This window comes from Rhizobium sp. CG5, assembly GCF_023701945.1.
GTDB lineage: Bacteria > Pseudomonadota > Alphaproteobacteria > Rhizobiales > Rhizobiaceae > Allorhizobium.
Genome location: NZ_JABAEF010000012.1, coordinates 132,792 through 188,362, shown reverse-complemented (window position 1 = coordinate 188,362; position 55,571 = coordinate 132,792). Strand labels below are relative to the sequence as shown.

The 55,571-nt window shown below is 62.2% G+C and carries 54 protein-coding genes and 1 tRNA gene (2 of these 55 cut by a window edge); 31 read left to right on the top strand and 24 right to left on the bottom strand.

From position 1 onward, the window contains the following. The 3 genes from gor to rpiA all read right to left on the bottom strand — a co-directional run. Positions 1-385 carry the beginning of a glutathione-disulfide reductase gene (gene gor, locus HGO38_RS19895; protein ID WP_250957639.1) on the bottom strand. 1,004 nt of this gene lie to the left of the window's left edge, so the window shows 385 of its 1,389 coding nt (coding positions 1-385); its start codon is at positions 383-385; its stop codon lies off the left edge, out of view. Between the two features lie 146 nt (positions 386-531). After that, positions 532-1,080, bottom strand: a complete 549-nt coding sequence (locus HGO38_RS19890) for a DUF2059 domain-containing protein (RefSeq protein ID WP_250957638.1) — start codon at positions 1,078-1,080, stop codon at positions 532-534. 19 nt (positions 1,081-1,099) lie between these two features. After that, positions 1,100-1,798, bottom strand: coding sequence for a ribose-5-phosphate isomerase RpiA (gene rpiA / locus HGO38_RS19885; RefSeq protein ID WP_250957637.1), 699 nt, complete (start codon positions 1,796-1,798; stop codon positions 1,100-1,102). Between the two features lie 149 nt (positions 1,799-1,947). Here rpiA and gph point away from each other — a divergent pair, with 149 nt between their 5' ends. Continuing rightward, positions 1,948-2,625 (top strand): phosphoglycolate phosphatase, encoded by a 678-nt coding sequence (gene gph / locus HGO38_RS19880; protein WP_250957636.1) that lies wholly within the window; start codon positions 1,948-1,950, stop codon positions 2,623-2,625. A 42-nt stretch (positions 2,626-2,667) separates the two neighbouring features. On the opposite strand, the gene HGO38_RS19875 is transcribed toward gph, so the two are convergent. From HGO38_RS19875 to HGO38_RS19860, 4 genes are all read right to left on the bottom strand, one after another. Beyond that, the gene (locus tag HGO38_RS19875) at positions 2,668-4,572 is read right to left on the bottom strand and encodes a L,D-transpeptidase family protein (protein WP_250957635.1); all 1,905 of its coding nucleotides are present in this window, start codon (positions 4,570-4,572) and stop codon (positions 2,668-2,670) included. A gap of 304 nt (positions 4,573-4,876) precedes the next feature. Beyond that, entirely contained in the window at positions 4,877-5,566 is a 690-nt protein-coding gene (locus HGO38_RS19870) for an aquaporin (RefSeq protein WP_250957634.1), read from the bottom strand. A 39-nt stretch (positions 5,567-5,605) separates the two neighbouring features. After that, complete coding sequence (locus HGO38_RS19865) at positions 5,606-6,103, bottom strand: arsenate reductase ArsC (RefSeq protein WP_250957633.1); 498 nt, start codon at positions 6,101-6,103, stop codon at positions 5,606-5,608. A 10-nt stretch (positions 6,104-6,113) separates the two neighbouring features. Next, the gene (locus HGO38_RS19860; RefSeq protein ID WP_250957657.1) at positions 6,114-6,446 is read right to left on the bottom strand and encodes an ArsR/SmtB family transcription factor; all 333 of its coding nucleotides are present in this window, start codon (positions 6,444-6,446) and stop codon (positions 6,114-6,116) included. Positions 6,447-6,603: 157 nt separating this feature from the next. On the opposite strand from HGO38_RS19860, the gene fumC reads away from it, so the two are divergent. The 5 genes from fumC (at position 6,604) to HGO38_RS19835 (ending at position 13,061) form a co-directional block, all read left to right on the top strand. Continuing rightward, entirely contained in the window at positions 6,604-7,995 is a 1,392-nt protein-coding gene (gene fumC / locus HGO38_RS19855; RefSeq protein ID WP_250957632.1) for a class II fumarate hydratase, read from the top strand. Positions 7,996-8,079: 84 nt separating this feature from the next. After that, complete coding sequence (locus tag HGO38_RS19850; RefSeq protein ID WP_250957631.1) at positions 8,080-8,340, top strand: ribbon-helix-helix domain-containing protein; 261 nt, start codon at positions 8,080-8,082, stop codon at positions 8,338-8,340. 104 nt (positions 8,341-8,444) lie between these two features. Then, positions 8,445-10,052, top strand: a complete 1,608-nt coding sequence (locus tag HGO38_RS19845) for a fumarate hydratase (RefSeq protein WP_250957630.1) — start codon at positions 8,445-8,447, stop codon at positions 10,050-10,052. A gap of 225 nt (positions 10,053-10,277) precedes the next feature. Beyond that, positions 10,278-11,342 (top strand): GGDEF domain-containing protein, encoded by a 1,065-nt coding sequence (locus HGO38_RS19840; protein ID WP_250957629.1) that lies wholly within the window; start codon positions 10,278-10,280, stop codon positions 11,340-11,342. 30 nt (positions 11,343-11,372) lie between these two features. After that, entirely contained in the window at positions 11,373-13,061 is a 1,689-nt protein-coding gene (locus HGO38_RS19835) for a hypothetical protein (protein WP_250957628.1), read from the top strand. 12 nt (positions 13,062-13,073) lie between these two features. Here HGO38_RS19835 and HGO38_RS19830 read toward each other — a convergent pair whose 3' ends face one another. Further along, entirely contained in the window at positions 13,074-13,682 is a 609-nt protein-coding gene (locus HGO38_RS19830) for a pyridoxamine 5'-phosphate oxidase family protein (RefSeq protein ID WP_250957627.1), read from the bottom strand. A gap of 81 nt (positions 13,683-13,763) precedes the next feature. Further along, on the bottom strand, positions 13,764-14,666 hold the full coding sequence (locus HGO38_RS19825; RefSeq protein WP_250957626.1) for an alpha/beta hydrolase: 903 nt from the start codon (positions 14,664-14,666) through the stop codon (positions 13,764-13,766). 47 nt (positions 14,667-14,713) lie between these two features. Between HGO38_RS19825 and HGO38_RS19820 the strand changes: the two genes are divergently transcribed. Next, positions 14,714-15,181, top strand: a complete 468-nt coding sequence (locus HGO38_RS19820; RefSeq protein ID WP_250957625.1) for a MarR family winged helix-turn-helix transcriptional regulator — start codon at positions 14,714-14,716, stop codon at positions 15,179-15,181. Positions 15,182-15,199: 18 nt separating this feature from the next. On the opposite strand, the gene HGO38_RS19815 is transcribed toward HGO38_RS19820, so the two are convergent. Beyond that, positions 15,200-15,559, bottom strand: coding sequence for a gamma-butyrobetaine hydroxylase family protein (locus HGO38_RS19815; RefSeq protein ID WP_250957624.1), 360 nt, complete (start codon positions 15,557-15,559; stop codon positions 15,200-15,202). A 208-nt stretch (positions 15,560-15,767) separates the two neighbouring features. On the opposite strand from HGO38_RS19815, the gene moaA reads away from it, so the two are divergent. Then, the gene (moaA, locus tag HGO38_RS19810; protein ID WP_250957656.1) at positions 15,768-16,757 is read left to right on the top strand and encodes a GTP 3',8-cyclase MoaA; all 990 of its coding nucleotides are present in this window, start codon (positions 15,768-15,770) and stop codon (positions 16,755-16,757) included. A gap of 12 nt (positions 16,758-16,769) precedes the next feature. Here the strand turns inward: moaA and HGO38_RS19805 are convergent, their stop codons facing one another. Continuing rightward, a complete protein-coding gene (locus HGO38_RS19805; RefSeq protein ID WP_250957623.1) occupies positions 16,770-19,322 on the bottom strand; it encodes a methyl-accepting chemotaxis protein in 2,553 nt (850 codons plus the stop codon). Between the two features lie 249 nt (positions 19,323-19,571). On the opposite strand from HGO38_RS19805, the gene HGO38_RS19800 reads away from it, so the two are divergent. The 4 genes from HGO38_RS19800 to mobB are packed head-to-tail and all read left to right on the top strand — an operon-like array spanning position 19,572 to position 22,888. Then, positions 19,572-20,483, top strand: a complete 912-nt coding sequence (locus HGO38_RS19800) for a DMT family transporter (RefSeq protein WP_250957622.1) — start codon at positions 19,572-19,574, stop codon at positions 20,481-20,483. A 37-nt stretch (positions 20,484-20,520) separates the two neighbouring features. Further along, positions 20,521-21,744 carry a multidrug effflux MFS transporter gene (locus tag HGO38_RS19795; protein WP_250957621.1) on the top strand — a complete coding sequence of 408 codons (1,224 nt, stop codon included), beginning with the start codon at positions 20,521-20,523 and terminating at the stop codon, positions 21,742-21,744. Continuing rightward, positions 21,744-22,370: a molybdenum cofactor guanylyltransferase MobA gene (gene mobA, locus HGO38_RS19790; protein WP_250957620.1), complete on the top strand. Its 627-nt coding sequence runs from the start codon at positions 21,744-21,746 to the stop codon at positions 22,368-22,370. Before HGO38_RS19795 ends, mobA begins: the two co-directional genes overlap by 1 nt. Further along, positions 22,367-22,888 (top strand): molybdopterin-guanine dinucleotide biosynthesis protein B, encoded by a 522-nt coding sequence (gene mobB / locus HGO38_RS19785; RefSeq protein ID WP_250957619.1) that lies wholly within the window; start codon positions 22,367-22,369, stop codon positions 22,886-22,888. Before mobA ends, mobB begins: the two co-directional genes overlap by 4 nt. 81 nt (positions 22,889-22,969) lie before the next feature. On the opposite strand, the gene HGO38_RS19780 is transcribed toward mobB, so the two are convergent. Continuing rightward, positions 22,970-24,997: an OmpA family protein gene (locus tag HGO38_RS19780; protein WP_250957618.1), complete on the bottom strand. Its 2,028-nt coding sequence runs from the start codon at positions 24,995-24,997 to the stop codon at positions 22,970-22,972. 299 nt (positions 24,998-25,296) lie between these two features. On the opposite strand from HGO38_RS19780, the gene HGO38_RS19775 reads away from it, so the two are divergent. From HGO38_RS19775 to HGO38_RS19760, 4 genes are all read left to right on the top strand, one after another. Then, positions 25,297-26,079: an ABC transporter substrate-binding protein gene (locus HGO38_RS19775; RefSeq protein ID WP_250957617.1), complete on the top strand. Its 783-nt coding sequence runs from the start codon at positions 25,297-25,299 to the stop codon at positions 26,077-26,079. 112 nt (positions 26,080-26,191) lie between these two features. After that, on the top strand, positions 26,192-26,995 hold the full coding sequence (locus tag HGO38_RS19770) for an ABC transporter permease (RefSeq protein ID WP_250957616.1): 804 nt from the start codon (positions 26,192-26,194) through the stop codon (positions 26,993-26,995). Next, positions 26,992-27,822, top strand: a complete 831-nt coding sequence (locus HGO38_RS19765; protein WP_250957615.1) for an ABC transporter permease — start codon at positions 26,992-26,994, stop codon at positions 27,820-27,822. The genes HGO38_RS19770 and HGO38_RS19765 overlap by 4 nt, the downstream gene beginning before the upstream one ends. Before the next feature lie 221 nt (positions 27,823-28,043). Then, a complete protein-coding gene (locus HGO38_RS19760; protein WP_168473028.1) occupies positions 28,044-28,310 on the top strand; it encodes an usg protein in 267 nt (88 codons plus the stop codon). 29 nt (positions 28,311-28,339) lie between these two features. On the opposite strand, the gene HGO38_RS19755 is transcribed toward HGO38_RS19760, so the two are convergent. Continuing rightward, positions 28,340-29,062: a DUF2270 domain-containing protein gene (locus HGO38_RS19755; protein ID WP_502941600.1), complete on the bottom strand. Its 723-nt coding sequence runs from the start codon at positions 29,060-29,062 to the stop codon at positions 28,340-28,342. A gap of 159 nt (positions 29,063-29,221) precedes the next feature. On the opposite strand from HGO38_RS19755, the gene HGO38_RS19750 reads away from it, so the two are divergent. After that, positions 29,222-30,052, top strand: coding sequence for a class I SAM-dependent methyltransferase (locus tag HGO38_RS19750; protein WP_250957614.1), 831 nt, complete (start codon positions 29,222-29,224; stop codon positions 30,050-30,052). Between the two features lie 59 nt (positions 30,053-30,111). On the opposite strand, the gene HGO38_RS19745 is transcribed toward HGO38_RS19750, so the two are convergent. Beyond that, complete coding sequence (locus HGO38_RS19745) at positions 30,112-32,007, bottom strand: cation:proton antiporter domain-containing protein (protein WP_250957613.1); 1,896 nt, start codon at positions 32,005-32,007, stop codon at positions 30,112-30,114. Between the two features lie 38 nt (positions 32,008-32,045). On the opposite strand from HGO38_RS19745, the gene HGO38_RS19740 reads away from it, so the two are divergent. The 3 genes from HGO38_RS19740 (at position 32,046) to HGO38_RS19730 (ending at position 34,040) form a co-directional block, all read left to right on the top strand. Beyond that, entirely contained in the window at positions 32,046-32,363 is a 318-nt protein-coding gene (locus tag HGO38_RS19740; RefSeq protein ID WP_250957612.1) for a helix-turn-helix transcriptional regulator, read from the top strand. A gap of 118 nt (positions 32,364-32,481) precedes the next feature. Next, complete coding sequence (locus HGO38_RS19735; protein WP_250957611.1) at positions 32,482-33,354, top strand: NAD(P)-dependent oxidoreductase; 873 nt, start codon at positions 32,482-32,484, stop codon at positions 33,352-33,354. Continuing rightward, positions 33,351-34,040: a DNA alkylation repair protein gene (locus HGO38_RS19730; RefSeq protein WP_250957610.1), complete on the top strand. Its 690-nt coding sequence runs from the start codon at positions 33,351-33,353 to the stop codon at positions 34,038-34,040. Before HGO38_RS19735 ends, HGO38_RS19730 begins: the two co-directional genes overlap by 4 nt. Before the next feature lie 3 nt (positions 34,041-34,043). Here HGO38_RS19730 and HGO38_RS19725 read toward each other — a convergent pair whose 3' ends face one another. From HGO38_RS19725 to HGO38_RS19715, 3 genes are all read right to left on the bottom strand, one after another. Beyond that, positions 34,044-34,532 (bottom strand): Lrp/AsnC family transcriptional regulator, encoded by a 489-nt coding sequence (locus HGO38_RS19725; RefSeq protein WP_250957609.1) that lies wholly within the window; start codon positions 34,530-34,532, stop codon positions 34,044-34,046. Between the two features lie 63 nt (positions 34,533-34,595). Continuing rightward, positions 34,596-35,237 (bottom strand): uracil-DNA glycosylase family protein, encoded by a 642-nt coding sequence (locus HGO38_RS19720; RefSeq protein ID WP_250957608.1) that lies wholly within the window; start codon positions 35,235-35,237, stop codon positions 34,596-34,598. Positions 35,238-35,285: 48 nt separating this feature from the next. Beyond that, positions 35,286-35,861 (bottom strand): thermonuclease family protein, encoded by a 576-nt coding sequence (locus HGO38_RS19715; RefSeq protein WP_250957607.1) that lies wholly within the window; start codon positions 35,859-35,861, stop codon positions 35,286-35,288. 123 nt (positions 35,862-35,984) lie between these two features. Here HGO38_RS19715 and HGO38_RS19710 point away from each other — a divergent pair, with 123 nt between their 5' ends. Then, positions 35,985-37,520: a sensor histidine kinase gene (locus HGO38_RS19710; protein ID WP_250957606.1), complete on the top strand. Its 1,536-nt coding sequence runs from the start codon at positions 35,985-35,987 to the stop codon at positions 37,518-37,520. A 48-nt stretch (positions 37,521-37,568) separates the two neighbouring features. On the opposite strand, the gene HGO38_RS19705 is transcribed toward HGO38_RS19710, so the two are convergent. Then, a complete protein-coding gene (locus tag HGO38_RS19705) occupies positions 37,569-37,850 on the bottom strand; it encodes a hypothetical protein (RefSeq protein ID WP_250957605.1) in 282 nt (93 codons plus the stop codon). 160 nt (positions 37,851-38,010) lie between these two features. On the opposite strand from HGO38_RS19705, the gene HGO38_RS19700 reads away from it, so the two are divergent. Next, a tRNA-Asn gene (locus HGO38_RS19700) sits at positions 38,011-38,085 on the top strand. 374 nt (positions 38,086-38,459) lie between these two features. Here the strand turns inward: HGO38_RS19700 and HGO38_RS19695 are convergent. Both HGO38_RS19695 and HGO38_RS19690 read right to left on the bottom strand, forming a co-directional pair. Continuing rightward, positions 38,460-39,170 (bottom strand): hypothetical protein, encoded by a 711-nt coding sequence (locus tag HGO38_RS19695; RefSeq protein ID WP_250957604.1) that lies wholly within the window; start codon positions 39,168-39,170, stop codon positions 38,460-38,462. Between the two features lie 276 nt (positions 39,171-39,446). Further along, complete coding sequence (locus HGO38_RS19690) at positions 39,447-39,782, bottom strand: DUF3108 domain-containing protein (protein ID WP_250957603.1); 336 nt, start codon at positions 39,780-39,782, stop codon at positions 39,447-39,449. 224 nt (positions 39,783-40,006) lie between these two features. On the opposite strand from HGO38_RS19690, the gene HGO38_RS19685 reads away from it, so the two are divergent. From HGO38_RS19685 to sseA, 4 genes are all read left to right on the top strand, one after another. Beyond that, positions 40,007-41,458 (top strand): cryptochrome/photolyase family protein, encoded by a 1,452-nt coding sequence (locus tag HGO38_RS19685; protein WP_250957602.1) that lies wholly within the window; start codon positions 40,007-40,009, stop codon positions 41,456-41,458. Positions 41,459-41,600: 142 nt separating this feature from the next. After that, positions 41,601-42,638 carry a cysteine synthase A gene (locus HGO38_RS19680; RefSeq protein WP_250957601.1) on the top strand — a complete coding sequence of 346 codons (1,038 nt, stop codon included), beginning with the start codon at positions 41,601-41,603 and terminating at the stop codon, positions 42,636-42,638. Between the two features lie 10 nt (positions 42,639-42,648). Continuing rightward, positions 42,649-43,386 carry an alanyl-tRNA editing protein gene (locus HGO38_RS19675; RefSeq protein WP_250957600.1) on the top strand — a complete coding sequence of 246 codons (738 nt, stop codon included), beginning with the start codon at positions 42,649-42,651 and terminating at the stop codon, positions 43,384-43,386. Between the two features lie 23 nt (positions 43,387-43,409). Beyond that, positions 43,410-44,843 (top strand): 3-mercaptopyruvate sulfurtransferase, encoded by a 1,434-nt coding sequence (gene sseA, locus HGO38_RS19670; RefSeq protein ID WP_250957599.1) that lies wholly within the window; start codon positions 43,410-43,412, stop codon positions 44,841-44,843. Between the two features lie 30 nt (positions 44,844-44,873). On the opposite strand, the gene HGO38_RS19665 is transcribed toward sseA, so the two are convergent. Next, a complete protein-coding gene (locus HGO38_RS19665; protein ID WP_250957598.1) occupies positions 44,874-45,701 on the bottom strand; it encodes a DUF4344 domain-containing metallopeptidase in 828 nt (275 codons plus the stop codon). Between the two features lie 166 nt (positions 45,702-45,867). On the opposite strand from HGO38_RS19665, the gene HGO38_RS19660 reads away from it, so the two are divergent. Beyond that, complete coding sequence (locus HGO38_RS19660) at positions 45,868-46,341, top strand: DUF1203 domain-containing protein (RefSeq protein ID WP_250957597.1); 474 nt, start codon at positions 45,868-45,870, stop codon at positions 46,339-46,341. Between the two features lie 114 nt (positions 46,342-46,455). Here HGO38_RS19660 and ald read toward each other — a convergent pair whose 3' ends face one another. Beyond that, entirely contained in the window at positions 46,456-47,574 is a 1,119-nt protein-coding gene (ald, locus tag HGO38_RS19655) for an alanine dehydrogenase (RefSeq protein WP_250957596.1), read from the bottom strand. A 157-nt stretch (positions 47,575-47,731) separates the two neighbouring features. On the opposite strand from ald, the gene HGO38_RS19650 reads away from it, so the two are divergent. The 3 genes from HGO38_RS19650 to HGO38_RS19640 all read left to right on the top strand — a co-directional run bounded on the left by HGO38_RS19650 (position 47,732) and on the right by HGO38_RS19640 (position 50,761). Beyond that, positions 47,732-48,193: an Lrp/AsnC family transcriptional regulator gene (locus HGO38_RS19650; protein ID WP_250957595.1), complete on the top strand. Its 462-nt coding sequence runs from the start codon at positions 47,732-47,734 to the stop codon at positions 48,191-48,193. Positions 48,194-48,296: 103 nt separating this feature from the next. Next, the gene (locus HGO38_RS19645) at positions 48,297-48,632 is read left to right on the top strand and encodes a PilZ domain-containing protein (protein ID WP_250957594.1); all 336 of its coding nucleotides are present in this window, start codon (positions 48,297-48,299) and stop codon (positions 48,630-48,632) included. Positions 48,633-48,775: 143 nt separating this feature from the next. Further along, positions 48,776-50,761 carry a bifunctional 2',3'-cyclic-nucleotide 2'-phosphodiesterase/3'-nucleotidase gene (locus tag HGO38_RS19640; RefSeq protein ID WP_250957593.1) on the top strand — a complete coding sequence of 662 codons (1,986 nt, stop codon included), beginning with the start codon at positions 48,776-48,778 and terminating at the stop codon, positions 50,759-50,761. Between the two features lie 84 nt (positions 50,762-50,845). On the opposite strand, the gene HGO38_RS19635 is transcribed toward HGO38_RS19640, so the two are convergent. Further along, a complete protein-coding gene (locus tag HGO38_RS19635; RefSeq protein WP_250957592.1) occupies positions 50,846-51,805 on the bottom strand; it encodes a LysR family transcriptional regulator in 960 nt (319 codons plus the stop codon). A gap of 134 nt (positions 51,806-51,939) precedes the next feature. On the opposite strand from HGO38_RS19635, the gene HGO38_RS19630 reads away from it, so the two are divergent. Then, positions 51,940-52,554 (top strand): FMN-dependent NADH-azoreductase, encoded by a 615-nt coding sequence (locus tag HGO38_RS19630; protein WP_250957591.1) that lies wholly within the window; start codon positions 51,940-51,942, stop codon positions 52,552-52,554. Between the two features lie 149 nt (positions 52,555-52,703). On the opposite strand, the gene amt is transcribed toward HGO38_RS19630, so the two are convergent. Beyond that, positions 52,704-55,571 carry the 3' portion of an ammonium transporter gene (amt, locus tag HGO38_RS19625; RefSeq protein ID WP_250957590.1) on the bottom strand. The gene runs 258 nt beyond the window's last position, so the window shows 2,868 of its 3,126 coding nt (coding positions 259-3,126); the start codon falls outside the window, past its right edge; it ends in the stop codon at positions 52,704-52,706.

Below are 55,571 nucleotides of genomic sequence, written 5' to 3'. Positions count from 1 at the left end.
CGGTCTTGACCAGCCGGATGCTGTGCGGCCCGGTCAGTTCGGCGCGCGACTCGATGATCTCGGCGCCGGCATTTTCCAGACCCTTGCGGTAAAGCCCTTCCAGCCGGGTGATTTCCAGATCCTTGGCCGCGATCAGCTTCTTCCAGTCGAAGCTGCTTTCGCCAACCGTCCAGCCGAATCCTGCGGCATCCTCGAAATGTTCGTGGAACTGCGAGGCATAGACGAACAGCTTCTTCGGCACGCAGCCGCGGATGACGCATGTTCCGCCGAACCGGTATTCCTCGGCAATGGCGACCCGTTTGCCAAGGCCGGCGGCGAGCCGCGCGCTGCGCACGCCGCCGGAGCCGCCGCCGATCACGAAAAGATCATAGTCGAAAGAGGACATCGGCGGCTCCTGTGGAATATTCCAGAATGGGTTTGGCGGGGCGTATTGCAGGCCCTGATATAGGGTGCCGCAGTGCGAAATGAAAAGCCCGGAATTGCTTCCGGGCTTCAAAAATCAGCGGCTTGCGCCAGGGATGGGGTCCCGGATCAGGGCTTGGGCGCTTCAGTTGCTGCGGCCGGGGTCTGCATCTCGGTGCCGACGACCTTCAGCAGGGCTTCGTTGGCGTTCTTTTCCAGATCGCGTCCAACGCCGGCCGCCCAGATTTCGGCAGCCTTGCCCAGTTCGCGGTTGGCGATCGGCTGGTCCTTCAGGAGCTTCTTGCCGGTCTCGCTGGTGAAAAACTCGGCCATCCGGGTCAGGTCTTCCTGCGTGAAAGCCTTGGCGTAGACGAGCGCTGCTTCCTTTTCGAGGTCACCACGGCGCGGCGCCAAAGCCAGCGTCTGCTCATCGACTGTCTTGGTGATGGCATCCTCAAGATTGGGATAGGCCTGGATGAGCTGCGTCTTCAGGCGGCCGGACAGGCCGGGCAGAATATTGTCGAAACCATTGGTCACGCCGAGTGCTGCGATGGCGCTGCGGGCCGCCTGGACATGGGCTTCGGGAACGTCCTGCGCCTTGGCAGGAGCACCCAGCATGACGCATCCAACGACGAGGGCGGCAGCAGCGACGCGGCCGAAACCTTGATATCTGATCATGAAATTCAACGCTCCTGTTTTAAGTCTTTGCCTCAAGCACACGCGCACCGGCCGGACCGGCAATGATGGCAAGCGTGGCCAGGTTGATGAAAAGCCCGTGCTCGACGACGCCGGGTATGGAGTTCAGTGCTTCGGCCAAGGCCTCTGCATCAGGAATGCGGCCAAAAGATGCGTCCAGAATGTGATGGCCGCCATCCGTGGTGAAGACGCCGTCGCCAGAACTGCGCAGACGCAATTCCCCAGACAAACCAAGGGTTGCGGCCACTTTTTCGACGGCCAGCCGCGTCGAAACCTGACCATAGGGATTGATCTCGATGGGCAGGGGAAAGGATCCCAGCATGTCGACGACCTTGCTTTCATCGGCAATGACGATCATCCGCTGCGATGCCGCAGCGACGATCTTTTCGCGCAGCAGCGCGCCGCCGCCGCCCTTGATCAGCCGCAGACGCCCGTCGACCTCATCGGCGCCATCGATCGTCAGGTCCAGTTCCGGCAATTCGTCCAGCGACTTCAGCGGCACGCCAAGCTCGACGCACAGACGCGCCGTGCGCTCCGATGTCGGCACGCCTTCGACCTTCAGGCCGCCGGCAACCCGCTCGGCGAGCAGACGCACAAACTCCTCGGCGGTCGATCCCGTGCCGATGCCGAGCCGCATGCCATCCTCGACATGAGACAGTGCAGCCTCTGCCGCCTTTATCTTCATTTGGCGGATATCCATGCGCCAAAAGCTCCCGTCAGTTTCGTTGAAAGCTGTTTACACGGCTCTTCTGCCAAACGAAAGCCCTTTCACCGGGCCGAAACCGTTGCTTTTTTGGGTCTCTTACCCTAACCGCTTTGGGCAGGTTAATCCTGATCCGGAGCGCTGCCGTGACGACACCGACAATCGTATTCGACCTCGACGGAACATTGGTGGACACGGCACCAGACCTGGTCAGCAGTCTCAACCATACGATCGCCATCGCCGATCTGGCGCCGGTCGGCTTCGACGACCTGACGCACCTGGTCGGCCAGGGCGCCAAAGTGATGATCGAGCGGGCCTTTGCGCTGCGGGGATCGCCGCTCAACAGCGAAATGGTTCCGGCCCTGCTTGAGCGTTTCGTCGATCACTACAGCGCCACGATGCCAGGCTCCAGCCTGCCCTATCCGGGGCTGACGGCAGCGCTCGATCGGCTCGGGGCTGCCGGGTTCCGGCTGGCGGTGTGTACCAACAAGATGGAAAAGCTGGCGGTGCCGCTGATCGAGAGCCTCGGCCTTGCCCATTATTTCGCGGCGGTGACGGGCGGAGATACATTTGCCATGCGCAAGCCGGATGCCGGCCATCTGCTCGGTACGATCGAGCGGGCCGGCGGCGATGCGCGGTTCGCCGTGATGATCGGCGACAGCATCAACGATATCCTGGCGGCCAAGAATGCCAAGATTCCGTCTGTTGCCGTGCCGTTCGGCTATTCCGACGAACCGGTCGAGACGCTGGGTGCCGACGTGATCATCCGGCATTTCGATGAACTGACTCCAGCGCTTTTGACGGGCCTGCTGCAGAGGGCCTGACGGCCCCCTGCGATCGATCGAAGCCAGACGGACGACAGGCGATCAGCTGCGGGCTTCGCGTGCCGCCGTCGTCGCGGCAAAGGCCTTGCGGGTATAGTCGTCGCGACCATAGACGTCGTCGAAGAACTGCACCTGTCCGGCATCATTCGGCCAGGCCGTGAAATAGGACACATAGACCGGGATCTTCTGCGGCACCTGCACGGCGCGGTTCTGGCCGGAGGCGATCTGTTTGGCGATATCGGCGACATTGGTGCCCATCACCGCCGCCGCCATGACGCGCGGCTCGGCCAGACGCACGCAGCCATGGCTCAGGGCCCGCATGTCGCGCTGGAAGAAGCTCTTCGACGGCGTGTCGTGCATGTAGATCGCGTGGGTATTGGGGAACAGGATCTTCAATTCGCCCAGCGCATTGTCGCCGCCCGGCGGCTGGCGCACATCGACGCTGTGGGTCGTGTTCCAGTCGACATCCGTCGAGGAGACCTTGCGACCGCCATAGCTGACCTCATAGCCCAACCGGTCGAGGTAGCTCGGATCCGAGCGCAGTTTCGGCAGCATCTCGTTGACGATGATCGACTGCGGCACGCCCCAATAGGGGTTGAACTCGACCGTCTCGATCTGGTCGTTGAAGAAATAGGTCTGGTTCGAGCGGGAACCGACCACGACGCGCATAGCGACTTCCTGCTTGCCGCCGTTGAAGTAATAGGCCTGGAAGGCCGGCTGGTTGATGAACACGTAGCGCCCACCAAGATCGTTCGGCATCCAGCGCAACTGCTCCATGGCGACGATCAGCTTGTCGATCTTCTCGGCATTGCTGTGACCGGTGATGGCGCGGATCGTCGCCTGACCGACGACGCCGTCGGCCTTCAGGCCGCGCTCCTGCTGGAAGCCTTCGACCAGAGCGACCAGTTCCGGCGTATATTCCAGCGTACCCGTGTAATTGGCAAGCGTCAGGGCATGCTCGACCTTCAGCGCATCGCTGGCATTCTCGCGAATGGCGGCAATGATATTGGCCGTTTCGGGACTGCTGTTGCCCGGCTTCAAAAGCGTGCCAGCGGCGATGGTAATGCCGGGGCCGGCAGTTTTGTCCTCGATGCGCAACCGATCGAGTTCCGATTTCAACGCGACAAACTGCGTCGTCGACGGATCGCGGCTCTTGAGATAGGCGGCGACATCGGGGCTGAGGCGCATCATGTTGAGCACCGGCGCCAGATTGACGGTCTTGCGCTTCAGATCGTGATACCCCGACAGCTTGTTGGGATCGATGCGGCCGCGCACCGTATCCTGCACATAGGTCAGGGTCTTGGCCGACAGCGCCAGTTCAAAGCGCATGAGGTCGGCCATGTGGGCCGCCGGATCGGCGGCATCGGCCGGCTCGGTCGGCAGAGCGACGGCATAGTCCTGCGGATCAAGGCCAACCTCGGCGGCGCGGCTCATCGCCTCAAGCGCCTTGCGGGCCTTGTCCGTCACCGCGCCGTCCTGCATCCAGAGCAGCGGACGATTGTTGTCGTTGTAATAGGCCTCGACCGCATCGGCGACATCGTCGGTGGCCTGGACCCGGACGGATGCCATCGCGGCACGCGGATCAACAGCCTGTCCGGCATCTGTGATCGACCCCGTGGCGACGTCTTCGTTGACAGCGACCGACGCGGTCTGGCGGATCACCATGGCGCGCAGCGGCTCAGGCTTGTAGGTATAGTAGCGCGGACCGCTGATCTTCGGCAGGGGCTCCGGATCGCTCATGTCAGCCAGGCCTGCGTCGCTGCTGCGCCGGTCGGAACCGAACATCGTGCGCTCACCGGCGCCTGACATCGTCTGGTTCTGGCTACGACCTGGCCCGCCCCGCAGCAGGTCCATCAGGGTTGCGGCGTCAGCCGTTGCCGGAACGCCGCTCAGGGCCGTCATCGCAGCCAGCATTGCCGTTCCTGCGATTCGTCTATGTCTGGTCATTCGCAATTTCATTCCCAATCTATCTCGCAGCCAGCCGGATTTGCGCCGGATTGACGTTTGACGGATGACTAGCCCATAGCTTCGCCATTGAAAAGATTCTGTACATCAACCGTCAATGAATGCGGCTGTCAATTTTGTGTGAGAACCGCGCCACCAAGGTGACCGGCAATCGGTAAATCTAATGTAAATATTCGTGAATTTTTTATTTACGCAAGCAGATGTGATTTCGGATCGCTCGTGTCCGCGCCGGACCATGGGTCAAGATTGCCACTCTCCGTGCCAAAAATGACACGGAAGCAACACCCTACGACTCAGTCTGCCCTGATCTGACCGGCCGGGTGGCAAGCAGCCAGTCGGCGAAGAAGAGGGCCAGCCCGGCGCCGATGACCTGTACCAGCACGAAACCCGGTACATCTGCTGGACGAATGCCGGCGAAACTGTCTGAAAAGGCGCGCGCCACCGTCACGGCAGGATTGGCGAAAGAGGTCGATGCGGTGAACCAGTAAGCGGCGGTGATGTAAAGCCCCACCGCCATCGGGATTGTCTCCGGCTTGAAGCGACGGGTTGCCAGAATGGTGAACACGAGGCCAAATGTGGCGACCGCTTCGGAGACCCATTGCCCGTAGCCCGTCCTGACCTTGGCCGAGGCCTGCCATATCGGCAGATCGAACATCAGATGCGCCAGCAGCACGCCGCAGAGCGCCCCGCCAAGCTGAACCGCGATATAGGCCAGCGCGTCCTGATTGCTGATTTCGCCCTTCATCCGAAAGACCAATGTCACTGCCGGATTGAAATGGGCACCTGAGATCGGCCCGAGCATGGCGATCAGCACGACGAGCATGGCGCCGGTCGGGATGGTGTTGCCGAGCAGGGCGACCGCAATATTGCCGCCGGCCAGCGCCTCGGCCATGATGCCGGAGCCGACCACCGTTGCCAGAAGCAAAACCGACCCCAAGAATTCGGCCGCCAGCCGTTGTGCCAATGTCACAGGCATTGCCCCCCTTGATCAAACCCGACGCCATTGGCCACGATGTCAGCCCTGCGTGCCGATATCGGTCAGCCGCTTCTGCAATGCCAGCCTGTCGAGGCTTGCCATCGGCAGGTTGACGAAGATCGAGATGCGGTGGCTCAGCATGCGATAGGTGTCGGCGAAGGCCAGCGCCTTTTCCGGCTCGGTGCCTTCGACGGCGGCGGGATCGGGAACACCCCAATGGGCCGTCATCGGCTGGCCGGGCCAGACCGGACAGGCTTCGGCAGCCGCCTGATCGCAGACCGTGAAGACGAAATCCATTTTTGGCGCGCCGGGAACGGCGAACTCTTCCCAACTCTTGGAACGAAAACCCGACGTCTCGTGGTTCAAGCGCTTCAGAAGCTCGATAGCGTGGGGATTGACCGTGCCCTTGGGGTGTGAGCCGGCGGAAAAGGCGGTGAAGCGGCCCTGCCCTTCCCGGTTGAGGCATGCTTCCGCAATGATAGAGCGTGCGGTATTGCCCGTGCACAGGAAGAGCACGTTGAAATGCTTGTTATCCATGGTCAGTCCCTCAACAGCGACAGGCTATTTCATCCAGCACGGGCTGGCACAGCTCTGGCGATCCCCCACAACAATCCTCCAGCAGAAAGGCCAGCATGCCGCGCATCGCGTCCATATCGGCACGATAGCGGATATTGCGCCCTTCCCGCTCCCCCTCAACCAGTCCGGCATTGGACAGAATGGTCAGGTTGGCCGACAACGTATTGGCGCGCACATCAAGAGCTGCGGCGATATCGCCGGCATACATGCCCTGCGGTGCGGCGCGCACCAGCAAGCGGAAAACATCGAGCCGCCCCTCGTGGGCCAGCGCCGACATGGCGTCCAAAGTGTGTTTCTTATCCATATTTCCATAAATCATGAATTATAGAACATTGCAAGCGACAAATGCGCGCAATAAGTTGAATTTGCTATTCATGATATGGATTGGCGTTGGCGGCATGGGGTCAAGACGCTACATAGGGTTCGACACGTTTTGCCCCTTGCAGTCCCGGAGACCTCCTATGACACAGACCCGCATCGAAACCGACACGTTTGGCCCTATCGAGGTTGCCGGCGACCGCTATTGGGGCGCGCAGGCGCAACGCTCGCTCGGCAATTTCAAGATCGGCTGGGAAAAGCAGCCAGCCGCCGTCGTGCGGGCGCTGGGCATCGTCAAGCAGGCGGCGGCCCGCGCCAATATCGCGCTCGGCCAGCTCGACCAGGGCCTTGGCGACATGATCATCGTGGCGGCCCAGGAGGTGATCGACGGCAAGCTGAACGATCATTTCCCGCTCGTCGTCTGGCAGACCGGTTCCGGCACGCAGTCGAACATGAACGCCAATGAGGTGATCTCCAACCGGGCGATCGAAATGCTCGGCGGCGTGATGGGCTCGAAAAAGCCGGTGCATCCCAACGACCATGTCAACATGAGCCAGTCGTCGAACGATACCTATCCGACGGCCATGCACATTGCCTGCGCTGAGCAGATCGTCCACCATCTTCTGCCGGGGCTGAAGCACCTGCATGCAGCCCTCGACGCCAAGGCCAATGCCTTTGCCTCGATCATCAAGATCGGCCGCACCCATACCCAGGATGCCACGCCGCTGACGCTCGGCCAGGAATTTTCCGGCTATGCCGCGCAGGTCGCCTCGGCCATCAAGCGGATCGAACTGACGCTGCCGGGCCTTTACGAGCTGGCCCAGGGCGGCACCGCGGTCGGCACCGGCCTGAACGCGCCGATCGGCTTTGCCGAAAAGGTAGCGGCCGAGATTGCCACGATTACCGGCCTGCCCTTCGTGACGGCGCCGAACAAGTTCGAGGCGCTGGCCGCCCACGACGCCATGGTGTTTTCGCACGGCGCGATCAATGCCGCTGCCGCTGCGCTGTTCAAGATCGCCAACGATATCCGCTTTCTGGGCTCCGGCCCGCGCGCTGGCCTGGGCGAACTGTCGCTGCCGGAAAACGAACCGGGCTCGTCGATCATGCCGGGCAAGGTCAATCCGACCCAGTCGGAAGCGCTGACCCAGGTTTGCGCCCACATTTTCGGCAACAACGCCGCCATCACGTTTGCCGGCAGCCAGGGGCATTTCGAGCTCAACGTCTACAATCCGATGATGGCCTATAATTTCCTGCAGTCGGTGCAGCTGCTCGGCGATGCGAGCGTCTCGTTCACCGACAATTGCGTGGTCGGCATCGAGGCGCGCGAGGACAATATTCGGAAGGGCGTCGAAAACTCGCTGATGCTGGTGACGGCGCTGAACGGCAAGCTCGGCTACGACGCCTGCGCCAAGATTGCCAAGACCGCCCACAAGAACGGCACGACGCTGCGCGAAGAAGCCGTCGGTGGAGGATATCTCACCAACGAAGAGTTCGACACGTATGTGCGGCCGGAGCTGATGATCGGACCGAAATAATCCACGGCCCGCCCCCTTCGCAGTCCACAGAAGTCTGCACAAGGGGGATACCGCTTTGATTGCGAATCCGCTAATGTTCCATTCATGCTGCACCTCGCCAAACAACAACTGACGGTTTATCTCGATCCGGACCTCGCGGCCCGGATCGAGGCGCTGGTCGCGGCGGGCGTCTATGCCAATGCCAGCCAGGTGGTGCAGGAGGCGCTGACCGCGTGGCAGTCGGGCTTGGATCAGCGGGAGTTCGAGCTGGAGTTGAAGAAAGTCTATGAGCGGGGCCTGGCGATGAACGGTCGGGATAACGCCAACGCCGCCAATTTCCTTCGCGCCATGGGCGACCTTGCCTGAGCGCCATCGCCCATCCCGCCGGCCTCTTTAGAATCATTGAAATTTAACCAGCGCCGCCGTACACCACACCATCCGACAACCTGCCTCCGAAAGGCTTTTGACTGATGGCTGACGACCTCTTTCCCCTCGGCGAAGACACCACTGACTATCGCAAGATTACCTCCGACCATGTCTCGGTCGAGACGTTCAAGGGCCAGGACATCCTGAGCGTCGCGCCGGAGGGTCTGCGCCTGCTGGCCGAAACGGCCCTTGCCGACATCAACCATCTGCTGCGTCCGGGCCATCTGAAACAGCTTGCCTCGATCCTCGACGATCCCGAAGCCACCGACAACGACCGCTTCGTCGCCTATGACCTCCTGAAGAACGCCAATATCGCCGCCGGCGGTATCCTGCCGATGTGCCAGGATACCGGCACGGCGATCGTCATGGCCAAGAAGGGCCGGCGTGTCTGGACCGATGGCGGCGATTACGAGGCACTGGCGGCCGGCGTTCGCGACGCCTATGAGCGCCGCAACCTGCGCTACTCGCAGCTGGCGCCTTTGAAGATGTTCGAGGAAAAGAACACCAAGACCAATCTGCCGGCCCAGATCGACATCTACGAGGAAGGCGACGACGCCTACAAGTTCCTGTTCATGGCCAAGGGCGGCGGCTCGGCCAACAAGACCTATCTCTACCAGGGCACGCCGTCGCTCCTGACCCATGACCGGATGATCGAATTTTTGAAGGACAAGATCCTGTCGCTCGGCACGGCGGCCTGTCCGCCCTACCATCTGGCCATCGTCATCGGCGGCCTGTCGGCGGAAATGACGCTGAAGACGGTCAAGCTGGCCTCGGCACGCTATCTCGACGGTCTTCCCACGCAAGGCTCGGACACCGGCCATGCCTTCCGGGATATCGAAATGGAAGCGGAAATCCACAAGCTGACCCAGCAGATGGGCGTCGGCGCGCAGTTCGGCGGCAAGTATTTCTGCCATGACGTGCGCGTCATCCGCCTGCCGCGGCACGGCGCATCGCTGCCGATCGGCCTTGGCGTCTCCTGTTCCGCCGACCGCCAGGCGCTCGGCAAGATCACCCGCGACGGCATCTATATCGAGCAGCTCGAAGCCGATCCGTCGAAATACCTGCCAGATATCGACGAGGCCGCCTTGTCGGCCTCGGTGGTCAAGATCGATCTCAACCAGCCGATGAGCGCCATCCTTGCCGAACTGACCAAGCATCCGGTCAAGACCCGCCTGTCGCTGACCGGCACGATCATCGTTGCCCGCGACCTGGCCCATTCGAAGATCCGCGAACGGCTGGAAAAGGGCGACGGCATGCCCGACTATCTGAAGAACCACCCGGTCTACTATGCCGGCCCGGCCAAGACGCCGACCGGCTATGCCTCCGGCTCGTTCGGCCCGACGACCGCTGGTCGCATGGACAGTTACGTCGACCAGTTCCAGTCGTTCGGCGGCTCGATGGTGATGCTGGCCAAGGGCAACCGCTCGCGCGCCGTGCGGGAGGCCTGCAAGGCCCATGGTGGCTTCTATCTCGGCTCGATCGGCGGCCCGGCCGCCCGGCTCGCCCAGGACTGTATCCGCAAGGTCGAGGTGCTGGAATATCCGGAACTCGGCATGGAAGCGGTGTGGCGTATCGAAGTGGAGGACTTCCCGGCCTTCATCGTCACCGACGACAAGGGCAATGATTTTTTCCAAGAATTTAAGCTTGAATAGAGTCGAAAGCGGTCTTTCCATTGCATCCACAAGGGGAGCTACGGCTCCCCGTTCGCCATTTATGGGTTTTTTCGCCTTTCAGTTTCAACGGTTTAACCCAGTATTACCCGCCACGCCGCAAAGAATTACCACCCACAATTGAGGCGTTTGACATTAAAACTTTCCAAACAAATTCGGAGTAACCATCTGAATGGATGTTATTACGAAAAAATTGGGGGTTGGCCGATGAACACGGCAGCGACGCCGAAGGCGCAAGTTCCTGACATTGCGGCGCAGATTACCTTTGCGATGCGCACGATGGGAATACCGCCGATTCCGCGCAATTACGAGCTGTTCTACGAGGCCTATATTGGTGCCAATCCGGCCCTGACCCGCGACCTTGCCGCCCTGGGCAACCGCGCCACCCAGGACGACCTCGACGCGATCGGCGAGCAGTATTTCCGCAATCCGACGCGGGTCTTCGAGACCGCCCATTCCAAGATCGTTGCCGAACTCGACGGATTGTTGCGCCTGCTGAAGCAGGAACAGAATTCGCTTGAAAGCTACAACAAATTGCTGGGCGAAACCTATACCCGGATCAATACCAAGAGCACTGCCAGCGCTGACATCCTGCGCAGCGCCATCGGCATCCTGACCGAGGCGACCGGCGACACCATGGCGCATGGCGAAAAGACCGTCGAAAGCGTCAGCCAGAAATCCCAGGAAATGGACGAGGTCCGCAAGGAACTTGACGAGTACAAGCGGATCGCCAATACCGATTCGCTGACGCGGCTTGCCAATCGCCGTGCCTTCGACGACCGTCTGGCAAGCCTTTATACCCAGTCTGCCAACCCGGCCCTGACGGCGCTGGTGCTGATCGATATCGATCATTTCAAGAAGATCAACGATACCTATGGCCACCCGGTCGGCGACAAGATCCTTGCCACCGTGGCGACAGTCATCCGCGCCAATGTGCGCAAGGATACGTTCGTGGCGCGCACCGGCGGCGAGGAATTCGCTCTGATCGTCAACGGCAATACGCCCGACGAAGTGAACATGATCTGCGAGCGCATCCGCATCGCACTCGAGACGACGCCATTCAAGAACTCCAAGAGCGGCGTCAACTACGGTCCCGTGACGATTTCGCTCGGCTACAGCATGGCCGGCGATTGCGAGGACCCCGGCGAACTCTACAGCAAATCGGACATCGCCCTTTACTGTGCAAAAAACACCGGGCGAAACCGCACCCGGTTCTTCGAAGAAGGTATGAAGAAGGACTTTTCCAAGAGCTGGCTGATCTACAAGCGTTGAGCCTGCCGAAGCCTATCAGAGCGAGACGATATGGATTCAGGCGATCCCAAATCGACGCAATGGCCAACGGACGTGGTTGGACACGGGGCTTGTGGCGAAAGGGCCGCCAATGCCGTGATCAGCCTCTACGTGCTGGCCATCGCGGCCCTTGTGACAGCCTTCCGCTTTCCGCCGATCCTCGATTTTCCCAACCATTATGCCCGCCTGTGGCTGATTGCCGGCGGCATCGAGACCGAGCCCTTTCCCGGCGTCTATGCGCTCGAATGGGACCGGACGGCGACCAATGTCGGCATCGACCTCTTGACGCGGCTGATTGGTCCGACGATCGGGGTCGATCTTCTGGCCCATGTCTTCCTGTTTCTGGCCATTGTCCTGCCGCCGCTCGGCGCCATAGTGCTGCACCGGCGGCTGTTCGGCGGCAGCCATGTCTGGCAGATCGCCCTGCTGTTTACATCGTGGTGTGCCACCATGATCGGCGGCTTTATCAATTTCCAGATCGGGCTCGGGCTGGCTTTGTTGTTTGCCGCCGCCGACCTGTCGCTGAAGCGGCATCATCCGGCGATCACCTTTGTCTGGCGGATGGCTGTCGGCCTGATCCTGACGCTGAACCATGTCTTCTCGGTCGGCTTTTTCATTGTCCTGATCTGTGCGCTGGAAATACCGGCCGATCTGCGCGAACTTCTCAAACCCGGCAGGCTTGCCGGCGTGGTCCGCCGAGTGCTGCTGGCGGCCACCGCCGCAGCGCTTGCTCCACTCTCCATCTTTCTCTCCACCGACAACCTGCCGGCCGACTATCAGGGACGGGTGCCGACCGTGTGGACCGACAATCTTGGTCTGCTAATCTCCAACCTTCTGTCCGGCATCTCGACCTACCTGCCGGTCGTCGATCTTCTGTTCCTGCTGCCGATTGCCGCCGTCCTGGTGTTTGCGCTGGTCACGGGCCGGTTCCGGCTGCATGGCGGGCTGTGTCTCGGCGCTTGCGGACTGGTGCTGATCTCGATCATCTCGCCCACCCATTTCATGGGCACCGGCTGGATCAGCTGGCGCTTTCCGATCATGGCCGGGCTGACTCTGTTGGCGATGATCTGTCCTTTTCCGCAGGCCTCGCGCCGTCAGCTCATCATCCTGGTGACCGCTCTTTGCCTGGCCGTGTTCGGCAGGACCGGCTGGATCGGCTACAACTGGTGGCAGGGCCAGCGCGACGTCGATGACGTTCTGCAGGCGATCGAGCTGATTCCCCCCGGCTCAGCGGTACTGCCTCTGCTGCACGAGGTCGACCCCAGCGCCCGCTATGCCGCGCCGCAGCGGTTCTACGGACCGGAAAACCCGATCATCTGGCATTTGCCGACGCTGGCCGTGCCGATGGCCCATTCCTTCGTGCCGACCGTGTTTGCGGCGCGCGGCAAGCAGCCGCTGATGGTTCTGCCGCCCTGGACCGAAATCGCCGTGCAGGACGGTGCCGTCGCCTCGATCGCCACGCTGATATGTCCTGCGATGCGCCGAGAGGCCCAGTCCTTCGCGCCCTATCTTGCCCATTGGCACGAGCGGTTCGACTATGTGCTGGTGGTCAATGCCGACATGCCGGATCGGACCACCGGCGAGGAACAGCCCCAGGGGCTGCAGCTGATCCGCGACGGCGGCTTTGCCGATCTCTACAAGGTCGATCGTTCGGTGCCGCTGGATATCGACACGGTCTCGTCGCCCTCCTGCCCAAAGTAAAGTGACCTGTTGCTACCACATGGTCTTGGCGGCGCGGCCGGCCCATTCGCGGTCGTAGGTGTCCTTGTCGAAATCGGCTTTCGCGGCTTTCAGCAAAGTGCCGGGGGTCGGCAGATCGGCCGGAACGACGAAACGCTCGGGGTTCCACAGTTCGGCCCGCATGACGGCGCGGGCGCACTGGAAATAGACCTCGTCGATGGTGACCACCGCAACGCTGCGCGGATGTTTGCCATCCATGTCGAAGCTCTCCAGCAAGGCGGGATCGACCGAAATCTCGGCCCGCCCGTTGATGCGCATGGTGGTATTCGACCCCGGCACGAGAAACATCAGCGCCACCCTGGGATCGCGGACGATATTCAGAAGCGAATCGATCCGGTTGTTGCCGCGCCAGTCCGGCAAGAGCAGCGTGGCGTCGTCGCGGATGCGGACCACCCCGCCGAGATCGCCGCGCGGCGAGCAGTCCAGCCCCTCGGGGCCAACGGTCCCCAGGGCAACGAAAGGAGACGCTTCGATCATCTGGCGGTATTCAGCCGTCAAGGTCCTCGTCACCTTGACGAGCGAGGCGTCGCTCACGCCGTCATAGATCGCCTTCAGTTCCTCCACCGTCCTGATGATCGTCATCGCCCTGCCCTGTCCTTGAAATGCTGCCCCGCCTAAAGGGCCAGCATGACGATAGGATGACAAAATGCAACGTTACTCTGATCAGGCGGCAGCGCTGCCGGCATCGTCTTTCAGGAAGGCGACAATGCCGTCCATGACCTCAGGCGCGCTGACGATCCGGCGATGGCCATAACCATTGGCCCAGTGGAACCGGACATGCGGCCCCGCCGAGGCATAGCGGCGGGCATGGTCGACCGCCACTTCCTTGTCGTCCTCGGCATGCACGACCAGCAGCGGCGCCCGCAGCCTTTGCGAGATCGCCACCGTATCGAAGGCATCGAGGCTACAGCCGGCCACGGTTTCGGCATGCTGCACCAGTTCGCGACGGACGGCGGGCAACAGGCGCAGGGCGTTGGAGAAATCGCGAAACAGCCAGTGCATCTCGCTCGGCGAGCCGATGACAGCGAGTTTTTGCACATTGAGTTGCCCGGCCCCGCGCATAACGCCGCCATGGGCGATCAGCAGGCTGGCGCCGCCGAAGGAGTGGCCGACCGCTCCATCGAACGGCCCGAATCGCGCCTGCGCCTCGATGACGGCATCGACCGCCATGCGCATGTTGAGCCGCCGACCGGCGGATTTTCCATGTCCCGGCAGGTCGAGCACCACCACTTCGGCACCGGTCGAGGCCAGGTTTTCCGCCAGTTCCGAGACATAGAGCGCGCCGGCGCCCCAGCCATGCACGACCAGGAAGCGTTTGGCGCGCGGCTCAGCGCCGGGGAAGCGATAGGCCATGACCTGCCCATGGGCCATGTCGAACGGCAGCTCCTTAGCGCGCGACAGCCGCTTTTGGCCAGCCTCGACTGCAAGCCGCGCCTTCTCGCCCTTCGGGCGGCGCGATGGCGTGCGGCAGAACAGCTCAAAGGCCAGCCTGCCGGTCGCCTTCGGGACGGCGCGGCCGGCCGCTGTCAAGCCAAGACGGATGACCTTGAGCGCGAAGGATGCCATAGTGGGATTCCCGATTAATGTTCAATGATGAACAATAAAGTACAGACATGAACAAAAAGCAAGCCCTGCCGTGGGATCATCCGCGGTTTCGAAGCTGGATTGCGGTTGGCCGCAGCTGCCAGATGATGCAGACCGCGCTGACACGAGCGCTTGCCGATCTCAACATCAAGCCGCCGCATCTCGATATCCTGATCAATCTCTATCGATTCGACGGCATTTCGCAGCAGGAACTGGCCCGCAAGCTCCTGGTCGGCCGCTCCAACATGAGCATGCTGCTGCCGCAGATGGAAAAGCGCGGGCTGATCGAGCGGCGCGGCGATGCCAGCGACAAGCGGGTGCTGCGGCTCCACCTGACTGAAGCCGGTCGCGACACGACAGAACAGGCCATGGCGATCCAGACCGGCCTGATCGAACGCACCCTGGCCACGACCGACCTCGCCCAGTGCACTGCCATGGCGGAGGTTCTCGAAGGCGTCGTCAAGGCGCTGCAGCTGGAATGTGCCGACGAGCTGTGAGGGCGCCCGGAAACCGCGTCAGTTGCCGCGGGTCAAGCCCTTGGCCGCCAGCTCGGCTTCATAGGCTGAAAACATCTCGCCACCCTTTTCGCCCAGCTCACGCAAGTAGGCCCAGGTGAAGATGCCGGTATCATGGCCGTCGTTGAAGCCGATGCGCACCGCATAATTGCCGGTCGGGATCACGGCATTGATCTCGACGCTGCGCTTGCCCGGAACGGTGACCTGCTGGCCTGGTCCATGGCCCTTGACCTCGGCGGATGGCGACAGCACGCGCAGCATTTCGGCCGGCAGATCGTGGCTTTTGCCGTCGTTGAAGGCCACGGACAAAAGCCGGCGATCCTTCGAGACCTTGAGTTCAGTCGGCCAGATATCGCTCATCGCTTCGCCCAGTTCGTTCGTCAGGAAGACGAGACCTACGCGCGCGCCTTGTGCAGTGCAAGACCTTTTACCCCCGACATAACGCGCCATTTACTTGACGCAGGCCCGACAAACACCCAGGTTACAAATGACATCAGGAGTTCATTGCTTGGACCACAGTTCCGGATCATTCGACAACGCACAGCCGCTCGCCTTCGCCGAAGGGCCGATGGTCGATCCGTTTGGCCGGTCCGTCACCTATCTTCGCGTGTCGGTGACGGATCGCTGCGATTTCCGCTGCACCTATTGCATGGCGGAAAACATGACCTTCCTGCCGAAGAAGGACCTGCTGACGCTGGAAGAACTGGACCGGCTCTGTTCCGCCTTCATCGCCAAGGGCGTGCGCAAGCTGCGCCTGACCGGCGGCGAGCCGCTGGTGCGCAAGAACATCATGTACCTGATCCGCCGACTGGGTCGGCACATCGAGACCGGCGCCCTGGAAGAACTGACCCTGACCACCAACGGGTCGCAACTGTCGCGTTATGCGGCGGAGCTGGCCGATTGCGGCGTCAAGCGCATCAATGTCTCCATGGATACGCTGGATCCGACCAAGTTCCGCACCATCACCCGCTGGGGCGAGATCGACAAGGTGCTGGAGGGTATCGACGCGGCACAGGCCGCCGGCATCCATGTCAAGATCAACGCCGTGGCGCTGAAGGACTTCAACGAGCAGGAAATCCCCGAGCTGATGCGCTTTGCCCATGGCAGGGGCATGGACCTGACGCTGATTGAAACCATGCCGATGGGCGAGATCGATGAAGACCGCACCGACCGCTATCTGCCGCTGTCGACGGTGCGGGCGCGGCTGGAGGAGACCTTCACGCTGACCGACAACGGATACCAGACCGGCGGACCGGCGCGCTATGTCACGGTCCAGGAAACCGGCGGGCGTCTGGGTTTCATCACGCCGATGACCCATAATTTCTGCGAGAGCTGCAACCGGGTGCGGCTGACCTGCACCGGCACGCTCTACATGTGCCTTGGCCAGAACGACGCCGCGGATCTTCGCACCGCCTTGCGCGCCTCCGACGAGAACGCCTATCTGTCAGCGGCGATCGACGAGGCGATCGGCCGCAAGCCGAAGGGGCATGACTTCATCATCGACCGCAAGGCCAACCGTCCGGCCGTCGCCCGCCACATGAGCGTGACGGGCGGCTGACACCTCTTTGGTCTAGGCCGAAAGACGACGCGCCGGGGCGTAGGCCTGGCTTTGTGCCTGGCCGGAGAGATCGCGGGTCTTGAACTGCTCGATCTTGCTCGTCAGAAGCTCGACCCGCTGGCGCAAGCCATGGATCTCGGCATTGTTTTCCTCGACCATGGCGGCGTTGCGCTGGGTGATCAGTTCCACGTCCTGCACGGCGCGCGACACTTCGCTGATGCCGATCGACTGCTCGCTGGTGGCTGACGAGATATTCTCGACCAGCGTCTGCACATCCTCGACCTGAAGGATGATCTCGGCCAGCGCCTCGCCGGTCTGCTCGACCAGTTGCACGCCGCTCTGCACCTGCGTCGCCGAGACGGAGATCAGTCCCTTGATCTCCTTGGCGGCATTGGCGCAGCGCTGGGCCAGTTCGCGGACTTCCTGGGCGACGACGGCAAAACCGCGCCCCGCCTCACCGGCGCGGGCGGCTTCGACACCGGCATTCAGCGCCAGCAGGTTGGTCTGGAAGGCGATTTCGTCAATGACGCCGATGATTGTGGAGATCTTTTCCGAGGAGCGGTTGATCTCGCCCATGGCGGCGACCGCCCTGTCGACCACTTCGCCGGAGCGGCGGGCCTGGGACCGGGCCGTGGTGACCGACTGCTTTGTGCGGCCGGCACTTTCGGCGGTGTTGCGCACGACATCGCCGAGGTGCGCCAAAGCGCGGGCGCTCTGTTCCAGGGCAGCGGCCTGCTGTTCGGTGCGCTTGGCGAGATCATCGGCGGAAACAGCCAGATTGCCGGTGCCGGCATTGATCTCGTCTGCGGTATCGCGCACATCGGCCAAAGTGACCCGCAGGGCTTCCACCGCCTGGTTATAGGTCTCGGCCATGTCGACGAAATCGGCTGGCAGATCACGGGTCATCCTGCGTTCCAGATTGCCTTCCGACAGGGCATGCAGCACGGAGGACAGCGCTTCAAGGGCTGCCCGCTGCTCCGCCTCGACCTGCTGGCGCTCGCGCATGCGGCGCTCGCCTTCCTCGGTCGACACTTGCCGCGCCGAGGCCGCCTCTTCCTCCAGCCGGCGGTTCTCGATCGCCGCGTCGCGGAACACCGAGACCGAGCGCACCATGTCGCCGATTTCGTCGCGCCGGCCGCGGCCGTCGATGGCCACGCCAAGGTCGCCGCTGGCCAGCCGGCTCATAACATCGGTGATACGGCGCAGCGGCGAGCGCAGGGTCTCGATCAGCAGCAGGCCGCCGATAATGGCCATCAGCGTTCCAAGGATCATGGCGATCACCGAGATCGAGGCGGACCGTTCGCTATCCTCGCGGCCCAGTTCCTGGGCATTGCGCACGAAATCGCTCAAGGCCGCCATGCTGGCCGACACGGTGGCGGTCGCCTGCTGGCGCTCGGTCTTCCATGCCTCTTCCGCCGCGAGCAGATCGGCCGAGCGCTTTTCAATGGCCAAGGCCAGCGGCTCGAGCTTGGCGGAGAAATCCCGCATCGTGCTGTTCTTGGCGCCGAGTTCGGACACCTTGGTCGCGGCGGCCCGGATCGTCGCCAGATCCACGAGCACGAGTTGCCGGGACTGGTCGTCGCGGGCGCTCATCATGCGTTCGCCATGCAGCTGCAATGTACCGATCTGCCCCAGCGAATGGTCTACCTGCTCCAGCAATTCCTTCTGGCCGGCCACCAACTTGTCGAGGCCGACGAAGCGATCGGCGGCGACGTCGGAATTCTTGGCGGCCTGCAGGACCATGTCCTGCTCGATGAGCACGAAGGACGACAGCACCGGCGCCATGGCGGAGGCCTTGTCGGCAGGCGACACCGCCGAATTGACAATGGCATCGAGCTTGCCCATGGCGTCACGGATCTTGGTCAGCGTCGCCTCGCCCTTCTTGGAAATCAGCGCTTCCGCCTTGGCGAGCTCCTTGACGATCGACTTGGTGTAGAGCGTCACCTCGTCGAGCTGTTCGTCCGGCGTAAACGCCATCTGCACGCCGGCGCGCATCTTGCCGAGCTTGTCGGTCAGCCCCTTGAAGGCTGCGGCATCGAACAGCAGCTCCTTGGCAAACCGTTCCTTCTCGACGAAATCGGCACTGACGAAATCGATCTGCTTGCCGACCAGGTCGCCTTCTGCTCCAAGCGAGGCAAGCGTGGCCAGCAGATCGGTGCCGATGGCGTCGCGTTCGATCTTGTTGGCCCACAGCCGGTCGACCGTGGTGCCGAGCGAGGCGCCGAGGGCGCGAACGGTGTCGAGGCTTTCGGCCTTGGCCTGCCCGGCCAGAACGCCGTCGAGAACCGCCACACCGCTCTGCTGATCGGCGATTGCCGCCGTCAATTGCCCCCTGGTCGCCTCGGTGGGTTCCATCGAGAATTCCTGCAGGGTGGCCTGAAGCTCTTCCAGATCGCCGATATTGCCGATCGTGGCGCGGGTCACTGTCATGTGGCCGTTGAGAATGGTGGCGGTGTAGTAGCCGAGCAGACCGACGCCTGCCATCAGCACCACCAGGGGCACGACGAAGATCAGCACCTTGGTGACGATACGGCGCCCCTGCAGCAGGCGATCGATGAAAGACATGGCAACTCCGGACAGGTACCCCGTGGCCGCAAGGCATCTGCGGCAGATCGGGTGCGCGGACGTCGCCTCATGCGAAATCATGACACACACTCGGAAATGAAGTTTGAGCATTGGTTAATCCGCCACACGGATTTTCGCGGTGCAGCATCGATTTGCTGCCAGACACCCTCCTCTTTTGCCGAAAGGCAATGTTGCATTGCCGACTTATGGTCTAGAAGGGGCCGAAGACGAACAGGATACTCCCCCAGCATGGCATTGTCGAACAACATGAAAGGCGCCGTTCTCATGGCGCTTTCGATGGCGGGTTTCACCTGCAACGATGCGCTGGTGAAAGCGGTCACGCCCTTCGTCAATGTCGGGCAAATCATGTTCGTGCGCGGCGCGCTCACCACCGTTCTCGTCTATTTCATCGCCCGGCAGATGGGCGCGCTGCGCCATGTCCGCATCCTGAAGGATCCGATGATCCTGCTGCGCATCGGCTTCGAGATCCTGGCGGCGATCACCTATCTGAGCGCGCTGGGCAATATTCCGCTCGCCAATGCGTCTTCGATCCTGCAGTCGCTGCCGTTGGCCGTGACGCTCGGCGCGGCGCTGGTGCTGAAAGAACCTGTCGGCTGGCGGCGCTGGACCGCCATCCTGGTCGGCTTTCTCGGGGTGATGATCATCATTCGCCCCGGCCCGGAAGGCTTTACGCTGGCCTCGCTCTATGTCGTCATCAGCGTGTTTGCCGCCGCCTCGCGCGATCTGGCGACCAAGAAGATCGGTGCTTCGACCCCGTCGCTGACGGTGACGCTGTTTACGGCGATCGGCAATGGCATCGTTGGCGCCCTGCTGATCGTGCCGATGGGTGGATGGCAGCCGATGTCGGGCTCGACTTTCGGCTTGTTAGCGCTGGCATCGCTGCTGGTCTTCGTCGGCTATCAATCCATCGTCATGGCGATGCGCACCGGCGAAATCTCGTTCATCGCACCGTTCCGCTATACCAGCCTGCTCTGGGCGCTCGGCCTCGGCATCGTCTTTTTCGGGGAAACGCCGGATATCTGGATGATTTTCGGCGCGACCGTGGTCATCTGCTCCGGGCTCTATACGTTCTATCGGGAGAACAAGCGGCAATTGGCCGATCCCGTCGGCCAGGAATCGCGGCCGGGATCGCCGGTCTGATGATGCGCGCGGCCAGTCTGGGACGGAGTGCGAAACCGTGAATCAGGGCAGACTTCTCGATCGCCGGTCACCGCCCCATATCGTCACGCTGGTGCTGATCGCCGGCCTGTCGGCGCTATCGATGAACATCTTCCTGCCGTCGCTTCCCGATATGGCGGCCTTCTTCGACGTCGATTATGCGGTGATGCAGCTGGCCGTATCCGGATATCTGGCCGGCATCGCCCTGCTGCAGATCTTCATCGGCCCGCTGTCCGACCGCTACGGCCGCCGCCCGACGATGATTGCCAGCCTGATCGTGCTGCTCATGGCGACCCTGATCTGCATCTTCGCCACCAGCTTTGTCGTCTTCATGATCGGCCGCATGCTGCAGACCACCGTCGTCGCCGGCCTCGTCCTGTCGCGCGCCGTGGTGCGCGACATGGTGCCGATGGAGGATGCCGCCTCGATGATCGGCTATGTCACCATGGGCATGACCGTGGTGCCGATGATCGGGCCGACCCTTGGCGGCATTCTCAACGACCTGTTTGGCTGGCAGGCCAATTTCATCGCGCTGTTCGTGCTCGGTCTTCTGGTTCTGGCCATGGTGGTCTTCGATCTCGGCGAAACCAACCGGCAGAAATCCGGCAGCTTTCGCCAGCAATTGCAGGCCTGGCCGCAGCTGATCGGCTCGCCGCAATTCTGGGGCTACACGTTGACGGCGACGTTCACCTCCGGGGCCTTCTTTGCCTTCCTGGGCGGCGCACCGTTTATCGGCAATACCATCCTGAAGCTCAGCCCCAGCATGCTCGGCGTGCAGTTCTTCTTCGTCGCCGCCGGCTATCTGGTCGGCAATTTCTTTTCCGGCCGCTTTTCCCGACGGCTCGGCATTGCCAGCATGATGCTGACCGGCAGCCTGTTCTGCCTGCTGGGAACGATCATTCCGCTGGCGCTGGCAGGCTTCGGCTACACCTCGGCGCTTTCCTTCTTCGGACCCCTGGTCATCATGGGTTTCGGTAATGGGCTGACGCTGCCCAGCGCCAATGCCGGCATCGTCAGCGTGCGGCCGGAACTGGCGGGCTCCGCTTCGGGCCTTGGCGGCGCCATTACCATGGCGGGCGGCGCGCTGCTCTCGGTGTTTGCCTCGGCGATCATCACGGAGGAGACGGGCTCGTGGCCGCTGCTCGCCGTGATGCTGGCCTGTGGAATGCTGGCCGTCGCCTCCATCCTCTTTCTCCGCACGACCGCCGACAAGCCGGACCCGGCTGGCAACGGAGGGCGCTGATGGTCGGCTTTTTGCCTCCAGCCATCGTCCTTGCGGGTGGACTGTCGCGGCGGATGGGGCGTGACAAGGCCCTGGCGCTTCTGGGCGTCAGACCGCTGCTCGCCCATGTGATCGAGCGCCTGGCGGTACAGACTACAGCCCTCGCCATCAACGCACCGGCCGATTTCTCCAATGACTTCGGCCTGCCCATCGTGCCGGATACGCTGGCCGGCCATCCCGGACCGCTGGCCGGTATTGCCGCCGGCATGCGCCATGCCGCGCAGCTGGCTCCGGCTGCCAGCCATCTGCTGGTCGTGCCGGCCGATTGTCCTTTCGTGCCGCGCGATCTGGTCCCACGGCTTGCCGCAAACCTCGACGAAGGATCGCCGATCGTGCTGGCCCGGTCGAACGGGCGGCTGCATCCGGTCGTCGGACTCTGGCCGATCGCGCTTGCGCCGGCCATCGAGGCCTGGCTTGCCGATCCGCAGAACCGAAAACTGATGAGTTTCATCGAGGGACAGCGGGTGGTCGTGGTCGATTTCGAAATGGTCGAGACGACCGCGGGGCCGCTCGACCCCTTCCTCAACATCAACACGCCCGAGGATCTCCTCCAGGCGGAGCGCTATTACGAGGCCCTTGCATCATGACCAAACCGCGCATTTTCGGCATTTCCGGCTGGAAGAATTCCGGCAAGACCGGGCTTGCCGTGCGGCTGGTCGAGGAATTCACCCGGCGCGGCTACAGGATCTCGACGATCAAGCATGCCCATCACGATTTCGACATCGACAAGGTCGGCGCCGACAGCTATCGCCACCGCGAAGCCGGTGCCCATGAAGTGACCATCGTCTCAGGCACCCGCTACGCCATCATGCATGAGCTGCGCGGCGCGCCGGAACCGGCATTCGAGGACATCCTGGGTCGGCTGGCGCCGTGCGATCTCGTACTGATCGAAGGCTACAAGCGCGAGCCCGTTCCGAAAATCGAGGCGCGGCGGCTGGCCTCCGCCAATCGCGAACCGCTGGCCCCGACCGATCCGTATATCGTCGCCATCGCGGCTGACCATCCGGTCTCAGACACCGGCCTGCCGGTTTTCGATCTCGACGACACCATGGCGATCGCCGATTTCATTGCCCGTGTCACCGGGTTGCCCGACCGCGCCGACTGAACCGGACAGCCACCGAATGCAACGAAAAAGGCCGCCGGAGATGATCCGGCGGCCTTGTCCATAACAGTCAGGCAGCAATGATTACTGCTGCTGGGCTGCTTCGACCGGACGAACCAGAGCCGTGACGCGGCGGATGGTGACGCGGCGGTTGAGCTGTTCGGCTTCGTCGGTATCGACTTTCAGGAACTGCTCGCCATAGCCTTGGGTCACCATGTTTTCCGGCGGAACGCCATAGGCTTCCGTCAGGACATTGGCGACCGATTCGGCCCGCAGGTCGGATAGAACCAGGTTGGATTCGTCCGAACCGACGGCATCGGTATGGCCTTCGATCAGGAAGGTTTCGCCCGCATCCTCGGCCAGCGACTTGTTGATCGCGTCGGCCACCTTGCGCAGCGAACCTGCCTGGTTCATCGAGATGTCGGCACTGCCCGTGGCAAAGGTGATGGTATCGAGATCGATACGACGCACCTTGTCACGAATACGGGCCGAGTTACGGACTTCTTCGAGCGTATAGACGCGCTCGACTTCTTCGACCGGCGGCTGCTCGATGAAATCATAGTAGTCGCGGTCCGGCTCGCTGGTCGTGTCGATGATGTAATCGCGAACCGGGATCTGCAGACGCATCGGCGGCAGGTCGAGGCCTGGGTCGCGATAGACCGGACGCGGCGCATCGTCGGCATAGTAGAGCTCCGGCGAGAAGAACAGGATATCTTCCCGGTCCCGACGGTCGATGCGCGACCGCTGGATCAGATCGCCGTAACGGTTGCGAATGGTCACGACACGGTCGCCATTGGTCTTGAACACGGTTTCGCGAACACGGCCGGCCGGCAGCTGTTCGTAGACCGGGGGGCGGCCATAGCGGGCGAAGCGATCATTGTCGTCGCCCCGCACGATGATGTCGTCGCCAAACTGGATGACGAGACGATTGTCAACGCGACGTTCCACCCGGTCATTGTCCCGCGTTTCGTAGCGCGGACGCTCGCGCAGTTCCTGACCATTGTCGCGATCGGCCCGCTCGACGCGAACGGGGGGACGCGGACGGCCGTTCTCGCCACGCTGGGCATCGGCATCGGTCTTTGGAACGGGACGCTTGGCACCGTCTTCACGACGCTTGCGGCGGTCCTGGTCGGACTGGCCCCTGCGGCCGGCATTCTTGTCGCTGTCGAGTACGGGCGCACCGCGATCAACCGGCAGAACGACGGTCTCGTCGGTCTGGCCAGGATTTTCAGCGACCTTCTTCTTGCGGGCCCGCTCTTCCGGCGTGTCGGCGCGGGTCGGGCGAGGACGGGCATCCGGCCGCGGGCGATCGCCGCCCTCGGCAGCCGTGTTGTCGGTCTGCGGCCGCTTGCCGGCATTATCAGGCTGCGGCTTGCCATCCACCTGCGGACGCTTGCGATCCGGCTGCTTTGCATCGCCATCGACCGGCTTTTCCCGATTGGGCTTTTCGCGATTCGGCTTGGCGGCGTCGTCCGGCGTCGGCTTCTTGCGATCCGGCTGCTGGGCATCGCCTTCGACCGGCTTGTCGCGGCTCGGCTTTTCGCGGTTCGGCTTGGCGGCGTCGTCCGGCTGCGGCTTCTTGCGATCCGGCTGCTGTGCATCGTTTTCGACAGGCTTTTCCCGATTGGGCTTTTCACGGTTTGGCTTGGCAGTCTCGTCCGGCTGCGGCTTCTTGCGATCCGGCTGCTGGGCGTCGCTTTCGACGGGCTTTTCCCGATTGGGCTTTTCACGGTTTGGCTTGGCAGCATCGTCCGGCTGCGGCTTCTTGCGCTCGGGCTGCTGCTGGGCGTCCGCAGGCTTCGGCTTCTTGCGTTCCTGCGGCTCTTGACCGCCGGCGGCCTTGGCCTGGTTGAGCGCCTTCTTGGCGGCCTGAACCTCGGCCTGCGCCGCCTTGACGTCGCCGCCGCCGGCCTTTGCAGCTTTCAGCGCCTGCTGGGCCGCTTGCAAGCGAGCCGTTGCTTCCTCAACGCTCATGGCCACATGGGTGATGACGCTTTCGGCAATGAACGGGCGTTGTACGCCCGGCATTGCTGCCCCGGCTTGACCGGACTGGGCCGCAATGGTGGCGAGCGCCAACAGGACGGAGCCGGTGATCTTAGAAGTTCCTGCCATGGATGGTTCCTCGGTGGTGGAGCGAGAGGCTCCGCTTTAGTGTTCTGGTTATTGTCACTTCGGGCAAAGCACGAATGTAACAACATGTAACGATGGCGATACGATGATGGTTCCAGTGTGAACACCCGCTGAACAGCCAGTTCATCTCCAGTAATCGCTGCCGATCCCCTATATGATTCTGGTTGCAATTTGTGCAAAAACGGCAAGACTGCGGGTCAGCGCGGCCCCACAGCCGCCGAATTCGATCCCGCGCGGAAAAGACAAAAGAACCGTGCGGGGGACCAACAGAGAGGATTCTCATGCGTATCTCGACCCGTTTCCTGGCCGCTGCATCGATTGCAGCCCTGTCGCTCCTGGCCGGCAGCGCCATGGCTGAAGGCGAAAAGCTGATCATCGGCACCGAAGGTGCCTACCCGCCCTTCAACAACCTCGAATCCGACGGAACGCTGACCGGTTTCGATATCGACATCGCCAAGGCCCTTTGCGTCGAAATGAAGGTCACCTGCGAATTCGTCACCAACGATTGGGACGGCATCATTCCGGCCCTGCAGGCCAAGAAGTTCGATGCAATCATCGCCTCTATGTCGATCACGCCCGAGCGCGCCGAAAAGGTCGACTTCACCCACAAATATTACAACACTCCCCCGGCAATCGCCGTGCCGAAGGATTCGGCCCTGACGGAAGCAACGCCCGAGGCGCTGGCCGGCAAGACGCTGGGCGCGCAGGCCTCGACGACCCATTCCAACTATGCCGAAAAGCACATGGCGAAGTCGGAACTGAAGCTTTATCCGACCGCCGACGAATACAAGCTCGACATATCCAATGGCCGAATTGACGGCGTGGTCGATGACGTGGTCGTTCTGTCGGAATGGGTCAAGTCGGAAGCCGGCGCCTGCTGCAAGATCCTGGCAACCCTGCCGATCGACGTCGAGATCAACGGCGTCGGTGCCGGCATCGCCATCCGCAAGGGCGAAACCGAGCTTGCCGGCAAGTTCAACGCCGCGATCGACGCGATCCGCGCCAATGGCAAGTACAAGGAAATCAACGACAAGTACTTTGATTTCGACGTCTACGGCGAATAATCCTCGCCCATCCTGTTGAAAGTCGATGGCGGAAGGCTTGCCCTTCCGCCATTTTTCATTGAAACTTGAGGACAAGAACATAAGCGGCTCGTCCGCAAGGGGAATATTCTGAATGAGCGGATTTCTTTCCGCCTTGGCGACGGTCTGGTCCTGGATCGGCTATACCCTTGATCCACTCTGCGGGCCCGTCGGCGTCTTCACGCTGTTCGGATCGTCATCATTGGTGGCTTGCGGAGCCGACGGCTGGGGCGATGAAATCGCCTTCGGCTTCAAGGTCACCGTCGGCCTGGCGCTGGCCACCCTGCCGATCGGCCTGACGATTGGCCTGTTCATCGCCCTTGCCTCGCAGTCCAAGGAGCGCTCCCTGCGGCTGGCAGCCGGCATCTACACCACCATCTTCCGTGGCCTGCCGGAACTGCTGACGCTGTTCATCGTCTATTACGGCCTGCAGATCCTGCTGCAATCGGTGCTGGTCTCGATCGGCATCGAACAGCGCATCGAGATCAACGCCTTCGTCGCCGGCATGATCGCTCTGTCGGTGGTGTTCTCCTCCTATTGCTCGGAGGTGCTGCAATCGGCTTTCAAGGCCATTCCGCAGGGCCAGTATGAGGCCGGCTATGCGCTCGGCCTGTCGCATGGCAAGACGATGCGGCTGATCATCCTGCCGCAGCTCTTGCGCATCGCGCTGCCGGGCCTGGTCAATCTGTGGATGAACCTGTTGAAGGACACGGCGCTGGTCTCGGTCATCGGCCTGTCCGATATCATCCGCCAGACCGGCATTGCCGCCAAGGTGACCAAGGAGGCCTTCTTCTTCTATCTGCTGGCCTGCGGTCTCTATCTGGTCCTTGCGGTCCTCTCGTCCATCGGTGTCGGCGTGATCGAACGCTGGACCAAACGCGCCGAGGTGCAGCGATGAGCATTGCCGACCATTTGATCGAGCCTCAGCCAGCGCCGCCTGCCGGTCCGAGGCGCATGACCTCTAGCCGCATCATCGGCATGGCCCTACTGGCGCTCTGGGCGCTGCTTGCCATCGGCATCGTGGCGACCATGATCGGCAATTGGGACAATGACAAGTTCTTCAAATATGGCCCGCGTTTCCTGTCGGGTCTCTGGGTGACGATCTCGCTGGTGCTGGTATCGATCTTTTTCGGCTCCCTGCTGTCGGCCCCGATCGCCTTTGCGCGCATGTCGAAGAACCCCGTGCTGAACGGGATTTCCTATGCTTACGTCTATGTGTTCCGCGGCACGCCGCTGCTCGCCCAGCTGTTCCTGGTCTATTACGGTCTCGGCAGCTTCAAGACGGAATTCGAGGCGGTCGGCCTGTGGTGGTTTTTCCGCGAGGCCTGGTATTGCGGCCTTTTGGCGCTGACCCTCAACACCGCCGCCTATCAGGCGGAAATCCTGCGCGGCGCCATCCAGAGCGTGCCGCGCGGCCAGAGCGAGGGCGCCAAGTCGCTCGGCCTGCCAAAAGCCGTGACCTTCTGGAAGATCGTGCTGCCGCAGGCGCTGATCGTGGCGCTCAGGCCCTATGGCAACGAGATCATCCTGATGATCAAGGGCTCGGCGGTGGTTGCCATCGTCACCGTGCTCGATCTGATGGGCCAGACGCGCTACACGTTTTCGCGCACCTTCGACTACCAGAGCTATCTCTGGGCGGCGATCTTCTATCTGACGATCGTCGAGGCCCTGCGCCATGCCTGGGCGGCGATCGAGGCCCGCCTGACCCGGCATCTGAAGCGCTGAGCCGCTTGCCCCCAATTGGCAGCACTCAGGGAAGACGGCTGCTAATCCCTTGTTTTCATGACATAATCTCTCTATGGCCGGAAAATTCTTAAGCTTTGGTTAAGCTTAAGATGTTTCCATTTGAAGACCGTTCTTGGACGGTGCGCACGGATGAAGTGCTGAAGCGGAACACTGCCGGCCTTCGTCCCGACCTTCGAGTGGGCACAAAAAACGAGGCTATCATGAACACCGACATGGAAATGATGCTCAAGGGCTACGGACTGACCACCGCCCAAATCCTCTACCGCCTGCCGGACCACCCGTCCCTGCTGCAGAGCTATCTCTGGCAGCATTACGATCTGGCGCCGGATTTCCCCGAAATGAAGAGTTTTCTGAAATTCTGGGAAGACACGCTGGACGGTCCGCTGCACTCCGTGCGTTACGTGCACAAGCAGCTGATCTCCGCCAACGAATGGCGGGCACTGAAGGGCGAGTTCATCCTGCACTGACGGTCAAGATCTGCGGGACAGTCCCAATCTCAGACATGCACCTCGCCATGGGCGAATTCGCCGTCGTCGGGTGCGCGGTAGATGGCCGCCACCAGGATGCCTGAATAGAACAGGCCAATGGTGGCCAGCACCAGCCAGCCCGGCACGGGCCCGAGCGCCGCATTGTCGACAATGGCCATCCAGGAGGTCACCGTCTCGGTGGCGGGCATGTCCGGCAGGAGTTTTGGCGTCGAGATTTTCAGGCCCCAGGCCAAAAGCAGGATGAGATACATCCAGCAATAGTTGCGCCTGACCCGACGGAACAGCGCCTCGCGGCGGCCCATCAGGAAGACCGGGTTGCGCAGGCTGACGGCAATCGCCAGGGCCCAGTCGGGGTTCAGTTCGGCCTGCGGGCTCAGCGCCTGGGCAAAATAATAGCGCTCGAGCTGGCGCACCCTTGCCCGGTAGACGTCGAAGAACCGGTATCTTCGCGCCTCGATCATCAGGAAGACCGAGATCAGCAGCATGGCAAACAGCACCACCCCGTGATGGGAGGTCGGTGTTGCCAGGGAGACGGACAAAAGGCCGGCGACCACGGTCATCGCCCAGTTGGAGGTCCGGTCGATGCGGTCGCGCCAGCTGATCATCCGGCCGATCTCACCGCGATAATAATGGATGATCATATTGGCCTTCTCGGCGGACGATGCCGGAAGGGCCGGCGAATGGGCCGGGCCGGGCCGTTCGATGCCGGAAATTATCGTCTCTTCGACCATGATCCACTCCTGCCTGCCACTGGCTCGTCAGAGGTCATAACGATGGCAGACGTCCGCTGTTCCGCACCCCAAGTCATTGCCAAAACTTTTGCGAGCCATTAGAGCCAGACGCTGAGACGGCCGGCAATCGACGGACGCATCGCGACGGAAGGTTTGGATATGGCAAAGATCGACGAAGAAGCGCTGGCCGAGGCCTATAACCGCGCGCTGGCGCTGGAAAAGTCCGGCGATATCGACGCGGCCGTCAAGGCCTATGAAGAGGTTCTGGCGCTGGACCCTGAGGACCATGGCGGCGCCTCGGTCAGGATCGCCTCGCTCGGCCGCGGCGAGACGCCGCCCAAGGCGCCGGATGCCTATGTCGAAACCCTGTTCGACCAGCATGCCGAGGCGTTCGAGGATATTCTCGTCGAGCAGCTGGGCTATGCCGTGCCGGTCATGGTGCGCCAGCGCCTGCAGGCTTTGGAACTCGGGCCGTTCCAGCGCATGCTCGACCTGGGCTGCGGCACCGGCCTGACCGGCGGCACGCTGCGCGACATGGTCGAGGATATCACCGGCATCGACCTGTCGGAAAACATGATCGAGATCGCCCATGAGAAGGATCTCTACGACACGCTCTATGTGGCCGAAGTCGAGGATTTCCTCGAAGACAATGACGACGAGCCCTTCGACCTGATCACCGCCACCGACGTCCTGCCCTATCTCGGCGCGCTGGAGCCGCTGTTCTTCGGAGCCTCCGAAAACCTGGTGACGGGCGGCCTGTTCATCTTCTCCTCCGAGACGCTGTCGGACGAGGCCCTGGCCGGCCGGCCCTATATGGTCGGACCGCACCAGCGCTTTGCCCATTCCAAGGCCTATGTCCTGGAACGCCTTGCCGCCACGGGTTTCGAGATCGTCGAAGTGACCGAGATCAATGTGCGCATGCAGGACGGCGAACCATCGCCCGGCCATCTGGTCATCGCGCGGGCCGGCGTGATCCCAAGCAGCCATTGATCGCCTTATGACTCAGGTGGCACGGTCCGCCTGAGACGATCCCCGCCTCCGCTGAGCGATCAGGCGCCGGCAGGTTTGCCGTCGGCAGGTCCATCGAACGGAGTGTCGGCGCGGACGGCTGTCGGCGGCTCTTCGCTGTCTTCCGTCTCGACCGGCATATAATAGTGGATCTGGTCCAGGCGGCTCAGCATGCCGAAGGCGATTTCGCGCTCGCCCATGATCACCGTATCGGCGCCCATCTTTGTCAGATGCTCGATCTCGGCATCGTTGCTGGCGCGGGCCAGCACCAGCAGGCCGGGATTGACCGCACGGGCATTGGCGATCACATGGCCGGCCTCGAACGCGTTGGGAATGGCGACCACCAGGCTCTTGGCGGCCGCCAGATTGGCAAGGGCGGTGACCCTCGGCGAGGCCGCATTGCCGACAATGACCTCGATACCCTGCTTCATCAACTCGCCGACGCGGCTCTCGGAGTCTTCGATGACCAGGAAGGGCACGCCGGAGGATTTCAGGTTGGCGACCACCAGGCTGCCGACCCGGCCACAGCCGACCACGACGGAATGGCTGGCGAGCTTGGTGCTGGCCAGTACGCCATCCTCACCGGCGGAGGTGAAGGCGGCCTCCTCGTTGGACAAGGGCTGTGATGCCGGTGCGCCGGCCGCGGCTTGCGGCTTGGCAGCGTCGGCCACCGCCGGGTCCGCCGCGGCACCGGGCGCCCGGATCAGCCGCGCTTCGAGTTTCGGTGCCAGGCGGTCGCAGAGATAGAACAAGACCGGATTGAGCATGATCGAGATGATCGCGCCGGCAAGGATGAGATCGCGCCCCTCCTGCGGCAGAAGGTTCAGCCCGACGCCGAGTTCGGCGAGGATGAAGGAGAATTCGCCGATCTGTCCGAGGCTTGCTGAAATCGTCAAAGCCGTCGACACGCTCTTGCCGAAGATCCGGACGATCACGAAGGCGGCGATCGATTTGCCGACCACGATGATGAACACGGTTCCGAGAATCGGCAGCGGATTGGTCAGCACGATGGCCGGATCGAACAGCATGCCGACCGAGACGAAGAACAGCACGGCGAAGGCATCGCGCAGCGGCAGGCTTTCCTGTGCGGCGCGGTGCGACAGCTCGCTCTCGGCCAGCACCATGCCGGCAAAGAAGGCTCCGAGCGCCAGCGACACGCCGAACAGCTTGGCCGCGCCGAAGGCAACACCCAGCGCGATGGCCAGCACGCCGAGCCGGAACAGCTCGCGCGAGCCGGTATGGGCAATGTGATGCAGCGTCCAGGGAATGAACCGCCCGCCGATCACCAGCATGACGCCGACGAACAGCGCCACCTTGAACAGGGTGACGGCAATGATGCCGCCAACGCCGAAATCGAGGCCGAGCATGCGCTCGACCCAGATCGCCAGCGGGTCGGCATGGCTTGCCTCGCCGCCAATGCTGGCCAGTGCCGGAATGAGGACGAGCGCCAGGACCATGGCCAGGTCCTCGACGATCAGCCAGCCGACAGCGATCTTGCCGCGCTCGGTTTCCACCAGCCGCCGCTCCTGCAGGGCTTTCAGAAGAACGACCGTCGAGGCAACGGACAAAGCAAGGCCGAACACCAGGCTGCCGCCGAGCGGCCAGCCCATCATCGCCCCCATGCCCCAGCCGAGCAGCGTGGCAAAGCCGATCTGCACCGCGGCTCCCGGCACGGCAATGCCGCGCACCGACAGAAGATCCTTCAAGGAGAAATGCAGGCCGACGCCGAACATCAAGAGAATGACGCCGATTTCCGCCAGCTCCGGTGCCAGGCTCTGGTCTGCGACGAAGCCCGGCGTATGCGGGCCGACCAGAATACCGGCAACGAGATAGCCGACCAGCGGCGGCATGCGGAACCGGTGCGCGATGGCGCCGAAAATAAACGCCAGCACGAGACCACCGACAATTGTCGAAATCAACGGGGTATCGTGAGGCATGATCTAATCTCTCCGCGTCTGGATTCTTTCACCAAAGAATGCTAAATATGATGTATGTTGACCAATATGGGCAGTTATCAGTGATGGGTCAAGCCATTAAACCACCTCTTCTGACGCCCGACCTCTGTCGTGCAGCGCGCGGGCTGCTCGATTGGACGCAGGAGGACCTGGCCCGGCGCTCGGAAGTGTCGCGCAGCACGATCCGCGACTACGAAGGCAGCCGCCACGACGTGCACCGCGCCACCGAATGCCAGCTGCGTCGGGCCCTTGAAGAGGGCGGCGCCGTTTTCACCGAGGTGAGCGGCCATGGCATGGGGCTGTGCAAGAAAATCGGACCGGTCGATCCGGCCGGTTGAGCCGATGCATTCTTCGCCCTGCCCCGCGATCGGCCTCATATGGACGCACGGGTCAGGCCTTTTCTCGCTGGCGTTCTTCGGTTAGGTCTTCTCCCGCATTCAATAAGGAGCGTGATTGATGGCGAAGGTCGCATTTATCGGTTTGGGCGTCATGGGTTACCCCATGGCAGGGCATCTGAAAGCCAAGGGCGGCCATGACCTGACGGTCTACAACCGCACCGCCGCCAAGGCCGAAGCCTGGGTAAAACAGCACGGCGGCACGGCGGCGGCAACGCCGGCCGAGGCGGCAGACGATGCGGATTTCGTCTTCACCTGCGTTGGCAATGACGACGACCTGCGCTCCGTGACGCTTGGCGACAGCGGCGTATTGGCCGGAATGAAGAGCGGCGCCATCCTGATCGACAATACCACGGCCTCGGCCGAGGTAGCCCGCGAACTCGATGCGGCAGCCAAAGCCAGGGGCTGCGGCTTCATCGATGCGCCGGTCTCCGGCGGCCAGGCCGGCGCCGAGAACGGCGTACTGACGGTGATGTGCGGCGGCGACGAGGCTGTCTTCGAACGGGCACGGCCGGTGATCGACGCCTATGCGCGCATGGTCGGCCTGATGGGGCCTACCGGCGCCGGGCAATTGACAAAAATGGTCAACCAGATCTGCATTGCCGGCGTCGTCCAGGGCCTTGCCGAAGCGGTGCATTTCGGCAAGAAGGCCGGCCTCGATATCGAAAAGGTCATCGAGGTGATTTCCAAGGGGGCGGCCGGTTCCTGGCAGATGGAAAACCGCCACAAGACGATGAATGCCGGCCAGTACGAGTTCGGCTTTGCCGTCGACTGGATGCGCAAGGATCTCGATATCGTACTCACCGAAGCCCGCCGCAACGGCGCCACCCTGCCCCTCACGGCGCTGGTCGATCAGTTCTACGGCGAAGTCCAGGCGATGGGCGGCAGACGCTGGGATACGTCGTCGCTGCTGGCACGGCTGGAGAAGAAATGATCGGCCCCGCCTCCAGCGCCGTCGATCTTCTGGCCCATCTCGAGAGCCTGAGATCCCCGGACACTATTGTCGGCATGGGCCGCTTCGGCATCGTCACCGAGACGGCGCTGGGCATTTCCAATCCGGACCTTCAGAAGATCGCCAGGGCGGTGAAAAAGAACCACGGCCGTGCCTTTGAACTCTGGGCAAGCGGCGTGCGCGAGGCGCGCATGCTGGCGCTCTACACCTTCGAGCCTAACAAGCTGACACCGGACGAGGCGCGGCGCCTGGCCGACGATTTCAACTCGTGGGAGATCGTCGACACGGCAGCGGACCTGTTCGTCGAGGCGCGGCTGGAAAGCGCGCTCATTGCGGCCCTTGCCGCCGATCCGCGGGAATTCGTTCGGCGCACCGCTTTTGCGATGATCGCCGGTGCCGCGGTGCATCTGAAGAGCGAGCCGGACGAGGTGTTGCTGGCCCTCCTGCCGCTGATCGAGGCGCACTCCGGCGACCCGCGCAATTTCGTGAAAAAGGCCGTCAACTGGGCGCTGCGCAATATCGGCAAGCGCAATCGTCGCTGCCACGGGCCGGCCCTGGATCTCGCCGAAAGGCTGGCGCAGAGCGCCGACAAGACGGCCCGCTGGATCGGCAAGGATGCGGTGCGCGAACTGACGAGCGAGAAGATCCTCGCCCGTCTCAAGCCGTAAAACCTATTCCTCGCCGGCCTTCTGGTTGTCGAGCAGCATGTAGTCGAGCGGCAGTTCGGTGGTGTATTTGATCTGCTCCATCGCGAACGCCGACGCGACGTCGCGGATTTCGATGCGGGCGATCATGCGCTTGTAGAACGCGTCATAGGCGGCGATATCCGGCACGGTGACCCGCAGGAGATAGTCGACATCGCCGCTCATGCGATAGAATTCCACCACTTCGGGGAAATCCGCCACCACTTCGGAAAAGCGCTTCAGCCATTCGATCGAATGGCTGTTGGTGCGGATCGACACGAAGACGGTGACCTTGGCATTGACCTTGGCAGGATCGAGAAGGGCGACGCGGCGGCGGATGACGCCGTCCTCCTCCATCTTCTGGATGCGCCGCCAGCAGGGCGTGGTGGACAGGCCGACTTTCTTGGCGAGATCGGCGACGGCCAGCGTCGAATCTTCCTGGAGAATGCGCAATATCTTACGGTCGAGACGGTCCATGCGTAGTCCTATCGAATTTTTTTCCGTTATATCGGATATATGCCGCAGGTGAAGAATATTATTTCACCCAACGAGACGATCCACTTCTCTTTTGAGCAGCGGCAGCACGTCAGCCTCGAACCAGGGATTTTTCTTCAGCCAGCCGGTATTGCGCCAGCTTGGATGGGGCAGCGGCAGAACTTTCGGTCCGGCCTGATTCGACAAGACATAATCCCGCCAGCCGCGCACCGTTTCCGTCATGGTCGGGCGGCAGCGCTCGCCGAGGTGATACCCTTGCGCATAGTGGCCGATGGCCAGCACCAGTTCGACCTGCGGCATGGCAGCCAGCACCGGCCGGCGCCAGGCCGGCGCACATTCGCGGCGCGGCGGCAGGTCATGACCCTTTGCATCATAACCCGGAAAGCAGAAGCCCATCGGCACGATGGCAAACCTTGCCGGGTCGTAGAACTGTTCGCGCTCGACACCCAGCCATGACCGCAGCCGGTCGCCCGAGGCATCGTTGAACGGCAGGCCGCTGTCATGGACGCGTTTGCCCGGCGCCTGGCCGGCAATCAGGATGCGCGCCGTGGCCGAAATGACCGCCACCGGCCGCGGCTCATGCGGCAGGCGCTTGTCCACACCGCCGGCCGGACAGTCGCGACAGATGCGGCAGGCGGCAATGGTGGTGCGCAGCAGGTCGATCGTTTCAGACTCAGGCGGGGTCATGCATCTTCCGTCACAGTGTTTTATCCCATCGGTCATGCACGCGGTACCTTACCACCGCAGCATACCTTTCAGGATAGAGAGCAATCCCTGGCTTTCCAGCCCCTGCCCGGCCAATCCTTCTTCCGCAAGGCCCTGGCGGCGGCGAAACTCGTCCGGCCGCTCGAAGGCGCCGGACCACAGCCCCGCCTGCCCGTCGCGCGCCATGCGCTCCTCGGCCTGGTAAGCGCCGTAGGCGACGGCCATGCCGGTCAGCACCATCTGCGCATTGATATCCGTTGCTGCGGACCTGCAGACGACCAGAAGGCGGTCGTAGCGATCCCGCGCCGTACCGGAACAGGTGACGGCCGCCGACCCCATCAGCGCCGAAAGGGCCCGGCGGGACGATTGCCCACAGGGCCAGTGGCGGCTCTCGTCCCCGCACAGCTGGGTCAGTTCCGGCGCATCGATGCCGCTCAGCCTCAGGCGCCCGCCGCCCGATGACAGCGTATCGCCATCCACCACGTCGAAGGCACCCGAAACGCGGACCTCGTTGTCCTTGTCGAGCTTGGCGATGATCAGCAGTGCCAGCACGAGCATGGACAGGCCGACCACCGCATCCCGCAGGATCCGGACAAGACGCGTCACAATCCCGCCCTCTTCACCAACAAAACGTGTGGGATCATGGCAAACAAATCCTTGCGTGACAGTATCTTCTTAAGACTTGGCCGATAGGCTTATACATAACTGCGGCAAACATATCATCGGCTTATGAGTAAAGGCGTTTCCACATCTACCGATAAGAACATCGTCGACCGTTCGCGCAGCCATCGCAACAAGGCCGTGTCGAAGGCGGTTCGCGCGACGCGTGAGCGGCTGCAGTCGGGCCAGGCCGGCACCCCGGCCTTTGATCGCGAAATGCTCGGCATGCATCTCAATGCGACGCTGCAGGGTGCAGCGGTCATGCCGATCCTGATCATCCTGGTTGGCGGCATTGCCGCCCATATTACCCGCGATCCGCAATATTATGTCTGGGCGCTGTTTACGCTGAGCATCCATGCCCTGACGATCATGCTGGCCGTGCGGGCCAGCAAAACCGATATGACGCCGCGCGGCACGGTGAAGTGGCGGCGTTTGCTGCTGGCCGGCCAGGCTTGCATGGGTTTCTGCTGGGCGCTGTTCTGCCTGAAGGAATGCCCGGCCTGCGGCTCCGACGCCTTCGTATTCTTCAAGGGCGCTGCCCTGCTGATCGTTCTGTCGGTCACGGCGATGGCCAATCTGATGCTGCGCCAGGCGGTGCTGTTCGGTTTCCTGCCGACGGTGTTGGCGCTGCTGCTGATGGCCGCCAGCACCAGAAACGTGCTGGAGATCGGCTTGACGGCGATGTTCACCACCTCGCTGATCTTCTTCGTCTACATCACCGGCCGGCTCTATCAGTCCAACCTGAAGCTTTTGTCCTACCAGAGCGAAAAGGACGACCTGATCGCCGAGCTGGAAGTGGCCAATTCGCTGTCGGACGAAGCGCGACGCCGCGCCGAGGAGGCCAATATGGCAAAGTCCCGCTTCCTGGCCTCAATGTCCCATGAGCTGCGCACGCCGCTCAACGCCATTCTCGGCTTTTCCGAAGTCATGGCGGGGGAAGTGCTGGGGCCGCTCAACAATCCGCTCTACCGGGAATATTCCGGCGATATCCACCGCTCCGGCCAGCACCTGCTCAACCTGATCAACGAGATTCTCGACCTGTCGCGCATCGAGGCGGGCAAATACGATCTGAACGAAGACGCCATTTTCCTGCTGGAACTGGCCGAGGATTGCATCGGCATGGTGCAATTGCGCGCCAAGGCCAAGAACATCTCGATTTCCGAACAGCTTGAGCCCGATCTGCCGGCGGTCTGGGCCGACGAGAAATCGATGCGCCAGGTGATGCTCAATCTCTTGTCCAATGCGGTCAAATTCACGCCGCAGGGCGGCGAGGTCATGGTCAAGGTCGGCTGGACCGCCGGCGGCGGGCAATATATCTCGATCAAGGACAACGGGCCTGGAATCGACGAGAAGGAAATTCCGGTCGTGCTGTCGGCCTTCGGGCAAGGGTCGATCGCCATCAAGAGCGCCGAACAGGGCACCGGCCTCGGCCTGCCGATCGTCCAGGCCATCCTGGCCAAGCATGGCGGCGAGTTCAAGCTGAAGTCGAAGCTGCGCGAAGGCACCGAGGCGATTGCCATCCTGCCGGCCAAGCGCGTGCTGCAGACCCTGCCGGCCATCGAGGAGACCCAGGCCGTGGAGCCGCGCAAGCGGCATTTCGCCTGAGGCCGCCCCTGCTACCGCCTGCCAGCCGCTGAGAGGCTAGGCGTTTGCCTATCGGCCGGCGCGGTTGACCTGCGGGAAGCGCTTGCGCCACCAGATCCCCATCCTGCGCCGAAAGCGGCGCACGGCGGGAATGTCATGGGACAGGACGAGAAGCCCCAAAGGAATCATCCAGAAGCCGAGGACCGGCAAAAAACCCAGAAAGCCGAAAAACACCAGAAGACTGCCGAGTACGATCCGGGCGATCGGCGAACGGGGAAAGGGCATCTCGAAACGACCGAGCACCAGCTTGCCGCGCTCGGCATCGATGCGATATTTGCGGGGATTTTCCATGCGGATTTCGTTTTCTTCTCTTGTTCGTCTGATCTCTTGGCCTGGGGAAAACATGGGTAGGCGGGGAAAATAAAGCAAGGGCATCACTTTTTTTGAAAAACCGCTTGGCAAATCGCCCAAGCATTTGTATTAGCCCACTCACAGCGCGGCAACGCGGTGTTCCCTGGTAGCTCAGCGGTAGAGCATTCGACTGTTAATCGACAGGTCGCCGGTTCGAATCCGGCCCGGGGAGCCAAATTCACAAGGCCTGCTGAGCAATCAGCGGGCCTTTTGGTTTTTGGATTCAGGGGTTTACTGTGGCGCGGCGCGACCTTTGGCACAAATCAGCGCCAGCTTTGTCACACCCGGACGTGGCGCGGGGTGCACCAAGCTTCGTTTGCCGCCAATCCAGGCAGCAGGCGGTTGGGTGTTGGGCACGTCTCTAAATCAATATCAACCATTTCAAAAAGCTCACGACTCGGTCACACAAATTCCACCCTGCACGGTACGGGTGCGATGGTTGTGAATTCCGCTGTCGGACGGGTCAGGACGCCAATCTTTGGCCCGTCGTGAAGGGCGTTTCCACGCCCTTGACACCCGGCTAGTCCGGATGGCGTGCCCCACATGTGATTAGGGCGATGGTGTCTTGTCCGGTCCAATTACCACCTCATGCTTCGGTCCTCCAAAGGAGGCAAATAGGTGCACAATCACGGTATTGAGATCGCCTCGCTTACGGAAGTAAAATTTGTGGAGCTGAAGCATGGCAAGAGGTTCGTCTTCGACTGGACTGCCCACATAGTTAAAGACGTCATCCCGCCGCCCCATCAGAAGATCGAGTAGTTCCGTGGTATCGAAGACATCAAGCCCGCGTTCAGCGAGTGCGTAGCAGTATGCCATTTTTGCCACGACCATCTCAGATATTCCCATAATCATCGGCATGCTAATTGCGACACGTACGGGAGTGATGTTTTTCTTTCCAAGATGAAGAAGCCCGAGCCGGAGCGATCTTACGCCTAGAGATTTGTCTTCTCCAACAAGCACACCAGCAGGCCCGTGAACAACGTACTGATAAAGTGGCGGGTAGTGCTCAGCCGGCAAAGTGTGCCTAAAGTCAGTTTCCTGCGAAATATCTACGGAGGGCGCATTATATGCAACCTTCGGCATACGCCGCTCGGAAAACCGCCGTCGTTTGCTTTGCTTCAACTCAAGCATATGTCGCACGCCGACAAAGTCGTTCTCCCACGCCTTCTGCTCATAAGTACGATTGGCATAACCGTTGCAGATGGTGCAGGAGGCGGCTTCGAAAACTAATTCTCCGCTTCCCGAAAGGGCGCGGGGCACAATGTGCTCATCTGTTAGGTTCGCTTTCGAACCACAAAAAATGCACTCCCCTGGAGACGGATATCTTTTGCTTATGAGTGTCGTTGACCGTAACACCCTACGTACTCCATCTTCCGCAGACTTAGTGCGCAGCGGTAGAACGACGATGGTACTTTGTCATCACTCACCGTCAGAGATGGGTTTAACTTTTGCTCATAGGCTGCAGCCCACAAGCAAAAAAGGCCCCGGTCAAACCGGAGCCTTCCATGCATTACTCGCCAGCGAAACCCTCAGGCCTCACTCGTGGATGGTATAAGACCCCATTTCGCAGAGGTTCTGGGTGTCTTCGGTGGTGTCGAGGGTGGCGCTGCCTTCGAATTCCATGCGCATGTCATATTCGCAGACGGTGCGGCCGTCGGCGATCGTCAGTTCGATCGTTTCGCCCGGCTCCAGCACCTGTGCGCCAAACACATCGCCTTCCCAATCGTCGACGCCGACCGGCGAGGTGTAGAAATGGGTCAGCGTGGACTTGGTATTGTTCTTCAAGGTGAAGACCAGGTCTTCAGCCTGAGCGATACCGGCGGAAAAAGTGACCATTGCCAAGACGGCGGCAGCGGAAAGAAGGCGGTTCATGTCTACAAATCTCCGGGCCCGAGATTGGGCGAGAAATTTCTTATATTAGCTGTCATAAAGCGCAATCGCCTCGCCTCATTGTCCCAATAATGGTCCGGGCGGAGGGGCTATTTCACGCCGAAATCCGCCCAAAGTCGTAGACGGCGCGATGCAATACTTGATCCGCTCCGGTTTGCGCACCGTATAGAGCCCAACAATCACGCCTGCCAGAAATCGAGTCATCAATGCCAGATGTCGAGAATGCCCCCATCCTCCTGTGGTTTCGAAAAGACCTCAGGCTCGATGACAATCTGGCTCTGTCGGCGGCCGCGGCCACCGGCCGGCCTGTCATCCCCGTCTATCTCCGCGACACGAAGGCGCCGGAGACGGGCGCTCTGGGCGCCGCACAGGCCTGGTGGCTGCATCACGCGCTGACGGCGCTTGGCGCATCGCTCAAAAGCATCGGCAGCCGGCTGGTGCTTCGACGCGGCGACAGTGCCGATGAACTGGCCGAGCTGCTGCGGCAAACTTCCGCCGGCGCGGTTTACTGGAACCGGCGCTACGATCCGGCCGGTATCGCCATCGATACGGCGATCAAGGCCATGCTGGTCGAACAGGGTTTAGAGGTGAAGAGTTTTGCCGGGCAATTGCTGCATGAGCCGTCCCGGGTGAAAACCGGCAGCGGCGGCCCCTACCGGGTTTATACGCCGTTCTGGCGGGCGCTGGAGGCGGGTGGCGAGCCGGCCGAACCGATCGCCGCACCCGACACGCTGCCGGCACCGAGCGACTGGCCGGCAAGCGAGGTGCTGGAGGATTGGTCGCTGCTGCCGAAGCGGCCCGATTGGGCAAGACATTTCTCCGAGGTCTGGACGCCCGGCGAGGCCGGCGCCCTGGCGCGGCTCAGGGATTTCGTCGAAGACGGACTTCAAGGCTACAAGGCCGCGCGGGATTTCCCGGCCAGTCCTTCGACATCGCGGCTGTCGCCGCATCTGGCGCTTGGCGAGATTTCGCCGGCCCGCATCTGGCATGCAACGCGCGGGCTGTCGGACAAGATTGCCGCCGAAGACATCACCCATTTTCGCAAAGAGCTGGTGTGGCGGGGTTTTTCCTATCACCTGCTGTTTCATTTTCCCGATCTGGCGACCAAGAACTGGAACCCCCGCTTCGATGCCTTTCCGTGGAAAGAGGCGCCGGATCTGTTTGAACGCTGGACGCGCGGTCAGACCGGCTATCCGATCGTCGATGCCGGCATGCGGCAACTCTGGCGGCACGGCGTGATGCACAATCGTGTCCGTATGATCGCCGCCTCCTTCCTGATCAAGGACCTGATGATCGACTGGCGCGCCGGCGAGCGCTGGTTTCGCGATACGCTGGTCGATGCCGACCCGGCCTCGAATGCCGCCAGCTGGCAATGGGTGGCGGGTTCTGGCGCCGATGCAGCACCATTTTTCCGGATCTTCAATCCGATCACCCAGGGCGAGAAATTCGACCCGGACGGCGATTATGTGCGGACGTTCGTGCCGGAGCTTGCCGGCCTCGACAATCGCTTTCTCCACAAGCCGTTCGAGGCGCCGTTGACCGAGCTGAACAAGGCCGGCGTGGTGCTGGGCCAGACCTATCCGGCGCCGATCGTCGACCACAAACGAGCCCGCGAGCAGGCACTTTTGGCCTATAAGTCGGTTTCGGGATCGGAGTGACGGGGTGATGCAGCGGAAAACCTGGGCTGCGAGCATGGTTTTTCTGATCGCTGCTGACGGGGGGAATGGGATTTCTTGCCTTCGGATGCTTGCGGCCTGAAAAGACAGGCCCTAACGTCCGCGGAAACAGAAGGCAGATCCCATGGCATTTCACCCCTCCGTTCTCGACGCGATCGGCAATACGCCCCTGATCCGCCTGAAAGGCGCCTCGCAGGCGACCGGATGCACCATTCTCGGCAAGGCCGAATTTCTCAATCCCGGCCAGTCGGTCAAGGATCGCGCCGCTCTGTTCATCATTCGCGATGCGGAGAAACGCGGCCTGCTGCGGCCGGGCGGCGTGATCGTCGAAGGCACGGCCGGCAATACCGGCATCGGCCTGACGCTGGTCGCCAAGGCGCTCGGCTACCGCACCGTCATCGTCATTCCGGAAACCCAGAGCCAGGAAAAGAAGGACGCCCTGCGACTGCTGGGGGCAGAACTGGTCGAGGTGCCGGCGGTTCCCTACAAGAACCCAAACAATTACGTCAAACTGTCCGGCCGGCTGGCGGCCCAGCTTGCCAAATCCGAGCCGAATGGCGCGATCTGGGCCAATCAGTTCGACAATACGGTCAACCGCGATGCCCATATCGCCACGACCGCCCGCGAGATTTTTGACCAGACCGCCGGCGAAGTCGACGGTTTCATCTGCGCCGTCGGCTCCGGCGGCACGCTGGCCGGCGTCGGCATGGGGCTGCGCGCCATGAAGCCCGGCGTCAAGATCGGCCTTGCCGATCCGGACGGGGCGGCCCTCTACGAATTCTACACGAATGGCGAGCTGAAATCCTCGGGCTCGTCGATCACCGAGGGCATCGGCCAGGGCCGCATCACCGCCAATCTCGAAGGCTTTACGCCGGATTTCGCCTATCAGATCCCCGACAGCGAAGCGCTGCCGGTGATCTTCGATCTGGTCGAGAACGAAGGCCTTTGCCTCGGCGGTTCGTCGGGCATCAACATTGCCGGTGCGATCCGCCTGGCGCGCGATCTCGGCCCCGGGCATACGATCGTCACCATCCTCTGCGACTACGGCAATCGCTACCAGTCGAAACTGTTCAACCCGGATTTCCTGGCCTCCAAGGGCCTGCCGAAGCCGGAATGGCTGGCGCATGTGACCGATTACGCCCTGCCCCTCGAGATTGCCTGAGACAGACCCGATGCCGACCAACGCCCTTTACCGCGACGACTTCTACCTGGCGACCTGCGAGGCCGTGGTGACGGCGGTGCATGACGATGGCGGCATCGAACTCGACCAGACCTGCTTTTACGCCACATCCGGCGGCCAGCCCGGCGATACCGGCTTTCTGGAACGGGCCGACGGGGCGAAGATCGCACTCGGCCAGACCCGGCACGGCCAGACCAAGGACATCATCGTGCATGTTCCGCTCGACGGCGAGGTCCTGCCCGCGGTCGGTGAAAAGCTGGTGCTGCATGTCGACTGGGCGCGGCGCTACAGGCTGATGCGCATGCACACCGCCTGCCATCTTCTGTCGGTGGTCTGCTCCTATCCGATCACCGGTGCGGCGGTCGGCGAGGAGGAAAGCCGGGTCGATTTCGACATGTCGGAGACGATCGACAAGGACCAGGTTACCGCCGAGCTAATGAAACTGGTCGAGCAGAACCATCCGATCACGCTGCAATGGATCACCGACGACGAGTTGATCGCCAATCCGGGCATCGTCAAATCGAAGAATGTCCGCCCGCCGATCGGCCTTGGCCGCGTCAGCCTGGTCTGCATCGGCGAGAATTCCGCCGTTGACAGCCAGCCCTGCGGCGGCACACATGTATCCGAGACCCAAGAGGTCGGCGCGATTCACATCGCCAAAATCGAAAAGAAGGGTAAGGAAAACCGGCGGTTCCGCATTCGCTTTGGAGCCCCGGCCGAACCTGCCTGACGCAAGGCCCAAGGGAGAATAGCATGCCAGCGGAAAAAAGCCGTTTTGTCGTATCTGCCGACTGGGTGGAGAAGCAGCTCGGCGCGCCGGAGTTCAAAATCGTCGACGCCTCCTGGTATCTGCCGGCCCACAAGCGCAATGGTGCACTGGAATACGCCGCGGGCCATATTCCCGGCGCTGTGTTCTTCGACCAGGACGCTATTGCCGATCACACGACCAATCTTCCCCACTCCCTGCCCTCGCCGGAATTCTTCGCCGCCGAAATGGGAAAACTGGGGTTGAGCGTCACGGACACGATCGTCGTCCATGACGGCCCCGGTTTCTTTTCGGCGCCACGCGTCTGGTGGATGCTGCGCGTCATGGGCGCTCAGAGCGTCTACATTCTCGAAGGCGGCCTGGACGGCTGGAAGAAGGACGGCCGGCCGTTGCAGACCGACCTGCCGGAGCCGGCCACCACGACATTCGACGTCGCCTTCGACCGCAGCCGCATCACATCCTTTGCCAACATGATGGAGATCGTCGAAGCGGGCACACGGCAGATCGCCGACGCACGGCCGGCAGGCCGCTTTACCGGCGACGAGCCCGAGCCGCGCGAGGGCATGCGCTCAGGCCATATGCCCGGCGCCCGCAGCGTTCCGGCCGGCATTCTCTCCGAAAACGGCCAGCTGAAAGATCTCGCAGCACTGCGCTCGATCTTCAACGCCGCCGAGATCGACCTTTCGAAGCCGGTCGTCACCAGCTGTGGCTCCGGCGTCACCGCCGCGGTCATCACCCTGGCGCTGGAATCGCTCGGCCATCACGACAATACGCTCTATGACGGCTCGTGGTCGGAATGGGGAAGCCGGACGGAGACGCCCGTCGTCACCGGCCCGCCGGACGATGTGGTGCATGCACCGCATGGACCGCTGCAGGCCCATGTCACGCAGCTGGAGATGACGGCAGCGCCCAAGGCGAGCCTGCCGGTGCCGGTCAATATCCAGACGGCGATCATGCGCACGGTCGACATTCCGCTGCCGTTCTACCGCTTCCTGCACCGTCAGGTCGGGGCGCGCTGGCACTGGTATCAGCGGCTGCGGATGAGCGATGCCGAGCTGAAGGCCATCGTCCACAGTCCCAAGGTGTCGATCAGCGTGCTCTACGTGAACGGCGCACCGGCCGGTTTCTACGAATTTGCGCAGGTCAGCGAAGAACTGGTCGAGCTTTCCTATTTCGGGCTGTTCGAACATGCGCTCGGCATGGGGCTTGGCAAATGGTTCCTGCTGCAGGCGCTCTATGCCGCCTGGCAGAGCAATCCGCAGAAGGTCACGGTCACCACCAATACGCTGGATCATCCCCGCGCCCTGCAACTCTACCAGCGCTTCGGCTTCTCGCCGGTCAATACCTATGACGCGCTGGTCGAGCCGGTCTCGGAAGCCGAACTCCTGCAGATGATGCGGCGCGATCGCGCCTCGCTTTGATCTGACCCGCTTCCATCTGATTTGCGACGGCTATTTCTTCTGGTTCTTGAAATAGCCGTCGATCAGGGAGACATGCTGGACCGCCAGCTCGTAGCACAGCGTCAATTGCCGCTCCTGCGGATGCCAGTAGGCGTTGGGTTCGCCACAGCTTTTTGCCGCGAGCGTGATGCCGTCATTGAAGGCGTAGGTGCCTGAAAAACTCTCTGCGACGATCTCCAGCACCTTTGCCTCCTGCAGCACGTCGGCGAACATCTGCAGCGCTTCCTCGCCGGCCGGCTCGTAGCGGATATCGAAGTTTGCGACCTTGCCCTTCCTAGCCAGATGGGGCTCCAGCAGGCTTGCCCAGCTGGCCTTGGTCCGCTCATATTCGACAACGCATTCCTCGCGGCGGGATTGCGGGAAATCCATCGAATCGGCAAACACCTTGAAATACTCGGCATCGGCGCCGGTCATCATGCAGAGAATCTGATAGGCGCGCTGCCGGTCCAGCGCGTGCGTATCGAGGAACTCGCTCTCGACGAAGACCTCCTTGCTGTCATCCAGCAGTAACCAGCCGTCGGCGGCATCCTGGATCGCCTGGTCGAATTCGTCGGTGTCGCTTTCGAGCATCAGGATGGCCGACAGGGCGTCGACGGCGTCCTCCTCGCGACCGAGCACCGGCAGTGCGAATTCCGAGATCAACATATGGCCGGCTTCGTGAAACAGCACGAAGATCGCATTGTTGACGATGAAGGTGCGGGCCTCGGCCGCCTGCTCCGGCGTCGGTCCGTCGCTGTTGCCGACCGCTCCGGCCGGTGCCGCCGACAGCGCTCCCCACAACCCCAGAGCGGCAACCAGTGCGATGATCCGCGTTCTCATGAAAACCCCCGTTTCCCGCCGGCGTCGTGCAAGGCACCGCCAGGTTAGCGGAGCCGCGAGAGGAGATAAAACGCCAAGATTGGGCGAATTCGCTGGGATGCGCAGGTTTCGGGTGGCTTGGGCGATGGCTGCCGGTGACAATGGGGCAGCTTCCAAGGAGAACCCCATGTCCGATATCCGTTTTACCGCCATGCCCACTGAGACCGCAGAGCAATACTGGGACGGCGCACCCGATGCTTATGGCCTGACGCCTGAGCGAAAGATCGCTGCCGGCAGCGGCCTGCCCTGCCGCCATTGCCTGGCCGAGATCGGCGAAGGCGAACATTATCTGGTCCTCGCCTACCGGCCCTTCCCGTCCCTGCAGCCCTATGCCGAGACCGGGCCGATCTTCCTGCATGCCGAGCCCTGCCCGCGCTATGCGGCAACCGAGGTTCCCGCACCGATCCTTGAGACCAGCCCGGACTATATCCTGCGCGGTTACGGTCACGATGACCGGATCGTCTATGGAACGGGCGCCGTGACGCTCACCGAGAATATCGAGACCCGCGCCGCGCACCTGCTGGCGCGCGACGATATCGCCTATGTGCATGTGCGCTCGGCCCGCAACAATTGTTACCAGTGCCGCATCGACCGGGCCTGAGATTGAAATAAAGAGAGCCGGCCAGACGAAGCTGGCCGGCCCTGAACAGACGCATCACCGCATTGTTTTTGGACCTGACTCTACGGGATGCGCCCTGAAAGACTTCACGCCGCGTCAGGCAACGTTCAGGACGCTTTCCGGGCTGAGGGCTTCATAGCCGAGCGCCTCTGCCACCGGCTGGTTGGTGATCCGGCCCTTGTGGACATTGAGACCATTGCGCAGATGGCGATCCTCGGCGATGGCGCGCAGGCCGCGATCGGCGAGCGCCAGGCCATGCACCAGCGTCGCGTTGTTCAGCGCCTGGGTGGAGGTGACCGGCACGGCACCCGGCATATTGGCCACGCAATAATGCACGATGCCGTCGACCTCATAGGTCGGTTCGGAATGGGTCGTGGCATGGGAGGTCTCGAAGCAGCCGCCCTGGTCGATCGCCACGTCGACGATGACGGCGCCCTTCTGCATGCCGGACAGCATTTCGCGGGTGACCAGCTTCGGAGCCGCAGCGCCGGGGATCAGCACGGCACCGATCACCAGGTCGGCGGCAAAGACTTCCCGCTCCAGCGCGTCGATGGTCGAATAGACGGTGTGAACCCGGCCGGCAAAGAGATCGTCGAGCTGGCGCAGGCGCGGCAGCGAGCGGTCGAGGATGGTGACATCGGCGCCAAGGCCGGCGGCCATGCGGGCCGCATGCAGGCCGACGACGCCGCCGCCGATGACCGTGACCTTGGCCGGCAGAACGCCCGGAACGCCACCGAGCAGGATGCCACGGCCGCCATAGGCCTTCTGCAGCGCCGTCGCGCCGGCCTGGATGGCCAGGCGGCCGGCGACTTCCGACATCGGCGCCAGCAGCGGCAAGCCGCCGCGCTCGTCGGTGACGGTTTCATAGGCGATGGCGGTCACGCCGCTCTCCAAAAGGCCCCTGGTCTGTTCCGGATCGGGGGCGAGGTGCAAATAGGTATAGAGGATCTGGCCGTCGCGCAGCTGCGCCCATTCGGACGGCTGCGGTTCCTTGACCTTGACCACCATGTCGGACTTGGCAAAGACATCCCTCGCGGTCGCGGCAATCTTCGCGCCGGCAGCCCTATAGGCGCCATCGTCCGCGCCGATGCCGGCTCCCGCTCCCGTCTCGATCAGAACCTCATGGCCATGGGCCACATATTCCCGGACGGCGCCGGGCGTCAGCCCAACACGATATTCATGGTTTTTGATTTCCTTCGGGCAACCGACACGCATTTAGCGTTCCTCTCACGTTTGAATGGCTTTCGCCGTCTTTTTCCACCTGCGAAAAGAAACCAGAATTTGCGCCGAATGTCCTTGCGAAGAGCGATTGCAGAACCGCCGATTTTCGACGATCATTGCGCTTATTCTCCAGTTTTCGAAGGTTCCACGCATGGCGCAGCCCGATACCATTGATCTTGCCATCATGAAGACATTGCAGGCTGAGGGCCGGATCTCCAATGCGGAGCTTGCCGAACGGGTCGGGCTGTCGGCCTCGGCCTGTTCACGGCGGCTCGATATCCTGGAGCGGACCGGTGTGATCAGCGGCTATCACGCGCGGCTCTCCCACAAGGCGCTGGACTACAAGATGATGGTGATCGTCCACATCTCGCTGTCGGGGCAGTTCGCCAAGACCCTGACGGAATTCGAGGCGGCGGTGAAACTCTGTCCCAATGTTCTCGTCTGTTACCTGATGTCGGGCGAATACGATTACATCCTGCGGGTCGCCGCCAAGGATCTGGAGGATTACGAGCGCATCCACCGGGACTGGCTTTCGGCCCTGCCCCATGTCGTCAAGATCAATTCCAGCTTCGCGCTGCGCGAAATCATCGACCGGCCGAATGTCGGGCTTTGAAATGCACCGGTCATTGCAAATTGAGTGAATCGTTTCAGCTGCTTGCAACCAATGCCTCATAGACTTGTCACATTCGGAGACAGGTCTTTTGAGGGGAGCGATGATGCAAAGCAATTTGAAGATGGATGGCCGAAAAGTGCAGCGCAACCGCTGCCGCATCGACAGCACCGTCAAATACCTCAACCAGCAGGCTGTCGGCCGCGTCCTGAACGTGTCGCGGACGGGCATCGCTGTCGAGCTCAGCGGCAGGTTCCATGCGGCGACCGGTAGCAATATCGTCATCGAAAATGACGATATCGGCCTGATCGAGGGCACCGTGCGCTGGCGCCGCGACGGCAGGCTCGGCATCCAGATCAAGCAGACCAGCAATTCACTGGCGCAGATGTCAGCCTATTTCCGACACTTCCATCGAGAGGTCCGGCCGGTTCTCTGCCGATAGGCGGATCAGATCGGGACAATTCCTCGCCATTGCGGGCAGCGCGTGCCGCTCAACATCATACCCTTGTCATTTTCCGGATGCACATCTTCGCAATTGGCCTTATCTCTGTTCGCCATTAGGCCAGCTTTACGTAGGAGATTGCCATGTCGCTGATAGACCTGCACCCCATTTCCCGTCGCTCTCTTCTGACCGGCTTCGCCGCGACTTCGGCTCTTGTCGTCCTGCATCCCTTCGCCGCCCGCGCCAATGCCGCCCAGGCCCATCTGCGGCTGATGGAAACCACCGATATCCACGTCAATGTGATGCCCTACGACTACTATGCCGACAAGCCCAATGACACGATGGGTCTGGCGCGCACCGCAAGCCTGATCGACGCCATCCGCGCCGAGGCCGGCAACTCCCTGCTGATCGACAATGGCGACCTGCTGCAGGGCAATCCGATGGGCGATTACATGGCCTACAAGAAGGGCATGAAGGCCGGCGACCTGCACCCCATCATCAAGGCGATGAACGTGCTCGGCTACGATTGCGGCACGCTCGGCAACCACGAATTCAACTACGGCCTGGACTTCATGTTCAACACGCTGGGCGGCGCGCAGTTTCCGATCGTCTGTGCCAACCTGACCAAAGGCGAACTGGCGGAAGACGCCAAGCAGGACCAGCTGTTTTTCAAGCCTTATGTCATTCTCGACAGGATGATCAAGGACGGCGCCGGCAACGAGAACCCGATCAAGATCGGCTTCATCGGTTTCGTGCCGCCGCAGGTCATGCTGTGGGACGCCAAGAATCTCGAAGGCCGGGCGCAGACCCGTGATATCGTTGCCGCGGCCCGCGCCTGGGTGCCGGTCATGAAGGAGCAAGGCGCCGATATCATCGTGGCGCTCTCCCATTCCGGCATTGACGGCCACGGCCAGACCGACCGTATGGAAAACGCCTCGCTCTATCTCGCCGGAGTCGAGGGCATCGATGCGGTCTTCACCGGCCACCAGCATCTGGTCTTCCCCGGCCCGAAGAGTTTTGACGACGTGCCCGGCGCCGATCCGGTCAAGGGCACGCTGCTCGGCAAGCCGGCTGTCATGGCCGGCTTCTGGGGCTCGCATATGGGCCTCATCGACCTTTTGATCGAAAAGGACGGCCAGAGCTGGAAGATCGTCGACTTCACCTGCGAGGCGCGACCGATCTATCACCGCGACGAGAACCGCAAGATCGTCGCCGACACCGCCGACAAGCCGGAGGTGGTGGCTTCGGTCGCCGAGGAGCACCAGGCGACGCTCGACTATGTCCGCACGCCGGTCGGCAAGACCTCGGCGCCGCTCTACTCCTATTTTGCGCTGGTGGCCGACGATCCGTCGGTGCAGATCGTGTCCAACGCGCAGACCTGGTACCTGCGCGACATGCTGAAGGAGACAGAGTACAAGGATCTGCCGATCCTCTCGGCAGCGGCGCCCTTCAAGGCAGGCGGCCGTGGCGGCGCCGACTTTTATACCGATGTGGCGGCGGGTGACATTGCCATCAAGAATGTCGCCGATCTCTACCTCTATCCCAATACCGTGCAGGCCGTGCTGATCACCGGAGAGCAGGTCAAGAACTGGCTGGAAATGTCGGCCGGCATGTTCAACCAGGTGGCGGCCGGCGCCAAGGACGTGCCGCTGCTGAACCCGGATTTCCCATCCTACAATTTCGACGTCATCGATGGCGTGACCTACCAGATCGACCTGTCGGTTCCGGCGAAATACGACAAGGACGGAAAGGCCGTCAATCCGGAATCAAGCCGTATCAAGAAGCTCAGCGTCTTCGGCCAGCCCATTGATCCCTCACAGCGTTTCGTCGTGGCGACCAACAATTACCGGGCTGGCGGCGGCGGTAAATTCCCCGAGATTGCCAGCGACAAGGTGATCTTCGTGGCACCCGATACCAATCGCGACGTGATCGTGCGCTACATCATCGATCAGGGCACGATCAATCCGTCGGCTGACGACAACTGGAGCTTTGCGCCGGTCGACGGCGCCACGGCGATTTTCGAGACCGGCCCGAAGGCCCGCGCGTTCATCGGCGATGTGAAGGGCGCCAAGATCGAGGATGCCGGCGATGGTGCCGATGGCTTTGCCAAGTTCCGGCTGCTGCTGTAGACTCCAGTCTACCGATTTCTTAGCGAACCCGCGGCCACCAGGCTGCGGGTTCTCTATTTCCGACTCCCATTTGCCTGAATCGATTCAAGCCCGTAGCGCCAGATCCTGGCGAACTGAATCAAGCACTTCACCCGGAAAATGAGCCGGACAGGAGGACAGTTTCTGGCGGAAGGCCTCGATCAGCCAGGCAGCCGCCGGTCCTGGCGGCGATGCCGTCTTGCGGATCGCGTAGATCGAGTAATGGCCCTGCTCATAGGCCTCCAGATTGAGATGAACCAGGCGACCCGACAGGATGTCGTCGTGGATGACGGAGGCCGGCAAGCCGCCCCAGCCGAGCCCGCCGCGGATCAGATGATGCTTGGTGGCGATATCGCTGACCCGCCAGGTCTTGTAGGACAGCACGTTGAAATCGCGTCCCGTGGTCAGGTCCGATGCATCGGTGACCACGAGCTGGACTTCCTCCCGAACGTCGGCCAGCGTCAGCGGTCCGGCGATCTGCGCCAGCGGGTGGGTGGCTGCGGCCACCGGCAGCAGGAAATTATGGCCGATCCGCTCGACCTGCAACGAATCGTCCTGCCGCATCAGGGCACCACCAATGCCGATCGACGAGCGTCCGGTCATAACCAGTTCCATGATCCGGCCGAGTTCACCGACATCGAGGCGCAGGGCCACCGATGGAAATGTATTGCGGAATTCCTTGAGCACGGCGACCATGGCTTCGGTCGGCACCATGACGCTGATCGCGACCGACACTTCCGCCTCCAGGCCCTGCTTCATGCTGGTGGCGCGTGCCCGCATGACCTGCAGGTCGCCGACGATGCGCCTTGCATCCGCCAGCATCGCCTTGCCGGCATCGGTCAGTTTCGGCTGCCGCGCGCCATTGCGCTCGAACAGCGACACGTCGAGCTGCGCCTCCAGATTGCCGATCGTGTAGCTGATCACCGACTGGGCCCGGTTGAGCATGCGGGCGGCGGCGGAAAAGCTGCCGGCATCGGCCACGGCGAGAAAGACCTGCAACTGGTCGAGGGTCGGATTGGCGTCCATGTCTTATCCAATATTTCGATAGCTCCAATCGACATTATCATGGTTTTTTCGATGGCAGCAACGGCCTATCTGTCGGACCACAGCGGCGAGGTTCTCCCTGCCCGGCCGCTGAGCCAACACGATAAGGAACTGCCATGTCCTCCATTCTTCTGATCACTTCGAGCCCGCGCGGCGCCGAATCCCAGTCCAGCAGCGTTGCCACCGACCTTGCCGAAAAGCTGAAGGCGCAGACCGGCGCGCAGATCGTGCATCGCGACCTGGCCGCCCATCCGCTCTCCCATATGGACGGCACCTTCACCGCCGCCATCCGCAAGCCGGCGGCCGATCGTACGCCGGCCGAAGCCGAAGCCGCGGTTGTCTCCGATCAACTGGTCCAGGAACTGCTGGCCGCCGATACGCTGGTGATCGGCACCGGCCTGATCAACTTCAACATCTATTCGGCGCTGAAGACCTGGATCGACCATGTGGCCCGTGCCGGCCTCACCTTCAAATACACCGAATCCGGTCCGGTCGGCCTTGTGACCGGCAAGAAGGCTTATGTGGTGCTGGCCTCCGGCGGCGTTTATTCCAGCGGTCCCGCCGTCCCGATGAACCATGCCGTTCCTTACCTGAAAACGGTTCTCGGCTTCATGGGCATCACCGACGTCGAGACCATCTATGTCGAAGGCCTGGCCTATGGTCCGGAAGCCGCCGAAAAGGCGATTGCGGCGGCCCGCGCAAAAGCTGCCGAACTGGCCCAGGCTGCCTGAACACCAGAGTTTGCATGAAGACAGGATCCGGTCGCGACAGCGGCCGGATTTTTTATTGCCGTGGGGTCAAGGACAAGACGAGCCGGGATCAGCTGCGGTCTTCGTGCATGCGGCCGGCGGCAATCGAGCTCTGTGGGGCCTAAGCGCGCCTATGCTTTCGTCCGTCGCGCCGGTGGCGGCATTGCCCTGCGCGCCGCAACGCCTGGCATGCCTTTGAGCTGGACGGCAACGGCCGGGTCGATCTCCCGCAGAATGCTGCGCGCCGGCACGGGTCTTCCCAGGAGATAGCCCTGCAACTCGTCGCATCCCGACTGCGTCAGGAACAGCGCCTGCTCGATCGTCTCGACACCCTCGGCGACGACCTTCATACCGAGCCCTGCCCCCAGATCGATGATGGTCCGGACAATCGTTGCGGCATTGTCCTCGACACCCAGACTGCTGACAAAACCCTGGTCGATCTTGATGGCATCGAACGGGTAGTGGCTGAGGTAACTCAACGACGAGTAGCCTGTGCCGAAATCGTCCAGGGCGATGCGGAAGCCGGATTTCTTCAGTGCCACCAGGATATCCAGGGCCCGCTTGTCGTTGTCGATCAGGACACTTTCGGTGATTTCGAGTTCCAGCCGCGACGCATCGATGCCGGACCGCTGAACGATAGCCCTCAGATTATGCAGGAAATCGGGATGGCGAAACTGCACCGTGCTGACATTGACGCTGAGGTGACCCTCGGCCACCTCATCCTGCAGGAGCCGACAGGCTTGTTTGACGACCCATTCGCCGATGGCGATGATCTTGCCGGAGGCTTCCGCAACCGGGATGAACTCAGCTGGCCCGACAATACCGCGCTCGGGATGGTGCCAGCGGATCAGTGCCTCATAGGAGACGATCTGTGCGGTGGCGGCCTGGATGCGCGGCTGCAGATACAGTTCGAACTCGTCGCGCTGCAGCGCCTGCTCCATGTCGGCTTCCAGCGCCCGCCGCTTCTCGATCAACTCGTTCATGCCGGGGCGGAAGATCTGCCAGGTGTTGCGGCCGGAATTCTTGGCCTGATACAGGGCGACATCGGCGCGGTTGATCAGTTCCTCAGACGTAGAGGCATGTTCCGGGCAGAGAGCCGCACCGACGCTGATGCCGCATTTGATCGTCTCGCCCCGCCCCGTCTCGAAGGGCTTGCGGAACGCCGCGATCAGACGCCGGCTGAAATCCTCGATCTGCGCCTCGAAGAAGGCGTTGGACAGGATAACGGCAAATTCGTCGCCGCCGAGACGCGCGGCGAAGTCTTGGCGTCCGAGAGAGGCCGTCAACCGCCGGGCGGTTTCGCGGATCACCGCGTCGCCGGCCGGATGACCGTAGATATCATTGATATCCTTGAAGTGATCGAGATCGACGAGGATGACGGCGCAGCCCCAGCCGGCATTGGCCCGGTCGACGCTTGCGGCGAGATGCTCGGCAAACAGCGTCCGGTTGGCAAGGCCCGTCAGCGGATCGTGCAAGGCGAGATGCCGGATATGCTGCTCGGCTTCCCGGCGCTCGCGCAGGTCGACGAGGCAGCCGACCCGCATCGTCTTGCCGCGGTAGACGATATCGCGACCGCGGGTCTCGACCGGGATCTGTTCCCCGCCCTGCGTCCGCACCGACAGCTCGAAGGTCGTATCCACGCCGCTGTGCGACTGCTCCTGTAGCACCGCGCCATCGTCCGGCGATAGAAAGTCGTAAATCGACCGCCCGACCAGGGCTGTCAGCGGCAATCCCACGAGTCTCGCCAGTTGCTCGTTGCCGTCGACGATGATGCCGTCATGATACATGACGATCGCTTCGAAGGTGGCGTTGGCGATGGTTGCCACTCGCTCTGCCTCTTCGTCGTCGCGGCGCTTGGCCGTAAGCTCGCCACGGTTCTTTTCTTCCGCTTCGATATTGTCCATCAGGCGGTTGAACAGGCCGGTGAGTTTTTCCGCCTCGTCGCCGCTGACAACCGGCAGTCGATGGGTCAGATCGGCCGTGCCGTTGACCAGTCCCGAGAGAGCGTCCTCGACATGGCCGACACCGAGCCTTGTCGCGTGCTCGGCGACGTTCAGCCCCACCTCTTCATCTTCGACGGACACCCGCACCGTCATGACGCGATCGAGAAGCCAGAAGAAGGCATAGCCGAGACCGAAGGCCCAGTAGAAGTTCAAGAGCGAGCCGAAGGCCTGGATGTAGAATTGCGCAAACCGTCCGCCGGCCGGCAGCGTCTCGACCGGCGCCAGAAAGGCCAGCGCCAGCGTACCCGCCACGCCGGCAAAGGCATGAACGCCAATCGCGCCGACCGCATCATCGATCTTCAGCTTCTGCTCGACGAACTCGTTGCCGTAAATGGCCACCACGGCACCCAAGGCGCCGATGATCAGGGCGCCGGACGGGTCCAGCACATGGCAGCCGGCAGTGACGGCCACCAGGCCGCCCAGCATGCCGCACAGCGCCTTTTCCGGCAACACGAAACCATCGCGGAAATAGCCGAGCACATAGCCGACACAGGTGGCCATGCCGCCGGCCAGAACCGTATTCAGGATGATCGGCGCGACATCGGCGGATGCCTTTGCCGTCGAGCCGCCGTTGAAGCCGATCCAGCCGATGAACAGCAACAGGGCACCAGTCGTGGACAGGACAGGATTATGGCCGGCGATCCGCACGACATTGCCGTTTTCGTCGAAGCGCCCCATACGCGGGCCGATGACCATGCAGGCGGCCAGCGAAATCCAGCCGCCGGTGGCATGAACGACTGTCGAGCCGGCGAAATCGACAAAGCCGAGATTGGCCAGGAAAGCACTCGAATTGGGCGTGAGCGCGGAGCCCCAGGCCCAGTGCACGAAGACCGGGTAGATGATGCCCGACAGAAACAGCGAACCGAATACATAGGCCGCCAGCTTCATCCGCTCGGCAACCGCACCGGACACGATCGTTGCCGCCGTTCCGCAGAACATCACCTGGAAGACGAAGAAGCCGCTTTCCCAGGTGGTCAGATCGTGCAGGAAATAGAG

Excerpts from the sequence above, each read along its gene's own strand:
- HGO38_RS19710 (WP_250957606.1), top strand. The coding sequence starts at position 35,985 with ATGAGTAAAGGCGTTTCCACATCTACCGATAAGAACATCGTCGACCGT.
- HGO38_RS19680 (WP_250957601.1), top strand. The coding sequence starts at position 41,601 with ATGGCATTTCACCCCTCCGTTCTCGACGCGATCGGCAATACGCCCCTG.
- HGO38_RS19805 (WP_250957623.1), bottom strand. The coding sequence starts at position 19,322 with ATGTCTTTCATCGATCGCCTGCTGCAGGGGCGCCGTATCGTCACCAAG.
- HGO38_RS19775 (WP_250957617.1), top strand. The coding sequence starts at position 25,297 with ATGCGTATCTCGACCCGTTTCCTGGCCGCTGCATCGATTGCAGCCCTG.
- HGO38_RS19635 (WP_250957592.1), bottom strand. The coding sequence starts at position 51,805 with ATGGACGCCAATCCGACCCTCGACCAGTTGCAGGTCTTTCTCGCCGTG.
- HGO38_RS19890 (WP_250957638.1), bottom strand. The coding sequence starts at position 1,080 with ATGATCAGATATCAAGGTTTCGGCCGCGTCGCTGCTGCCGCCCTCGTC.
- HGO38_RS19850 (WP_250957631.1), top strand. The coding sequence starts at position 8,080 with ATGCTGCACCTCGCCAAACAACAACTGACGGTTTATCTCGATCCGGAC.
- HGO38_RS19860 (WP_250957657.1), bottom strand. The coding sequence starts at position 6,446 with ATGGATAAGAAACACACTTTGGACGCCATGTCGGCGCTGGCCCACGAG.
- HGO38_RS19690 (WP_250957603.1), bottom strand. The coding sequence starts at position 39,782 with ATGAACCGCCTTCTTTCCGCTGCCGCCGTCTTGGCAATGGTCACTTTT.
- HGO38_RS19755 (WP_502941600.1), bottom strand. The coding sequence starts at position 29,062 with ATGGTCGAAGAGACGATAATTTCCGGCATCGAACGGCCCGGCCCGGCC.
- HGO38_RS19740 (WP_250957612.1), top strand. The coding sequence starts at position 32,046 with ATGCTAAATATGATGTATGTTGACCAATATGGGCAGTTATCAGTGATG.
- HGO38_RS19770 (WP_250957616.1), top strand. The coding sequence starts at position 26,192 with ATGAGCGGATTTCTTTCCGCCTTGGCGACGGTCTGGTCCTGGATCGGC.
- HGO38_RS19815 (WP_250957624.1), bottom strand. The coding sequence starts at position 15,559 with ATGAGCGATATCTGGCCGACTGAACTCAAGGTCTCGAAGGATCGCCGG.
- HGO38_RS19760 (WP_168473028.1), top strand. The coding sequence starts at position 28,044 with ATGAACACCGACATGGAAATGATGCTCAAGGGCTACGGACTGACCACC.
- mobA (WP_250957620.1), top strand. The coding sequence starts at position 21,744 with ATGGTCGGCTTTTTGCCTCCAGCCATCGTCCTTGCGGGTGGACTGTCG.
- rpiA (WP_250957637.1), bottom strand. The coding sequence starts at position 1,798 with ATGGATATCCGCCAAATGAAGATAAAGGCGGCAGAGGCTGCACTGTCT.
- HGO38_RS19830 (WP_250957627.1), bottom strand. The coding sequence starts at position 13,682 with ATGACGATCATCAGGACGGTGGAGGAACTGAAGGCGATCTATGACGGC.
- HGO38_RS19820 (WP_250957625.1), top strand. The coding sequence starts at position 14,714 with ATGAACAAAAAGCAAGCCCTGCCGTGGGATCATCCGCGGTTTCGAAGC.
- HGO38_RS19780 (WP_250957618.1), bottom strand. The coding sequence starts at position 24,997 with ATGGCAGGAACTTCTAAGATCACCGGCTCCGTCCTGTTGGCGCTCGCC.
- HGO38_RS19660 (WP_250957597.1), top strand. The coding sequence starts at position 45,868 with ATGTCCGATATCCGTTTTACCGCCATGCCCACTGAGACCGCAGAGCAA.
- HGO38_RS19650 (WP_250957595.1), top strand. The coding sequence starts at position 47,732 with ATGGCGCAGCCCGATACCATTGATCTTGCCATCATGAAGACATTGCAG.
- sseA (WP_250957599.1), top strand. The coding sequence starts at position 43,410 with ATGCCAGCGGAAAAAAGCCGTTTTGTCGTATCTGCCGACTGGGTGGAG.
- HGO38_RS19765 (WP_250957615.1), top strand. The coding sequence starts at position 26,992 with ATGAGCATTGCCGACCATTTGATCGAGCCTCAGCCAGCGCCGCCTGCC.
- HGO38_RS19725 (WP_250957609.1), bottom strand. The coding sequence starts at position 34,532 with ATGGACCGTCTCGACCGTAAGATATTGCGCATTCTCCAGGAAGATTCG.
- moaA (WP_250957656.1), top strand. The coding sequence starts at position 15,768 with ATGGTCGATCCGTTTGGCCGGTCCGTCACCTATCTTCGCGTGTCGGTG.
- HGO38_RS19720 (WP_250957608.1), bottom strand. The coding sequence starts at position 35,237 with ATGACCCCGCCTGAGTCTGAAACGATCGACCTGCTGCGCACCACCATT.
- HGO38_RS19675 (WP_250957600.1), top strand. The coding sequence starts at position 42,649 with ATGCCGACCAACGCCCTTTACCGCGACGACTTCTACCTGGCGACCTGC.
- HGO38_RS19835 (WP_250957628.1), top strand. The coding sequence starts at position 11,373 with ATGGATTCAGGCGATCCCAAATCGACGCAATGGCCAACGGACGTGGTT.
- HGO38_RS19645 (WP_250957594.1), top strand. The coding sequence starts at position 48,297 with ATGCAAAGCAATTTGAAGATGGATGGCCGAAAAGTGCAGCGCAACCGC.
- HGO38_RS19730 (WP_250957610.1), top strand. The coding sequence starts at position 33,351 with ATGATCGGCCCCGCCTCCAGCGCCGTCGATCTTCTGGCCCATCTCGAG.
- mobB (WP_250957619.1), top strand. The coding sequence starts at position 22,367 with ATGACCAAACCGCGCATTTTCGGCATTTCCGGCTGGAAGAATTCCGGC.
- HGO38_RS19640 (WP_250957593.1), top strand. The coding sequence starts at position 48,776 with ATGTCGCTGATAGACCTGCACCCCATTTCCCGTCGCTCTCTTCTGACC.
- HGO38_RS19865 (WP_250957633.1), bottom strand. The coding sequence starts at position 6,103 with ATGGATAACAAGCATTTCAACGTGCTCTTCCTGTGCACGGGCAATACC.
- HGO38_RS19845 (WP_250957630.1), top strand. The coding sequence starts at position 8,445 with ATGGCTGACGACCTCTTTCCCCTCGGCGAAGACACCACTGACTATCGC.
- HGO38_RS19745 (WP_250957613.1), bottom strand. The coding sequence starts at position 32,007 with ATGCCTCACGATACCCCGTTGATTTCGACAATTGTCGGTGGTCTCGTG.
- HGO38_RS19750 (WP_250957614.1), top strand. The coding sequence starts at position 29,222 with ATGGCAAAGATCGACGAAGAAGCGCTGGCCGAGGCCTATAACCGCGCG.
- HGO38_RS19630 (WP_250957591.1), top strand. The coding sequence starts at position 51,940 with ATGTCCTCCATTCTTCTGATCACTTCGAGCCCGCGCGGCGCCGAATCC.
- HGO38_RS19665 (WP_250957598.1), bottom strand. The coding sequence starts at position 45,701 with ATGAGAACGCGGATCATCGCACTGGTTGCCGCTCTGGGGTTGTGGGGA.
- HGO38_RS19800 (WP_250957622.1), top strand. The coding sequence starts at position 19,572 with ATGGCATTGTCGAACAACATGAAAGGCGCCGTTCTCATGGCGCTTTCG.
- ald (WP_250957596.1), bottom strand. The coding sequence starts at position 47,574 with ATGCGTGTCGGTTGCCCGAAGGAAATCAAAAACCATGAATATCGTGTT.
- HGO38_RS19825 (WP_250957626.1), bottom strand. The coding sequence starts at position 14,666 with ATGGCATCCTTCGCGCTCAAGGTCATCCGTCTTGGCTTGACAGCGGCC.
- fumC (WP_250957632.1), top strand. The coding sequence starts at position 6,604 with ATGACACAGACCCGCATCGAAACCGACACGTTTGGCCCTATCGAGGTT.
- HGO38_RS19685 (WP_250957602.1), top strand. The coding sequence starts at position 40,007 with ATGCCAGATGTCGAGAATGCCCCCATCCTCCTGTGGTTTCGAAAAGAC.
- HGO38_RS19735 (WP_250957611.1), top strand. The coding sequence starts at position 32,482 with ATGGCGAAGGTCGCATTTATCGGTTTGGGCGTCATGGGTTACCCCATG.
- HGO38_RS19705 (WP_250957605.1), bottom strand. The coding sequence starts at position 37,850 with ATGGAAAATCCCCGCAAATATCGCATCGATGCCGAGCGCGGCAAGCTG.
- HGO38_RS19875 (WP_250957635.1), bottom strand. The coding sequence starts at position 4,572 with ATGACCAGACATAGACGAATCGCAGGAACGGCAATGCTGGCTGCGATG.
- HGO38_RS19870 (WP_250957634.1), bottom strand. The coding sequence starts at position 5,566 with ATGCCTGTGACATTGGCACAACGGCTGGCGGCCGAATTCTTGGGGTCG.
- HGO38_RS19840 (WP_250957629.1), top strand. The coding sequence starts at position 10,278 with ATGAACACGGCAGCGACGCCGAAGGCGCAAGTTCCTGACATTGCGGCG.